This is a genomic window from Paraperlucidibaca sp., from assembly GCF_982810325.1.
Genome location: NZ_CEYEMI010000004.1, coordinates 1 through 57,671 on the forward strand (window position 1 = coordinate 1; position 57,671 = coordinate 57,671).

Here is a 57,671-nt window from a genome sequence, read left to right on the forward strand (position 1 = left end):
CGTGGTCGCTGTCTATCGCGCCCGATGGCTTTGTTTGGGTGGATGTGCGCAGCCTGTTGGCATCGCTAACGCCCGCCGGCTATGACCTTTTGGGGCGCAGCATGCAAGTGCTGGAATGGGCCGACAAACACCGTTTTTGTGGTCGCTGTGGTGGCCCAATGCAGGCTCATTCGCGCGGCGAGCGCGCTCGCGTTTGCGCACCATGCGGCAGCTCGATATATCCACGCATTAATCCCTGTGTGATCGTTATTATTTCGCGTGGAGATGAATTGTTGCTGGCGCAATCGACGCGCTTCACCAACGGCATGTACAGCGCCTTGGCTGGCTTTATGGAAGTGGGCGAAAGCGCAGAGCAGACCTTGATTCGAGAAGTGCGCGAAGAAGTTGGCGTTGAAATCAGCAATATTCGTTATCACGCCAGCCAATCATGGCCATTTTCCAGCAGCTTGATGATTGGCTTCTTTGCCGAATACGTCAGTGGCGAAATCGTCTGCCAAGAAGACGAAATTGCCGATGCACAATTCTTTCATTATGAGCAGCTGCCCCTATTGCCGCCAAAAGGTAGCATCGCGCGGGCGCTGATAGATCAATTTATTACGGAGCGACAGACACATCATGCTTGAATGGATTGCCGATTACGGCTTGTTTTTGGCTAAGGGCGTCACCGTTGCGTTTTTGGTGGCCCTCGTACTGATGATGCTAGGCCGTGCTCGCCGTGGCGACTTGCCCGGCCTGCAATCTGGGCATTTAGAAGTCGAAACTTTAAATGAGCGCTTCGATGCCGAAGCTGATGCTCTGCGCAGCCTAGTTTGGGATGACAACGCCTGGAAAGTTGAACGCAAAGCGCGCAAGGCAAAGGCGAAGTTGGAAAAAAAATCCGCTAAAACGGCTGAGCCGAAAGCGCATGTCTATGTGCTGAAATTTACCGGCGACATGGCGGCATCGGCCGTGGCGCAAATGCGTCATGAAATTTCGGCGTTGCTAGCAGTTGCTGTTGCTGAGCGTGATGAAGTCGTGGTGCTCCTAGAAAGCCCGGGCGGCATGGTACACAGCTATGGTTTGGCCTCTTCGCAATTAGCGCGCATCCGCGCCGCGAACCTTCGCCTGACCATTTGTGTCGATAAAGTCGCGGCCAGCGGTGGTTATATGATGGCGTGTTTGGCCAATCAACTTATCGCTGCGCCGTTCGCGGTTATCGGCTCCATCGGCGTGGTTGCGCAAATTCCAAACGTGCATCGCCTGCTGAAGAAAAATGACATTGATGTTGAGTTGATGACAGCAGGGCAATACAAACGCACATTGACCATGATTGGTGAAAACACCGATGAAGGGCGTGCTAAGTTTCAACATGATTTAGACGACACCCACGAGCTATTTAAAGCGCATGTGGCGCAGTGGCGCACGCAAGTTGATATGGCAGTAGTGGCTACAGGTGAGCATTGGTATGGCCAGCAAGCCTTGGCTTTAGGCTTGGTCGATAGCTTAAAAACCAGCGATGATTATTTGCGTGAGCGCGCTACTGAAGCGGAGTTGTTTGCGCTGCATTGGCGCGAGAAAAAGAGTTTAGGCCAGCGCTTAGGCATTGCTGCGACGAGCTCGGTGGATAATCTGTTGCTGCGCTGGTGGCAACGTAGCGTGCAATCACCTCGCGTATAAGCCCAGCAGTTTATTGATGCATTGCCTCAATAAACTGCTGCAAACCTATCCAAATGGCTGCGATGGTTAGCAGCGTAATGAGAATGCCGCTGAGCACAAAAATCTCAGCGGATTCTGCATTTTCATCGAGTTCGGTCTTTTTTAGTCCAGCCACATTAAAGCCACTACGAAGTGCTCGGCTCAACGCCAGGCGCAAGCGTGTGCGCTTTTTCAGCTTGATGCTGCTGGGTGGCGGCGGATTGCCATAGCCTTTGGACACTAAAACCTCCGTCTGTTTGACGCCCCAGAGGGCATGACCAGATCATTATTAGATGATCGGCCACGGAGGTTACGTGCGCCGATCGTTTAGTTATCGACCACATCATAGCCTAAATTCGGCATTAGCCAACGCTCGGCTGTGGCCATGTCCCAACCCTTACGCTGAGCGTAGTTTTCGACTTGATCGCGACCAATTTTGCCGACATTAAAGTAGCTGGCTTTGGGGTGTGCGAAATACCAGCCCGAGACAGCAGCGGTGGGGTACATAGCGAAATGCTCTGTAAGTACGGTGCCAGTATTTTCAGTGGCGTTGAGCCAGCGGAAAAGCTCGGATTTTTCACTGTGCTCGGGGCAGGCGGGATAGCCTGGCGCAGGACGGATGCCGGCGTATTTCTCGGCAATCAGGTCGTTTGTATCGAGCTGCTCATCGGTCGCGTAGCCCCAGAACTCTTGGCGCACACGTTGGTGTAGGCGCTCAGCAAAGGCCTCTACAAAACGGTCAGCCAAAGACTTAATCAAGATGCTGTTGTAAGTATCGCCAGCATCTTCGAAGGTTTTAGCGAACTCATCGGCGCCATGCACTGAAGCAGTAAAGCCGCCGACATAATCTTGAACGCCGCTATCTATTGGCGCTACGAAATCGGCCAAAGACAAGTTGGGCTTGCCACTAACTTGCTCGTTTTGCATGCGCAAATTATGAATTTCGCCTAGGCACTCTGTTTTGTCGGCATCGGCCCAAACGCGTACATCATCGGCGCCAACGCGGTTGGCAGGCCATAGCCCAATGACACCGCGCACACGTAAATGCTTGCCTTCAATCAAGGTTTTCAGCATGGCTTGAGCATCATTAAACAAGTCACGAGCGGCCTCACCAACAACATCATCCTCTAAAATTGCAGGGTACTTTCCGTGCAGGCTCCATGCCATAAAGAATGGTTGCCAGTCGAAATACTCAACAATTTCACTCAAGTCGTAGTGATCAAAAACTTGCACGCCTAACTGCTTTGGCTTGATCGGTGTTGCTTGCGACCAATCGCTTTGCAAGCCAGTAGCGACTGCGGTTTCATAGCTTAAGCGTTTGCCGCGTGGCTCTCGATTATTAATACGCTCTCGAGTTTCGGCGTATTCAGCACGGCGCTCGGCGATAAACGCATCTTTAGCTGACTTGTTTAGCAAGGTGGTTACCACGCCGACTGCACGCGAGGCATCGGCGACGTAAATCACACCGTCATTTTTATAGTGTGGATCAATTTTTACTGCGGTATGCGCTTTCGATGTGGTTGCGCCACCTATTAAAAGCGGCACTTTAAAGTCGAGTCGCTGCATTTCGCGCGCCACATGCACCATTTCATCTAGCGATGGGGTGATCAGGCCGGAGAGGCCGATGATGTCGACTTTTTCATCGATGGCGGCTTGCAGGATTTTATCGGCAGGTACCATAACGCCGAGGTCAACAATGTCATAACCATTACAGCCGAGTACCACGCCGACAATATTTTTACCGATATCGTGGACATCACCTTTGACCGTAGCCAAGAGTACTTTGCCTTTGGCGATAACCACGCCGTTTTTCTCGGCCTCAATAAATGGGATGAGATGGTTCACCGCTTGCTTCATCACGCGAGCAGACTTCACTACTTGTGGCAAAAACATTTTGCCCGAGCCAAACAGGTCGCCAACCACGTTCATGCCATCCATGAGAGGGCCTTCGATGACGTGAATTGGGCGCTCAGCTTGTTGCCGTGCTTCTTCGGCATCTTCAACAATAAACGTGGTGATGCCTTTAACCAGCGCATGCTCTAAGCGCTTGTTAACGGGCCATTCGCGCCAAGACAAATCCTCAACGATTTGCTTGCCGCCTTCGCCACGATAGCGCTCAGCTAAGGCTAGCAAGCGCTCAGTACCATCTTCGCGTTTGTTTAGAATCACGTCTTCAACGCAGGCTTTGAGCTCAGCGGGAATGTCTTCGTAAATCGCCAGCTGCCCAGCGTTGACAATGCCCATGCTTAGGCCATTGCGAATTGCGTAGTACAAAAACACCGAGTGGATGGCTTCGCGAACCAGCTCATTGCCACGGAACGAAAATGAGACGTTAGAGATGCCGCCAGAGATTTTCGCGTAAGGCAGGTTTTTGGTGATGTAGTCGCAGGCTTCGATAAAGTCGACGGCGTAGTTATTGTGCTCTTCGATGCCGGTGGCAACGGCGAAGACATTAGGGTCAAAAATAATGTCTTCGGGCGGAAAGCCAACTTCATTAACTAAAATATCGTATGAGCGTTTGCAGATTTCGTTTTTGCGCGCAACGGTGTCGGCTTGGCCTTGCTCGTCGAAAGCCATAACGACCACGGCGGCGCCATATCGCATGCACAAACGCGCACGATCCTTGAACTCTTTGACGCCTTCCTTCATGGAAATTGAGTTCACCACCGACTTGCCCTGGATACACTTCAGGCCAGCTTCGATGATTTCCCATTTCGATGAATCGACCATGATCGGCACACGGCAAATATCGGGTTCGGTTGCCGCCATGTTTAAGAATTTCACCATCGCGGCCTGCGAGTCCAACATGCCTTCATCCATGTTGATATCGATGATTTGCGCACCGTTATCGACTTGTTGGCGAGCGACTTCTAATGCTTCGGCATAGTTTTCTTCGCGAATGAGACGAGCAAATTTTTTCGAGCCAGTGATGTTGGTACGTTCGCCAACGTTCACAAACAGGCTGTCATCAGCAATGGTGAATGGCTCAAGGCCTGATAGGCGGCAGACGCGTGGGAGCTCAGGCACCACCCGCGGCGCTTTGCCTTCAACCGCTTTGGCTATGGCGGCGATGTGTTCTGGCATGGTGCCGCAGCAACCGCCAACAATATTGAGAAAGCCACTGGTTGCGAACTCTTTAATAATAGCCGCAGTTTCATCAGGCGTTTCATCGTACTCACCAAAGGCATTTGGGAGGCCGGCATTAGGATGAGCGCTAACGTAGGTGTCAGCTTTGCGCGAAAGCTCTTCGACATATGGCCGCAGCTCTTTGCCACCGAGCGCGCAGTTAAAGCCAATGGAGATAGGCTTGGCGTGACGCACCGAGTTCCAAAAGGCTTCGGCTGTTTGGCCGGTGAGCGTACGCCCAGAAGCGTCGGTAATAGTGCCAGAAATCATAATAGGCAATGTGGTGCCGCATTGCTCAAAAGCTTCTTGCACAGCAAAAATGGCGGCTTTGGCGTTGAGCGTATCGAAAACAGTTTCGATCAAAATCAGATCAGCGCCGCCGTCGATTAGCGCGAGAGTCGACTCTAAATAGTTTTCGACGAGCAGATCGAAGCTGACGTTGCGGAAGGCAGGATTGTTAACATCTGGCGAAATAGAGCAGGTGCGAGAGGTTGGCCCAATAACGCCGGCGACATAGCGCGGCTTATGCGGTTCGCGTGCGGTAAATTCATCAGCAACACGACGCGCTAATGCTGCCGCTTCAAAGTTGAGCTCAATGGTTAGCGACTCCATGCCGTAATCGGACATGGAAACCTTGGTGCTATTGAAGGTATTGGTCTCGATAATATCGGCGCCGGCAGCTAAATAAGCCTCATGGATTTCGCGAATAATCTGTGGTTGGCTGAGCACGAGCAAATCGTTATTGCCCTTAACATCGCGAGGCCAATCGCCAAAGCGTTCGCCTCGATAGTCGGCTTCACTAAGCTTTCGCTGCTGAATCATGGTTCCCATGCCACCGTCGAGAATCAAAATACGTTGGGCGAGTTGCTGCTCAAAACTAATCAGACGGTCAGCGCGAGACATGGGCATAGATCTATCTAAAAAAATGGATATATAGTTTAGCAGAATGGATGAGCGAAGGCATGAGCTGCACGCAAGATGCTATACTTGCGGCCATAATTTGAAGCATGCCCGTCCCGGCATGCTGTGGGCGATAAAGGAGCTTCCATGAGTCAGCCTGAAGTAAATCAATCGGTTTCTTTCGATGCGCAAGCCATCACCAATCTTGAGATTACGGAGACGGCTCAAGGCTATCTGCGCGAATTATTAGCCAAGCAAAACAGTGACGGCATTGGTGTGCGAATTTTTGTCGAAAATCCCGGCACGCCGCGCGCAGAATGCTGCATGGCTTATTGCACCAAAGGCGAAGAGAAAGAAGAAGACGTGCGCGTTGACTTTGAAGGTTTCCCAGCCTATGTCGATGGTCGCTCGGTAACTTATCTCGTCGATGCCGTGATCGATTTCAACAAAGATCGCATGGGCGGCCAGCTCACTTTTAAAGCGCCACGCTCGAAAGTACCCAATATTTCATCTGACAGCCCAATGGAAGAGCGTATTAACCATGTGCTGTTCAGCGAAGTGAACCCTGGTCTTGCTGCACACAATGGCAATGTGTCGCTGACAGGTTGCTTCGAAGAGCCTGAAGGTTGGGTTGCCGTGCTGAAGTTTGGCGGCGGCTGCCAAGGTTGTTCGGCTGTCGATATGACCTTGAAGCAGGGCGTAGAAACTACGCTAAAAGGATTGATTCCTGAGCTGCATCGCGTCACAGATGAGACCGACCATACGGTGAAAGACAACGCTTATTTTAGATAAGTGGTGATACAAAAAGCCCGGCAATGACCGGGCTTTTTTGTGTCTGCAGCAGGAGGAGTTTCTAAAGCTCCCCGTGTAACAGGTTTATTTTTTACGTTTTGGCAGCACGTCTTTCAGCTTTTCATGCATAGAGCGCACGGCGACTTCAGTCGTTTCCCAATCGATGCAGCCATCGGTCACTGATTGGCCATAAACCAGTTGGCTTAAGTCTTTCGGGATATCTTGGCGGCCAAACTTCAGGTGAGACTCAATCATCATGCCAATGATGGAGGTGTTGCCTTCAACGATTTGGTTGGCAACGTTGTCCATTACTAATGGTTGTAGTGCAGGGTCTTTATTGGAGTTGGCGTGCGAAGCATCGATCATGATATTCATCGGTGCTTTGGCTTTTTCCAAGGCGCGTTCGGCAAGTGCTACAGACACTGAGTCGTAGTTGGGTTTGCCATCGCCGCCACGCAACACGACATGGCCGTACTGGTTGCCAGTAGTGTTAATCACCGCGACTTTGCCATCGCTATTAATGCCTAAGAAGCTGTGGGCATTACGCACGGATAGCAGAGCGTTGGTGGCTACCGTTAGGCCGCCATCGGTACCATTTTTAAAGCCAACAGGGCTGGATAGGCCTGATGACATTTCACGGTGCGTTTGCGATTCGGTGGTGCGCGCGCCAATCGCCGACCAAGCAATGAGGTCGTGCAAGTACTGCGGCGACATCGGGTCTAGCGCTTCGGTAGCGCAGGGCAGACCCATTTCATTGAGTTCGATGAGCAGCTTGCGACCAACGTGCAGACCTTCCTCGATACGGAAGCTATCGTCCATACGCGGATCGTTGATCAAGCCTTTCCAGCCCACGGTGGTGCGTGGCTTTTCAAAGTAGACACGCATGACCAGATAAATGCTGTCGCTGACTTCTTCAGCCAAAACCTTTAAGCGCTGGGCGTATTCATGCGCTGCTTTTAGGTCATGGATAGAACAGGGGCCGATCACCAAAAATATGCGGTGATCTTTGCCATCTAAAATATTGCGAATTGTTTGCCGACCCTCGGCCACGGTGCGATGTGCACCAAGGCTCATGGGCAGCGCTTTTCTGAGTTCAGCAGGGGTTACCAAAACATCGATAGAGCGAATGTTTAGGTCATCAATTGGGGTGTTATCAAGGCTCATGCATAGTCTCCACGTAGCTCGCGATCATACCCCAAACTTTAGATGAAAATGAACCGTAGGCTGAGGAGTAATAAAGTTGCGCCTAAAATTGGGCGAATAATGTCTTCGCGCAGACGTGAACTTAAGGTGGTGCCGATGACGATCATGGGCAGTGAGCCTATGAGCAAGAAGCCGAGCATATGCCAGTCGACATGGCCCATGCTCATGTGGCCGAGACCGGCGATGAGTGTGAGCATGACGGCATGAGTCACATCGGTGCCGATGATGCGAATCATGGCTAGGGCAGGGAATAGGGTGACTAAGACCATGACACCGAAGACGCCGGCGCCAACAGATGACAGGGTGACTAGGATACCAAGCAGAACGCCCATGGTAATCGTCAGTGCCTGCGTATGGCGATCAACCCATGCGCGTACTCCCCAGTTTGATTGCTCGCGCTTAGCCATGCGGCGCTGAATTGCAGGTCGCAATAAGATACTTAAGGCGCTAACAAGCAGCATAAAGCCTAGTGAGCTCGTCAAAATGTGTTTGTAGGCACTGGCATCGGGAAACCAATTGGCCAAGGCATAGACGGTAAGTGCCGCAGCAGGAATGCTGCCAGTCGCAAGCGTTAGTGTGATGCGCCAATCAATATTGCGATGGCGATGATGCACAATGGCGCCACCGGTTTTGCTGATAGACGCGTAAAGCAAGTCGGTACCAATGGCGGTATGCAAAGGTACGCCCATCATGGTTAGCAGAGGCGTCATTAATGAGCCGCCACCCACGCCAGTCAGACCAACCACAAAACCGACTAATGCACCGGCAGCAATAAAACTAAACTCAGAAACCAACATATTAGAGTTCTCAAAATGATGGCGGCACGATATGCATTCTTAGGACTGCTGCAAAGGAATGTTTTACGCTAGAGTTATGACATTGAGTTATAAGAAAGGGGCTTGAGATGAAGTTGCAGCAATTACGCTATATCTGGGAGGTCTCGCAGCACGACCTGAATGTGTCGCAAACGGCTAATGCACTGTTTACCTCGCAGCCCGGCATCAGCAAGCAAATTCGCCTTTTAGAAGACGAGCTGGGCGTAGAAATATTTGCGCGTAACGGCAAGCACCTGTCCCGTGTGACGCCGGCAGGGCAGGCGATTTTAAAGTTATCGGCCGATGTTTTGCGCCAAGTCGACTCTATCCGCCAAGTTGCACTAGAGTTTTCCGATGAGACGCGCGGCACACTGTCGGTCGCTACAACTCACACGCAGGCGCGCTATCGTCTACCGCCCGTAATTGCTGCATTTCGCCGAAAATACCCCGAAGTCACTTTGCATATGCATCAAGGCACTCCACAGCAGATTGCCGAAATGGCCGCCGACGGCACCGTCGACTTTGCCATCGCGACAGAAGCTTTAGAGCATTTTGCTGATTTGATGATGTTGCCGGCGTACCAGTGGAACCGCACAGTGGTGGTGCCGAAAGATCATCCGCTCACGCGTGTGCATCCGCTCACCTTAGAGGCGATTGCCGAGCACGACATTGTCACTTATGTTTTTGGCTTTACAGGGCGCTCTAAGCTAGATGAGGCGTTTAGACAGCAAGGCCTTGCTGCCAATGTCGTGTTCACTGCCACAGATGCCGACGTCATTAAAACTTATGTGCGCCTAGGTTTAGGTGTCGGCATTATCGCGCAGATGGCATTTGAGCCAGAGATTGATGGTGGAAAGCTGGTGGCGCTGCCGGCCGAGCATTTGTTTGAGCCCAGCGTGACGCATATTGGCTTTCGCCGCGGTACGTTTTTGCGTGGCTTTATGTTCGATTTTATCGAGGCATTTGCCCCGCACCTTAATCGTGGCGTGGTCGAGGCGGTGCTCAACCGTGGCGATGCACGCGCTGAAGTCGATCACTTGTTTAAGGGCCAAGCACTGCCGGTCTTTTAAGGGCGAGTTCGACAAACTGCGCCCTCAGCTATGTTAGCGAGGGCGCATTATTTTTATGCTTAAGTCGGTGGCGTCAGATTGCTCAAATGCAGGCCGCACTCTTTTTTCGTTGCCTCTTCCCACCACCAGCGACCTTCACGTTCGTGTTGATTAGGCAACACAGCACGTGTGCAAGGCTCACAACCAATGCTGACAAATCCCTTTTCATGCAATGGGTTATAGGGCACTTCTAGGGCGCGAATATAATCCCAAATCTCGCTAGATGACCAATTCGCTAGCGGATTGAACTTGGCCAATGGGCCTTCAAGACCTTCAAAGCTAGTATCGTATTGCACCAAGGGTACATCGTTGCGAGTGCCGGGGCTTTGGTCTTTGCGCTGGCCAGTCATCCACGCGGTGGTGGTGGCGAGCTGGCGGCGAAGTGGGGCGACCTTGCGGATGCCACAGCACTCTTTATGGTCATCTTCATAAAAGCTGAAAAAGCCTTTTTTGCTGACTAATTCGCGCACAGCCTCCGCTTCGGGGTAGCAGACCTCTAACGTGATGCCGTAGTGCGTGCGCACCGTATCGAGAAAGCGATAGGTCTCTGCATGTAGGCGGCCGGTATCTAAAGTGAAGACTCGAAAGGGTAGTTTTGACTTCACCGCCATATCAATCAACACAACATCTTCGGCGCCGCTAAATGATAAGCACAGGTCGGGGAAGTGCGTGAGCGCAAACTTCACGATGCTTTGTGGGCCTTTGCCTGCTAGCTCGGTTTGCCAGGCATCGATATCGGCAGCGGAAATAGCCATCACTCACTCCAGTAATTTTCAGGCGTAAAGCATAGCAGAAAGCGCTTTTCTATTTGCACCGATACGCGCCTGACAGTACCCTTCGCGTCTCACAAGCTTGGCGTTAAAAGGGGTTGGTCATGGAGTTAGTGTGTCTCGATTTAGAAGGTGTGTTGGTTCCCGAGATTTGGATCAATGTCGCCAAGCGTACCGGCATTAAAGAATTAGAGGCCACCACGCGCGATATTCCTGACTATGACGTGTTGATGAAGCAGCGTTTAGCCATCTGCAAAGAGCACAAATTGGGTTTGCCTGATATTCAAGCCGTTATCGCTGATATGGGTCCCATTCCAGGTGCGTATGAGTTTTTAGCCTGGGTGCGCGAGCATTTTCAGCTCATCATTTTGTCCGATACTTTCTATGAGTTTGCCCACCCGCTGATGCGCCAACTCGATTGGCCAACACTGTTTTGTCACAAGCTGGAAGTCGCTGCCGATGGCACCATCACTGACTATAAGTTGCGTCAGCCTGATCAAAAGCGTGCTGCAATCAAAGCTTTTCACTCGCTGAATTATCGCTGCATCGCTGCTGGTGACTCGTATAACGACACCAATATGCTGGGCGAGGCTGAACAAGGCATTTTGTTTGATGCACCTGAGAATGTGATTCGTGAGTTTCCGCAATTTCCGGTAACCACAACCTATGAAGAGCTGAAGGCTGAGATCCGTAAGGCATCACTGCGCCAGATTCCTTAACAGCGGAGTAGTTGCTTTAGATGATTAAGTGATTGTTCTCGTGAAATAAAATGCCCTCTATATGAGGGCATTTTTTTTGCGCTAGCTAAAGCTAAGGTTTCGATAGCGCTTCTATGACGCCACCCATTTTGCTCCAGCATTCCTCATATTCGGCCTGCCAAGTGGAGTCCAGCGTGATGCCGCCGCCGGCCCAGGTGCGCACTACGCCATCTTTAGCGGCCAAGGTGCGGATGGTGATGCTGCTATCGACGCGGCCACGGGCATCCCAATAAAACAGCATGCCGCAATAGACGCCGCGGGCTGTTGGCTCGATGGTCTCGATGATTTCCATCACGCGCTTTTTCGGCGCGCCGGTGATGGAACCACCGGGGAAAGCATCGCGCAAAACCTCAGCTACGGTCGCATCGCTGTTGAGTGTGGCGGTAATCGTTGTGACCAAATGATGCACTTGCCCAAAGCTTTTTAGGGCACATAGCTCGGGCACGCTGACGCTGCCGATGCGCGCGTGCTTACTCAAGTCATTGCGCAGTAAGTCGGTGATCATGATATTTTCGGCCATGTCTTTGGCGCTGGCAGTTAGTGCACTGGCTTCGACTTGGTCTTGCTCGCTGTCATTGCCGCGTGCGCGTGTGCCTTTGATCGGGCGTGTGGTCAGCGTGCGATCATTGATGCCGATAAATTGCTCTGGTGACAGGCTCAGCAGTTCGCCCCAAGGCAGTGCCCAATATGCCCCATACGGTGCCCGCGCTAGTTCGCGAAGCTCTTCGTAGCGCGTCCACAATCGGCCGCTGTGCTGCGCTTCATAAGCCTGAGTGTAGTTGACCTGATAACAATCGCCGGCACGAATGAGCTCATGAATGTGAGCGATATCGTCGGCGTAGCGCTGTTGTGTGGTGAGCGCTTGAAATGGAGTTTTTAGCTGAAATGCCTCGAGCTTGGCTGCTGGCTTAGCCTCTGAATTAGTTACGCAGCGCTGCTGCCAGTTTTGCCACTCGATTGCGCTCATGGCGTCGCTAGCCCAGACCCACGCTTCATGTGTTTCACAATCTAGCGCGATGCCTTGGTCGTAATAAGCCAGCGTGGCCAATGGCCAATCGTCGCCATGTCGCTCAGGTAGGCCATGTTCGCTGGGTGCGGCGTAGCCGACATAGCCCATGACGCCGGACATAAATGGGAGCTCTGAGGCCGCGGTTTTAGTGGGTGCTGTATTGGCCTCAGATGCTGAGAGCTGCCCAGACTTGAGTGCCTCTCCCCATACCTGCAACGCCGCCATTACCGCAAAGCTATCGCCATCAATGCCAGGCCAGCCGTCAAACTGCCACCCAGCTTCAGTCAGTACAGCGGTTGCTCGTGGATTTGCCACCAAAATATGCCAACGGCCAGCGCCTTGGCTATCGAGTAGTAATGGCCAATGCTCAGTCAGAAGCGCGTTGGCGTAGGGCAGAGGTGTGTCTTGCCAAGGCAAAGACGCCAAATGCATCAGGCCGCCTCAACCGCCAACCAAAAGCCAGCGCTGATGTCGTCGGCCAGCCATTGCAAAACAAGCTCTGGCAATGCGGCTAATTGCGCTTGGCGCAGGCGGCGGCTAGTCAGTAGCGCAGGCACATGCTCGATAATATCGGCAGGGATATCCACGCACTCACCATTGCGCCACAGCTGCTGTACTTCTGGCAGCCATACCCAGCGCGAGGCGGGGTCGCGAATTAGCTCGATGCCCTCAGCTAATGCCGATTGCAAGTCCGCCAAGCTGCAGCTCTCACCTTGCGCTTCGTAGTCGGCATATTTTGCCTCACTCAAGCTCGGTGCCATGGCCAAGGCCATTTGCTCCGGCTGATCTATCCACGCCAGCATGGCAGTGCGCATGGCGTTGGTGTCTAGCGCGGTTAAGCTGGCACTGTGTTGGCAGACGCCACGATCAGGGTCGGCCAATAAGGGCTCATTTTCATCGAGGCTTAAAAGGCGATCGGCGAGGGCGTCGAGTAGGCGTGGCACAGCCGGTGCACGAAAGCCCACGGAGTAAGTCAGGCAGTCGCTAGTAGCAACGCCGTGATGCGCTAGTCCAGGCGGCACATAGAGCAAATCGCCGGTCTCAACGGTGGCCTCAAAGCTTTGCTGGAAGTTGGCTAATAAACGTAGTGGTTGGTCTGGCAGTAGCGCTTCATCAACAGCGACTTGCTGGCCTAGCTGCCAATGCCGTGAGCCCGGCCCTTGCAGCAAAAACACATCGTATTGGTCGCTATGAGGGCCAACAGAGCCGCCAACTACTGCGCCCGATACCATGACATCGTCGATGCGCCATTCCGGCACAAAGGCGAAATGGTCGAGCAGGTCAGACAGTGTTGGCAGTACATGGTCAACAGCCTGTACTAGCACAGTCCAGTTTTGCTTGCCGTGTTTGCGCCAAGTCACCGGTGGAAATGGGCCGTTTTTCAGCTTCCAATTGCCTTTGGCATCGGGCCCGCTGATCACACGGCTTTCTAGGCTGTCCTCTTCGGCCAGCTGCAATAGCTCTTGAAAGCTAATGAGGTCAGCCAAGGCCGGAAAAGCGCCGCGTACTAGCAGCGGTTTTTTCTGCCAGTAGTCACGCAAAAACTCACTTGCACGCAAGCCGCCTAACCATGGCAGCGGCTCATCACGGCGACATAAGTCGCTGGCATTCGACGTAAAAGACATGTGCAGTGTTCCTTAAACGGCGCGAGCTTGCGCGTCAGCGTTGCCAATATAGCTAGCTGGGGTCAGCGTTTTCAGCTCAGCTTTAACCGCTTCTGGCAGATCAAGCGTGGCAATAAACGTCGCCAATGATTCGGCGGTAATGGTTTTGCCGCGCGTTAGTTCTTTCAGCTTCTCGTAGGGCTTTTCAATGCCGTAGCGGCGCATCACGGTCTGAATGGCTTCGCCTAAGACTTCCCACGACGCATCTAAATCTGCGGCTATGCAAGCTGCGTTAAGCTCAAGCTTGCCGATACCTTTTAGCGCGGAATCATAGGCAATGGCACTGTGCGCAAGGCCTACGCCTAAGTTACGCAATACGGTGGAGTCGGTTAGGTCGCGCTGCCAGCGTGAGATTGGTAGCTTTTCGGCGAGATGGCCGAGCAGAGCATTGGCGATGCCTAAGTTGCCTTCGGAGTTCTCGAAGTCGATGGGATTGACCTTGTGCGGCATGGTCGAAGAACCAACTTCGCCTTCTTTCAAACGCTGCTTGAAATAGCCCAGCGAGATATAGCCCCAGACATCGCGGTTGAAATCGATGAGCACAGTGTTGTAGCGGCGCACGGCATCGAAAGCTTCAGCAATATAGTCGTGTGGTTCGATTTGCGTGGTGTAAGGATTCCAATCCAAGCCTAGCGAGGTGACAAAGGCTTCAGCGTTGGCTTGCCAATCGACCTGCGGGTAAGCGACCAAATGTGCGTTGTAGTTACCCACGGCGCCATTGATTTTACCGAGCAATGGCACGCGCGCGAATTCGGCGATTTGGCGCTCTAAGCGATACACGACGTTGGCCATTTCCTTGCCCAGTGTCGTTGGCGAGGCGGTTTGGCCATGCGTGCGTGACAGCATGGATACGCCCGCTTGAGCATGGGCCAAGGTACGAATGGCGTCGGCCACAGCCTGCATTTGCGCGATGACCACGGTGCGACCATTTTTCAGCATCAGCGCGTGCGAAAGATTATTGATGTCTTCACTGGTGCAGGCAAAGTGGATGAACTCTGTAACAGCCTGCAACTCAGGTAGCGCGCGAACGCGGTCTTTGAGGAAGTATTCGACGGCTTTTACGTCGTGATTAGTGGTGCGCTCAGTGGTTTTAATCCACTCGGCATCATTGAGCGAAAACTCAGCCACTAGTTTGTCTAGAAAGGCATTGGCCTCGGCACTGAAGGCGGGCACTTCGGGCACACCGGCGTGGGCGGCTAGGCATTGCAACCAACGCACTTCGACTTCAACGCGGGCATGAATTAGGCCGAATTCGCTAAAGTAGGGGCGAAGTGCATCGACTTTGCTAGCGTAACGGCCATCGACCGGGGAAAGGGCGGTAAGGGGCGAGAACGCCATAGCAACACTCCAGTGTACAAAGGACAAATTTTAGGCGGCGGATTCTACACCGTTTTCGCGATCTCGCGGATCTCGGTGAGGATCTGGCTTCGGGTGAAAATTAGGTGCCAGCGGCGGCCACCAAGGCGGCGCCAGAGCCAAGCGGCGCGAACGCCGGCAAGTAAAATGGCACGGATGCGTTCAGCCATGCCGGCGGCTTGTAAGTGTTGCGCGTTTCCGCGTAATTGCACGCGAAATTGCAGGCTACCCAAAGTATCGACATAAACCGAACCGAGAGCTTGCGCGAGTTCGCTATCGCTCATGTCAGGATTAAACTGCTGCTGGCGGGCAACAGTCTCAAGGCGCTGGCGCAAGTTGTTTTGCACATCAGGCGAGCGCACTAAATGCTTCTCTACCTGCACGATGCCCAGCCCTAGGCGAACGATTTCACCGGCTTGAGCTAATGAGCGACCTTGTTCCATCAGGCAACCCTCCAACCACATCAGGCCTTGCTCTAAGCCACGCGCATCAGGATAGATTTTGTTGATGTCATCGGTGTCGAGCACCAGCGATGAGCGCCGCAAAAATGCTTCTGCTTCCGGGTGGCTTTTGCCTGTCTTTGCTAATTCAGCGGCAAGGCCTGCGGCTTGAAAAATAGCGGCTAATGCCAAGGTTTTATCGCGGTTCAGTTGGCTCATGTGGCAAATGTCTCCTCAATCACGCCGCCGCCCAAACAGACTTCGTCCTGGTAGAAAACCACGGATTGTCCGGGCGTAACGGCGCGCTGTAATTCATCAAAAGTGACGCGGTAGCCTGAGCCAGACGCTGTGATGGTGCAGGCCTGATCGGCTTGGCGATAACGTGTTTTTGCCGTGCATACCAACGGCAGTTGCGGCGCTTCACCAGCAACCCAATCAATCATTGACGCGTATAAAGAGCGGCTTTGCATTAATGGGTGCTCATGGCCTTGGCCGATAATCAGCACTTGCCTCGCCATATCTTTGCCGACCACATACCACGGCGACTCATTGGCATCTTTTTGCCCACCAATACCAATGCCTTGGCGCTGTCCCAAGGTGTAATACATCAAGCCCTGATGCTCACCAATCACTACACCGGCATCGGTTTCAATAGATCCGGGGCGTGCGGGAAGGTATTGTTGCAAAAAGTCTTTAAAGCGGCGCTCGCCAATAAAGCAGATGCCAGTGGAGTCTTTTTTCGCTGCCGTCGCTAGGCCTAACTCACTGGCAATGCGCCGCACTTCAGGCTTAGGCAATTCGCCGACTGGAAATAAGGTTTTCGCTAGTTGCTCGCCAGCTACGGCGTGTAAAAAATAGCTTTGGTCTTTATTGCTGTCGAGCCCACGTAGCAAGCGCGCTGGCTGTTGTTCGTCGCGGCGGGCGTAATGGCCAGTGGCGATATAGTCAGCGCCAAGCATCATGGCGTAGTCGAGGAAGGCGCGAAATTTGATTTCTTTATTGCAGAGAATGTCGGGGTTTGGCGTGCGGCCAGCAGCGTATTCCGCCAAAAAGTGCTCGAAAACACCATCCCAATATTCGGCGGCGAAGTTGGCCTTATGCAAATGTATGCCGAGTTTGTCCGCCACCGCCTGAGCGTCGGCTAAGTCTTCACGTGCCGTGCAGTATTCGCTGCCGTCATCTTCTTCCCAGTTTTTCATGAACAGGCCTTCGACCTGCCAGCCTTGCTGGATGAGCAATGCCGCTGCAACTGACGAATCGACGCCGCCCGACATGCCGACAATCACGCGGCCACGAACGGCATCGGTTGGTTTTGTGTCGGCTGAGGGGGCGAGCGATGACATGGCGTATGAGTTCAAAAATTCGAAGGCCGCATTCTAGCAAGCTTTGTCGGTGGTTTGGGCTTAAGCCGGCGCTTGTGTGGTGTTGATCGAACTGTCTAGCGCTGTGCAGGCCCTAAAGTGCGCACTGCTTCATTTATGTCAATTTCGCGCCACTCGCCAACGGCTAGGCCGTCGAGTGTCCATGGGCCAACGCGCTCGCGAATGAGGCGTAAGGTTGGTAGGCCAACAGCAGCCGTCATACGCCGTACTTGACGATTACGACCTTCATTTATGCTCAGGCGCAGCCAATCTGTTGGAATGCTGGCGCGAAAGCGTACTGGCGGATGGCGCTCGCTGACTTCAGGTGCGGGCGTTACATGCTCAGCCATCACCGCTCGCGCTGGCCCATCTTTAAGCATGATGCCGTTGCGCAAGGCACTTATAGCATCATCGCCAACGCTGCCTTCGACCTGCGCCAAATAAGTTTTGTTCATTTTCGAGCGCGGTTGGGCAATACGTGCCTGCCACACTCCGTCATTGGTCAGCAACACCAAGCCTTCAGAGTCGTAGTCGAGGCGTCCAGCGGGATAAACATCGCGCGGGCGTTCAATGCCGCTCGCTGCCATAACCTCGCTCAAGGTCAAGCGCTCACCCTCAGGGCTGAATTGGCACATCACATTGAAAGGCTTATGCAGCAAAATTAGACGAGAAGGGCTGTCTTCCTTGAACTTTGGTCGACTTTGAGGGTGAACGGTGGTGTTTTTTTGCATGAGATGTCTTGGGAGTAGGAGGCAGCATGAGTATACTCGAGACCAATAAGAACGATTCAATACTGGCTATTGCAATCGCCATCCCGGCGCTACCCGCGCCACTTTCCTGACGGAGTACCTGCAGAATGGGTTACCAGAAGATTTCGGTTCCAACCGATGGTGGCAAAATCACCGTCAACGCCGATTTATCCCTTAATGTACCAAATTTCCCCATCATTCCATTTATCGAAGGCGACGGCATCGGCGCTGACATCACACCAGTGATGATCAAAGTGGTTGATGCAGCAGTGACTGCCGCTTACGGCAACAAGCGCGCTATTTCGTGGATGGAAGTTTATTGCGGCGAGAAAGCCACTAAAGTGTACGGTAGTGACTCTTGGATGCCAGAAGAGACTTTTGAGGCGCTGCGCGAATACGTTGTCAGCATCAAAGGCCCATTGACCACACCAGTAGGCGGCGGCATTCGTTCGCTTAACGTGGCATTGCGCCAAGAGTTAGACCTATACGTTTGTATTCGCCCTGTGCGTTGGTTCCCTGGCGTTCCTAGCCCGGTTCAGCATCCTGAGCTGACCAATATGATTATCTTCCGCGAAAACTCAGAAGATATTTATGCCGGCATCGAGTGGAAGGCCAACACGCCTGACGCGATCAAAGTCATCAAGTTCTTGAAAGAAGAAATGGGCGTGACGAAGATTCGCTTCACTGAGAACTGCGGTATTGGCATTAAGCCTGTATCGAAAGAAGGCACGCAGCGCTTGGTACGCAAGGCCATTCAGTACGCCATCGATAATGATGAATCGTCGGTAACGCTAGTGCACAAAGGCAACATCATGAAGTACACCGAAGGTGCCTTCAAAGAGTGGGGCTATGAGCTGGCGGCTGAGCGTTTTGGCGGCGAGCTGATCGACGGCGGCCCATGGATGAAACTCCGTAACCCAAAAACCGGTAACGATATCATCATCAAAGATGTCATCGCCGATGCCTTCTTGCAGCAAATTCTGATGCGCCCATCTGAGTACTCGGTAATTGCTACCTTGAATCTCAACGGCGATTATATTTCCGATGCGCTTGCTGCTGAAGTTGGCGGTATCGGCATCGCGCCGGGTGCTAACTTGGGCGGTTCGATTGCTGTCTTTGAGGCAACCCACGGCACGGCGCCTAAATACGCTGGCCAAGATAAGGTCAACCCAGGCTCAATCATTCTCTCAGCTGAGATGATGTTGCGTCATATGGGCTGGGGCGAAGCTGCTGACTTGATCATCAAAGGCGTAGAAAATGCCATTGCCGCGAAAACAGTGACCTATGACTTCGAGCGTTTAATGCCCGATGCCACATTGCTGCGCTGCTCTGAATTTGGCGATGCCATCATCAGCCATATGTAAGTATGACTAAAGACACCTTTGCTTGGCTGCGTCATGGCTAAGCAAAGGTGTTTTTTTTCGCCTAATGGTTTTGCCCGAGGTTTGTTTAGTCGCTAAGCAGTAGCAAATACAAGATGGTTAAATGCATAAATTCTCTACAGTTAAGGCTAGTCAGCGCAACACTATCTGCTAGAGTGAACTAACGATTAAATTTCTATGATGCCGTATGAATGCAACGAGTAAGTGGCCATTGAGTGGCCCAGACAGTGATGATGAGCGGCCCGATGTCGGTCGCACAGCGCTGATTGAGCCGCCAAAGCCAGAGTTACAGATACCAAAACGCTATCAAGTTGTGCTGATTAATGACGATTACACTCCTATGGAGTTTGTCATTGAGGTGCTGGAGCTGTTTTTCGGCCTGACCGGTGAACATGCAACACGCCTAATGCTACAAGTGCATCATATGGGTAAGGCTGGAATCGGCTCTTATTCACGTGATGTAGCAGAAACTAAAGCGGCCATTGTGGTCGATTACGCGCGGCAGCATGAGCATCCGCTGCTGTGTCTGGTAGAGCCGGTGCTGTGAGCACGGGCAAGGAGAGGCAGGCATGTTAAGTCGGGAACTAGAACTGACCCTCAATGTGGCATTCCGTGAGGCAAGAGCAAAACGCCATGAGTTCATCACGGTGGAACATTTATTGCTGTCACTACTGGATAACGAGTCAGCAGTCGCTGCGCTACAAGCTTGCGGTGGCGAATCCGATGCCATGCGTCGTGAATTAACAACCTATATAGATGATGCAACGCCTGTGTTGCCAGAGCCCGATGGTGGGCGCGAGACACAACCTACGCTTGGCTTTCAGCGCGTTCTACAGCGCGCCGTGTTTCATGTGCAGTCTTCCGGCAAGCGCCAAGTAGTCGGCGCTAATGTCTTGGTGGCGCTATTCTCTGAGCAAGAATCGCATGCGGTGTATCTACTGAAGCAGCAGGGCATTGGCCGTCTAGATGTGGTGAATTACTTGTCACATGGAAGCTCATCTCCAAATGAAGATGAGCCAAAAAATAATGAGTCCTCTGAAGCAGAGGGTGGAGCTGAAGCCGTTGCCGATTCGGCATTGGTGAACTACACCGTTAATTTAAACGAGATGGCGAAAAAGGGCCGCATAGATCCGCTAGTTGGTCGCGAGCCAGAAATTGAGCGTGCGATTCAAGTGCTATGCCGTCGTCGCAAAAATAATCCTATCTTGGTGGGTGAACCGGGCGTCGGCAAAACCGCCATCGCTGAAGGTCTGGCGTGGTTGATTGTCGAAGGTAAAGTGCCAGATGCTATTGCCGATGGCGTGGTGTATTCGCTGGATATCGGCGCTCTGCTGGCGGGCACAAAATACCGTGGCGATTTCGAAAAACGCTTTAAGGCTTTGATTAATGAGTTGATCGATAAGCCCAGCGCCATTTTGTTTATCGATGAAATTCACACCATAATTGGTGCTGGTTCGGCTGGCGGCGGCGTGTTGGATGTTTCGAACCTGCTTAAGCCTGCGCTTTCTAATGGCACACTAAAGTGCATGGGATCAACGACTTACCAAGAATATCGCAATCTATTCGAGAAGGACGGTGCGCTATCACGTCGCTTCCATAAGATCGATGTGGAAGAGCCCAGCGTTGATGAGACCTATCGCATTTTGCGTGGTCTGAAGTCGCGCTTTGAAGAGCATCACGGCGTGCGTTATCACGACAAAGCACTGCTCTCGGCCGCCACGCTTGCCGATCGCTATATTAATGAGCGCTTCCTGCCCGATAAAGCCATCGACTTAATCGACGAAGCTGGTGCTTTCCAGCGCCTGCAGCCGGTAAGCAAGCGCAAAAAAGTCATCACTGTTGCTGATATCGAAGAGATGGTGGCAAAAGTTGCGCGCATACCTGCAAAGGCTATTTCGTCTAATGACAAAGAAGCGCTGCGCAATCTTGAGCGTGATTTGAAAATGACGGTGTTTGGTCAAGATGCTGCCATTGATTCGCTAGCCGCCGCGATCAAATTGTCGCGCGCTGGCTTGAAGTCGCCCGAGAAACCAATTGGCAGCTTCTTGTTTTCTGGCCCAACGGGCGTTGGTAAAACCGAAGTCACGCGTCAATTGGCTCGCACGTTAGGCATTGAGTTGATACGTTTCGATATGTCCGAATATATGGAGCGTCACACCGTATCTCGCTTGATTGGTGCGCCACCAGGCTATGTTGGTTTTGACCAAGGTGGTTTGCTTACCGAAGCTGTGACCAAGCATCCGCATTGCGTATTGCTGCTTGATGAAATCGAAAAGGCGCATCCAGAGGTGTTTAACCTGCTGCTACAGGTTATGGATCACGGCACTCTGACAGATAACAATGGCCGCAAAGCTGACTTCCGTCATGTGGTGTTGGTTATGACGACTAACGCCGGTGCTGAACAAATCAGCCGCTCGAGCATGGGCTTTACGCATCAGGATCACAGTAGCGACGGTACTGAGGCGCTGAAGAAAACCTTCACCCCTGAGTTCCGTAACCGTCTCGATGGCATTATCGCGTTTTCTGCGCTCGATCCTTCGGTCATTGGCAGTGTGGTCGATAAGTTCTTGGTTGAGCTACAGGCTCAGCTCGACGACAAGCATGTGCTACTTGATGTCGATGAAGATGCACGTACGTGGCTGGCTGAGAAAGGCTATGACCGCTTGATGGGCGCGCGTCCGATGGCGCGTGTGCTGCAAGAGCACCTGAAGAAGCCGTTGGCCGAGATGATTCTTTTCGGCAAGCTTGCTGATAAAGGTGGGCGAGTTGCGGTGTCTGTTAAGGATGGAGCATTGGTGCTTGAGGCCGAGGTCGTTAGTAAGCGGGAGCTTGCTAAGACTGTTTAGGGGTGTTTTGGTTTGGGGTTGAGACCATGGGGTGGGTGAGCCACGCTGCGCTATGCTTCACCCACCCCATGGTCTCAACCCCGCATTCGGAATCATCTGTGGCTTAGACCCTTGAGCCGCAGCCCAGATTCCACCCAAAGGTGCCGTGCCTGAGCACTGGGTGAAGCATAGCGAAGCGTGGCTCACCCAGTGCTCAGGCACGGCACCGCTGTCAGTTAAAGACTAACGCTCAGCTCACAAAGACCGCCGCTTAAGCCCAACCGTCGCCATAATTCGAGTAGAAATCTCTTCAATCGACAAATGCGTCGCCTGAATAAACGGCACACCCTCACGGTTAAACATCGCCTCCACAGCGCGAACCTCTTTCTGACACTGGCTCAACGACGCATAGCTCGAATTTGCACGCCGCTCATTACGAATCGCAGACAAGCGCACCGGATCAATCGTTAAGCCGAAAATCTTATGCTTATGCTCGCGCAAGGAGCTAGGCAGGCGAAGATCATCAAAATCATCTTCGGTCAGCGGGTAGTTACCAACAAAAATCCCAAACTGCAAAGCCATATATAGCGACGTTGGCGTTTTGCCAGACCGTGATACGCCGACTAAAATAAGGTCCGCTTTATCGTAGTGTCGAGTGCGAGCGCCATCATCGTTATCGAGCGCGAAATGCACCGCATCGATGCGAATATTGTAGCTCTTGTTATCAATAATCGAATGCGACTTGCCGATTGCGTTAACTGCCTGAGTAGCAAGTTCGGTTTGTAATTTACCGACGAATGTTTCGAATACATCCATCATAAAGCCATCGGCACGCGCGATAACGTCACGGATATCTTTGTCGACGATGGTGTCGATAATAATTGGGCGGTTTGCCGTGCCTTCTTGATTAGCTACGCGGTTGATTTCTTTTGCTACTGCCTCGGCTTTTTCAACGGTGTCGATATAGGGCAGGGTGCTCTCTTCAAACTCGACATTTTCAAACTGAGCAAGCAGGCTGTGACCTAAGGTTTCGGCTGTAATGCCGGTGCCATCGGAGACGAAAAATACAGTGCGCTTCATGTTTTTCCCCATTTATATTTAAAGTAAATAGATGATATTTACTTTATGAATGATGTGATCGCTCAGTTCGCGCTAACGCATTTCTAGTCTGCCATGAAAAAAGACAATTAAAAACAACTGCCTAAGTCTATTGCCTAAGACTGTATTGAAGCCAATAAAAGCCTGCGACCTTGGTCGGAAAAGCCGACGAGGAAAACAGCAAAGGCGAAAAGCATAGAGTAGAATCAATTCACTCTGTCGCAGCGTGTGATCCACCGCGACGCGAATCCTCACCCCAACAGGGAGCATCACCGTGGCTAATCTTGTCATTCCGTTTCAGCAGTTAGGTAAACACGATGTCGACACCGTCGGCGGCAAAAACGCATCTTTAGGCGAAATGATCAGTAATCTGGCCAATGCCGGTGTTTCTGTTCCTGGTGGCTTTGCAACCACAGCGCAAGCGTATCGCGATTTTCTAGAACAAAGCGGTTTGAACAAACGAATTAACGATGTGCTCGACGCGCTTAATGTTGATGACGTAGTGGCCTTGGCTGTAGCAGGCAAGAAAATCCGTCAGTGGGTTGTTGAAACGCCATTGCTGCCAGCTTTAGAAGCTGAAGTTCGCCAGCACTTCGACGAACTGACCGGAGGCAATGAGCAAATGCCGGTAGCCGTCCGTTCGTCGGCAACCGCAGAAGACTTACCTGATGCCTCGTTTGCTGGCCAACAAGAAACCTTCCTCAATATTCGTGGTTTCGACAATGTGCTCGTTGCCATCAAAGAAGTGTTTGCTTCCTTATTTAATGACCGCGCGATTGCTTACCGCGTTCACCAAGGCTTTGAGCATAAACTGGTGGCTTTGTCTGCCGGCATCCAGCGTATGGTGCGCTCGGAAATTGGTACCGCTGGCGTCTTGTTTACGCTAGATACCGAATCAGGCTTCCGTGATGTCGTGTTTATCACTGCCTCTTACGGCCTGGGTGAAATGGTCGTGCAGGGCGCAGTAAATCCTGACGAATTCTATGTGCACAAAAGCACATTGAATGCCGGTCGCCCAGCAGTGCTGCGTCGTAACTTGGGTACGAAAGCGCAAAAAATGATTTATGGCGACAGCGGTGCGGCTGGTCATTCCACGCAAATCGTTGATGTTGATAAAGCTGAACGTGCTGTTTTCGCCCTAAGCGATGCCGAAATCGAAGAGCTATCACGTCAAGCACTGATCATTGAAAACCATTACGGTTCGCCAATGGACATCGAGTGGGCGAAAGACGGCGACGACGGCAAGCTTTACATCGTGCAGGCGCGCCCTGAGACCGTGAAAAGTCGCCAAAACGTCGGAACCATGGAGCGCTACCTGCTCAAGCAAAAAGGCAAAGTGCTGTGCGAGGGCCGCTCAATTGGTCAGCGTATTGGCTCTGGCGTTGTTCGCGTTGTGCGCTCGATCAAAGAGATGGACAAAGTACAGCCCGGCGATGTCTTAGTGTCTGATATGACCGATCCTGATTGGGAACCGGTAATGAAGCGCGCCAGCGCCATCATTACTAATCGCGGTGGCCGTACTTGCCACGCCGCTATCATTGCGCGCGAATTAGGTGTGCCGGCCATTGTTGGTTGCGGCAATGCCACTGACATCTTGAAAGATGGCATGGAAGTGACTGCATCATGTGCTGAAGGCGATACCGGCTTTATTTACGAAGGCTTGCTCGACTTCGAAATTCAGAAAAACTCCATTGAATCGATGCCGAAACTGCCATTCAAAATCATGATGAACATCGGCAACCCCGATCGTGCATTCGATTTTGCTACTTTGCCTAACGAAGGCATTGGCTTGGCGCGTCTTGAGTTCATCATCAACCGCATGATTGGTGTCCACCCGAAAGCACTGCTGAACTATGACACGTTGCCACGCGACATTAAGCAAGCTGTTGATCAACGCTGTGCCGGTTATGCATCACCAGTCGATTTCTATGTCGATAAACTGACTGAAGGTATTGCTACGCTAGCGGCGGCTTTCTATCCGAAAAAAGTCATCGTGCGCATGTCGGACTTTAAGTCCAACGAATACGCCAACTTGATCGGCGGTAAGCTCTACGAGCCGGAAGAAGAAAACCCAATGCTCGGCTTCCGTGGTGCCAGCCGCTACATCTCCGACAATTTCCGCGATTGCTTCGATCTTGAAGTGCGTGCGCTGAAAAAAGTTCGCGATGTCATGGGCTTAACCAACGTCGAAATCATGATTCCATTTGTTCGCACACCAACAGGTGCGGCGAAAGTTATCGAGCTGTTGGCTGCCAAAGGCCTCAAGCGCGGTGAGAATGGCCTACGCATTATCATGATGTGTGAGCTACCCACCAACGCCATCATGGCCGATGAGTTCTTACAGCACTTCGATGGCTTCTCAATCGGCTCCAACGATTTAACACAGCTAACGCTGGGTCTAGATCGTGACTCCGGTATCGTCTCGCATCTGTTTGATGAGCGTGACCCAGCAGTGAAGTTCTTGCTCTCGCGCGCCATTAAGGCTTGTCATGATGCCGGCAAATACATCGGTATTTGTGGCCAAGGCCCATCAGACCATCCTGACTTTGCACAATGGTTGATGGAGCAGGGCATTGATTCGGTGTCGTTGAACCCAGACTCAGTGCTAGCAACGTGGTTCTACTTATCGGAAAATCACGGTAAGTAATTTGCCGTAGTTTCTGATGCGTACAGCATGAAAGGCGGGGTAACCCGCCTTTCGGCTATCTACTGTTTGATTAGTGTTGGGTGAGCCTGAGCCATGACTTATGTTGTGCTAGAAAAACTCATGTATTTAGACGATGGCTATCGCGGAGAGTTCTCGGTCGATGGCGTGCCGTTATTACTGATTCAGGAAAATGGTCAGCGTTATTTAGTGCGCAACCAATGCCCACATCGGCAAGCAGAGCTAAGGTCGGCGAATATTGCTCAAGCCGATGGCGAGAGAAACTTAAGCCTACGCTGTGTGAAGCATGGTTGGCGTTTCGATGTGGTTACTGGGGAGTGCAAAATGCCAGGTCTTGGGCCTTGCCTAAGTCGTTACGCCTTAGTGCTCGAGGGCGCGACTATTGGGGTGCTGACGCCACTTGAGGCACTACCTGCGCATACAGCCGCTGATAACGACTCATTACGCGAGCCACATAATCTTTGGTCTCGCTAAACGGCGGAATGCCACCATAGCGATCAACATTGCCTTGGCCCGCGTTATAGGCGGCTAGGGCGATTTTCACGTCTTTATATCGGTTCAGCAGATAGCGTAAATGTTTGCTGCCGGCCTCAATATTTTGTTCAGGATCCCAGACATTGGCCACGCGATACTGGTCGGCGGTGGCAGGCATCAGTTGCATTAATCCTTGCGCACCAGGGCCAGAGCGCGCATTGGGGTTAAAGCCCGATTCAGTATGTATCACTGCCTTTACCAGGCCAAAGTCGAGATTATGCTTAGCCGCTGCGGCAGCAATGACGGCATCAAACGCATGTTTATTTTTGCTGGCACTGGGGCGCACGGAGGTCTCATCTGTTCCCCAATTGCCATAGCGATGGACATTGGTGTCGGCGTACCAGGTTACTTTAATTAGCCTTTGATAACGCTTATCGGCTGCCTGCAATGGCTTTTTACCACCGGCAGCGACTTGGTTGGTTAGCAGCATATTGCCGTTGGCATCTTGGAAGCGATAGAGCTTTTCGGCCTGAACTGGTGTTGCGCACAGGCAGCAAGCCATCAAAGCTAGGGCGCCACGACGGCTCGCGCAAAGGCGCTGTCGGCGATAAATGGCGGGCAATGATGGCATGAAGTCCTCGGCTAGTGCTGACGGCGGCGGCGCTTGCGGGTAGAGTCGCGCAGTGTAGGTCTTAAGGATAGTGCTATGTCGGGTATTTTGTTAGCAGGCGCCAGTGGTTTTATTGGTGAAAAATTAATTCGTCTATTAGAGCAAGCGCCATCACGGCCTAAGCTGATGAGCGTTGGTCGGCGACCGCTGCCTTTTTTGAAGCCAAAGTCGCGCGTGCAAGAACATATTGCTAACTTCAATTCGCTTGAAGGCTGGATGACCACGTGGCAGGCCGAAACAGCCGTGTGCTGTCTTGGCACCACCATCAAAACCGCAGGCAGCCAAGCGGCATTTCGCGCAGTCGATTACGATGCCGTGATCGCATTTGCGCGTTTAGCCAAACGCATCGGCGTGCAGCACTTTATTGTAGTCAGCGCAGTCGGCGCCTCGACAAGTTCGGCGTCGTTTTATTCGCGTGTGAAAGGTGAGATGGAAGCGGCATTGCAAGCGATGGATTTTTCCACGCTGAGCATTGTGCAGCCGTCACTTTTGCTCGGAGAGCGCGCCGAGCAGCGCCTTGGCGAGCGTATTGGTCAGGTCGTATCTATGCCTTTAGCGCCTTTGCTGATGGGGCCTTTATCATCTTATCGGCCAATTCACGGCGCTGATGTGGCGAAAGCCATGGTGACCTTAGCATTAGGACCGATGCCTAAGTATGGCGTTGAGCGTTTACACTATAACGACTTGATGGCTTTGAACTAAACAGGAGCGAACGATGTCTTTTGTAACTTGCGATTTATGTGATGACCACGCCGATGTCGTGCGTGTTTGCGAGCCGATGTTTTCTAACTTTGGCGGCTCGTTAGCTTTCGGCGGCGCCATGGTTACGGTGAAATGTTTCGAAGACAATTCGCGCGTTAAAGAACTGCTGGCAACTCCTGGCGATGGCCGTGTGTTAGTGGTTGATGGCGGCGGTTCGCTGCGCTGCGCCTTACTAGGCGACATGATTGCCGAGAGCGCTGTAAATCAAGGTTGGGCTGGCGTTATCGTTTATGGCTGCATTCGCGATGTCGATGCCATCGCTGAGCTGGAGCTGGGCGTGCAGGCGCTGGCATCGATTCCGCTTAAAAGTGTGCGCAAAGGCGTCGGTGAGGTCGATGTGCCAGTGACCTTTGGTGGCATCACCTTCCGTCCTGGCGAATATGTCTATGCCGACAACAACGGTGTCATCACCGCACCGCACGCATTGATCTAGCTACATCCAACCCGCTCGTCGCAATGTACTGTGCAGTTTCAGGCAGGCGAGCGTGGTTAAAACAACCACGGCTGGATAGGCGTAGGGCAAGCTTAGCTCCGGCATAAACTTGAAGTTCATGCCATAAATACTGGTGACTAAAGTGGGTAGTGCCAGTAGCGCAGCCCATCCTGCAAGCTTCTTTACAACCTCGTTCTGCTTAACGGTAACCAGCGATAAATTCACTTGAATGGCCGAACTCAGCAGCTCGTTAAGCGCATCGATAGCTTCATTAATGCGGGTGCAATGGTCGGCAATATCGCGAAAATAAGGGCGAATGGCTGGGTGCACGAGATTATCTGTAGCGTGGCTTAATTCCTGTGCGATATCTTGCATAGGCGATGAGGCTAAACGCAGCGTAATGAGCTCACGCTTGAGTATATAGAGCCGTTTAATGGTGCCGCGTTTGTAATGCGGTAAGAAAATATCAGCTTCAAGCTGGTGCAACGTCTGTTTAAAGTCTTCCACGATGGGCACGTAGTTATCAACGATAAAATCCAGCACGGCGTATAGCGGATAGCTTGGGCCGTGCGCTAACTGCTGTGGGCGCGCTTCAACGCGCTGGCGCATGGTGGCGTAGGAGTGTGAGGGGCCGTGACGTACGCTAATGATAAAGCGCTCGCCTATAAATAAATGCGTTTCGCCAAACACAATCCGTGAGCCTTCGCGCTCAGCGGTATGCACGACGACAAAGCGTTGTGTGCCATAGGCTTCTATTTTCGGGCGCTGATGGGCTCTTAGTGCATCCTCTACAGCCAACTCGTGTAAATCAAACTGGTTTTGCAGCAGCGTTAATGTGTCGGCATCGGGCTCGTGTAGGCCAATCCATAAAAATGCTTGCGGATTGGCGGCGAGAAAATCCCGTGACTTGGCCAGCTCAACGCGTTCGATTTGCTTGCCAGTATTATCGTAGGCAATGGAGTTGATGATGCCGTTGGGCATGGGCGACCTCTGTTTTTATTTTTAGCGAACCAAGGCTGATGGCAGCGAGAAAGTTATTGGTCTAGAGCATGCCATGATTTTTTCATATGCCATATAAAAACAAACCCGCACTAGGCGGGTTTGTTTTTAACGCAGGAGCGATTGCTTAGGAAAGCAAATGCGCCACGCCGTCACGTTCTTCAAGCAGCTCATTGAGCGTGAAGTCCATGCGTTCACGTGAGAAGGCATCAATTTCTAAGCCTTCAACGCGTGTGTATTCGCCGTTTGCACAAGTCACTGGCACGCCGTACATGACACCTTCAGGGATGCCGTAGCTACCGTCGGATGGAATGCCCATGGTGACCCATTTGCCATTGGTGCCTAGGGCCCAATCGTGCATGTGGTCAATGGCAGCGTTGGCAGCAGAGGCTGCTGACGACAAGCCGCGAGCTTCGATGATGGCGCCGCCGCGCTTGCCAACGGTTGGCAAGAACACATTACGGTTCCAGTCTTCATCGTTGATCATGTCTTTAACGCTAGCACCAGCGATAGTGGCGAAGCGGTAATCGGCATACATAGTTGGTGAGTGGTTGCCCCACACGGTCATGGTTTCAATGGCGGCAACGTCTTTACCAGTTTTGCTGGCCAACTGCGATAGGGCGCGGTTGTGGTCTAAACGCAGCATGGCAGTGAAGTTTTTCGCTGGTAGATCAGGTGCTGATTTCATGGCGATATAGGCGTTGGTGTTAGCTGGGTTGCCAACGACCAACACTTTGACATTGCGCGATGCCACGTCGTTTAAGGCCTTGCCTTGCACGGTGAAGATTTTCGCGTTTTCTTGCAAAAGATCGCTACGTTCCATGCCTGGGCCGCGTGGGCGAGCGCCAACGAGCAGGGCGTAGTCAGCATCTTTGAAAGCAACATTTGGGTCATCGCTACCAACCATGCCGGCCAGCAGTGGGAATGCGCAGTCGTCGAGCTCCATCATCACGCCTTTTAGCGCAGCCTGGGCTTTCTCGAAAGGCACTTCCAGCATTTGTAAAATAACGGGCTGGTCTTTGCCGAGCATTTCGCCAGAGGCAATGCGGAACAATAGGCTATAACCGATTTGGCCGGCGGCGCCGGTAACTGCTACGCGAACGGGCTGTTTCATGAATAAAACTCCTGATGGGGCGTTTGAATAGAGGTTGTCTGGGGTCATGAGCGGATAGCCCAGGTGACAACACAAGCCGTGGGCGATTGTACAAGCCTGTCGCGAAACTTGCGACTGAAAATGCCGCCGCTTATCGCGTGATTTTGCTAGACTATGGGCCACGAAGAGCTGGTTTTTCCCTACGATATTGCGAGTGAGTACATGTTAATTCGAAAGCTGTTTCGCTTTGAAAATGCGCATATTGTGCGTAATTGCAGTAGCGATCGCTGTAAGCGCTCGATTCATGGCCACAGCTATCAAGTAGAAGTTCTGCTCGAAGCCCACGCCTTAGATAACGGCCAAATGGTCTACGACTTTGGCCTGATGAAAGACGATATTCGTAATCTTATCGATGCCTTTGACCATGCTGTGGCGTTTTGGGATGAAGATGACGCCGACTATATTGCCGCGTGTAAGCAGTTTAGCGCGCGTTGGGTTGCCTTACCGGTATCGCCATCGGCAGAGCAGTTTTCAAGAGTATTTTTCACGCTAGTTGACCGTGCATTAAGCCTTACCGATATGGCTAATGGCGAGCAAGATGTGCGACTGCACTCAGTCATTGTTCATGAAACTACTACTGGCTACGCCCAGTGCTTTCGCGATGACATCGATAATCCGCGCATTGGCCCTGTTGATATGGCGCGCGTTGAATTCTCTGAACAAGTGCAAGAAGAATGGCCAGACAGCACGCTTTGGCAGCGCCTGCAGCGAGGTGAGCGCAAGCAGAATCCAGTGGTTGTGCAGCAAGTTATTGCCAAGCAGTAATTCGCTGTCACTACACTGTCATCTATCTAGGCTTAACTCTCCTGACCAAATAAAAAGTCAGAAGAGAGAAAAGTATGGACATGGAACGAGAAGAGTTTTGGGAACGCGATGAGCTAGAACTTTGGCTAAGCGATGAACCAAACGTTGATGATGCTGTTGAAATCTAAAACCCGCACCTAAAATATAGCCGCAGTTATTGAAACGCCTTTCGCCCATTGAGTGTAGTCGCTAGACTAATCGCAACGCGCTAAAGGTTAGCCCATGGATTCCTTTCGAAATATTGGCTTAATGGGCCGCCCCGGCAATGCCGCGGTGGCTGACACATTAAGCGATCTGCATCGTTACCTCGTCGCTCAAGGCCGTCACGTCATTTATGACGATGATACGGCTGAGATCATGGGGCGCGATGATATTCAAGTTTGTTCAAAAGCTCAGCTCGGTGAAGCCTGCGACCTGATTATTGTTGTCGGTGGTGATGGCTCTTTGCTGCACGCTGGCCGCACGCTAGCTCGTGCAAATACTCCTGTGCTTGGCATTAACCGTGGCCGTTTAGGCTTTCTCACCGATATTTTGCCGAGTGAAATAGAGCAGCAAGTGGGCGCAGTTTTATCTGGGCAGTACAGCGAGGATGTGCGCTTTTTGCTAAGTGCCACCGTAGTGCGTAATGGCCGTGAAGAGAGTGAGATGCTGGCGCTTAATGATGTCATTTTGCACACCGGCACCACTGTACACATGATCGAGTTTGAGCTTTATATTGAGGGCCAGTTCGTTTATCGACTGCGTTCCGATGGCCTAATTATCTCCACACCGACAGGCTCCACGGCTTATGCCTTATCCGGTGGCGGTCCAATTTTGCATCCAAAGCTCGATGCCATCGGCCTTGTGCCCATGCATCCACACACGCTCAGCAGCCGACCCATTGTTGTCGATGGCAATAGCGAAATTAAGATTCTAGTATTGTCGGACATCCCGCCGCGCGTGAGTACCGATGGCCAGCCCGGGCAGATTTTGCAGGCCGGCGATTGGATTTATGTGCGTAAGCATCCATTCAAATTGCGCTTATTGCACCCACCAGGCCATGATTTTTATGCCGCTTGCCGCACCAAACTCGGCTGGAATAGCCATCAAGCCGGCATCGATTAATCCATTTTAAGTTTCAGAGAGTGACATGAACGAAGCCGTATTAGCGCGCATGCTCGATGTACTAACGCCAGACATCGTTGCCAACTTAAAGCGTGCGGTGGAACTGGGTAAATGGCCGGATGGCAAGCGCCTAACGCGCGAGCAATTAGAAACCTGCATGCAGGCAGTTATTGTCTGGGAGAAGCAGCATTTGCCGGTACAAGAGCACAGCGGCTACATCCATAAAGAGCAAAAGGAAGGTGAGGTCTGCGACGACCCATCAGTGGTAGAAAAGCCGGTTAAGTTTCTGCACTAAACAACTGATTTACCAGCGAAACCTATTCCAGTTTTCTGGGTTTGCCCAGAACCGTGGATTGAGCCAGTCGGGCACTGGCTTATAGGTTTTAATATCAAAGCTCCAAGCCTCGATGAGCTGCTGCTCTTGCTCAAATCGTGCGTGACGTTGCATGCCTAGCGCCAGTAAGTCGGCGGCCTGCCAGCGAAATGCATCGACAGGAATAAACGCCAGTACCTGCCGCGCATGCAAGTCACGCAGGCTCGATAGCAGGTGTAGCGCTTGGCTCGCTGTTAGCGTGTCGGGCAGGTGGGCAATGGCGAGAGCATAGCGCTTTTGCCACGGCTCGCTGAGCAAAGCGCTGGCTGTACGCGTTGTCCATTGCGCATTGTTTGGCGGTAAAACGGCAGCATCTGAGACCCACAAGCAGTCTGCGTCTGTGCTGATGTGAGCAATAGCCTCGGCGAGCAAATGCGCTGCTGCGGGAGCGAGTGTTGATGTCGCCGAGGCGATTTTAGCGCCGTTGAACGTGGCATCATCGGGCTTAGCTTGGTCGGGCATGGCTTCATCGGGCATAGCAATATCCTATTTTCGCCCCAACACAAGGAGCCGATATGCGCGGTACTGTACGGAAAATGCGAGTCGATCAACAGACCTTAGGTAGCGATGACCTACGTTATTTTTTGCCCTTAGACGGCATCGATTTTTCGCTCAATGAGCATATCGGCCAATCGCTGCGCATCAGCTGCTCTGAGCGTATCACCTGTGTCGGCTGCGGTAAGTCGAGCAATAAATCGTTTAGTCAGGGCTATTGTTATCGCTGCCTGACCACGCTCGCTGCCTGCGACATGTGCATCATGAAGCCGGAAACTTGCCATCATCATCTGGGCACTTGCCGCGAGCCGAGCTGGGGAGAGGCCAATTGCATGATCCCGCACATTGTTTATTTAGCAAACTCTACTGGCGTGAAGGTGGGTATTACCCGCGAAACACAAATTCCTACGCGCTGGGTTGACCAAGGGGCAGGGCAGGCCTTACCGATTTTTCGCGTTGCGACACGGCGTTTGTCAGGATTGATTGAGGTCGTGCTGGCTGAGCACATCAGTGACAAAACCAAATGGCAGGCCCTAGTCAAAGGCGATTATGCCGATATGGATTTAGTTGCTGAGCGTGAGCGGTTGTTTGAGCTCTGTCATGCCGAGCTAGATGCGCTGATGGCGGAATACCCTAGTCAAATCGAGCCACTAGAAGCAGAGGTGTTAGCCTTAGGTTATCCAGTGCAACAGTTTGCGCTGAAGGCTAAGTCACTTGCGCCAGAAAAAGGCGTGGTTGAGGGCGTGCTGACCGGCATTAAAGGCCAATATTTATTATTCGATACGGGCGTGCTCAATGTACGCAAATACACCGGTTATGAATGGGAAGTGACTGTGCTATGAAGACCGAAACAGGTGTGGCGGCAAAGACAATTTATCTGAAGGATTACCAAGCACCGCATTACACGCTCGAGCACACAGAGTTGCACTTTGAGTTGCTCGGCGACTATACGGAAGTCAGCGCTGAGTTGCGCTTTAAGCGCGCTTTAACAGCTCCTAAAGAAGCTGTTTTAACCTTGCTAGGCGCCGATTTAGAGCTACTAAGTGTGGCTTGGAGTGGCCAGCTTCTGAGTGCCAATGATTGGCAATGGCAAGATGAAAAGTGGCAGTTCGCCGGCGCCGGTGAAGGCGGGGTGCTGAGCACTAAAGTGCGCATTTATCCCGACCAAAATCTCGCGCTAGAGGGTTTGTATCGCTCGCACGGCCTCTATTGCACGCAATGCGAGGCTGAAGGCTTTCGCAAAATCACGCTTTATCCTGATCGCCCCGATGTGCTGTCGACATTTCGCACCACCATCGTAGCTGATAAAGCCAGCTGCCCCGTGCTGCTCTCCAATGGCAACTGCGTCGCAACAGGCGACTCTGAGAATGGCCGCCACTGGGCAACATGGGAAGATCCGCACCCCAAACCCAGCTATTTATTCGCCTTAGTGGCCGGCGATTTAGCAGTATTGCGCGATAGCTTTACCACCGTCAGTGGCCGTGAAGTTGCACTAGAGATTTACACTGCTGAAGTTGACCAAGATAAGTGCGATCACGCCATGCGTTCGCTGCAAGCCGCCATGCGCTGGGATGAAGAGCGCTACGGCTGCGAGTACGATTTAGACCGTTACATGATTGTGGCAGTGTCGCATTTCAATATGGGGGCGATGGAAAACAAAGGCCTAAATGTCTTCAATACCAGCTGTGTCTTAGCGCATCCGGCAACCACGACTGATGCCGGCTTTCAGCGCGTAGAAGCGGTGGTGGCGCATGAGTATTTTCACAACTGGAGCGGTAATCGTGTGACTTGCCGCGATTGGTTCCAGCTCTGCTTAAAAGAGGGCTTTACGGTATTTCGTGATCAGCAGTTTTCAGCCGACCAGCTCTCGGCGGTGGTGCAGCGTTTAGAAGACGTCGCCTTCCTGCAAACGCATCAATTCGCTGAGGATGCCGGCCCCTTAGCGCACGCTGTACGGCCCGAATCATTCGTTGAAATTAATAACTTTTACACGCTCACGATTTATGAAAAAGGCGCAGAAATTGCCCGCATGCTGCACACTTTTTTAGGTGCCGATGGCTTCCGTCGTGGCAGCGATCATTACTTCAAAACCTACGATGGCCAAGCGGCAATAGTCGAAGACTTTCTCAACAGCATGGCCGTAGCCAATGGCCTAGATGCCGGCGCGTTTGTTAGCCAATGGCTGCGTTGGTACCGCCAACCTGGCACGCCCGTGGTGAGCGTCAACAGCGTTTGGCAGAAAGATATCCAGCGCCTCACGCTGACCTTGACGCAAACTCAATCTTCGAAAAGTAGCTCAACGCCAGAGTCACTCCCCATTCCCGTGCGCTTGGGTTTTATCGGTAAAGAGGGCGAGCTCTCGACCAGCCTAAATGGCGTAACGGCGAATGAGCATCTGCTAGTGTTAGAGCAGGCCGAGCAAAGCTGGCAATTTGATGATGTTTCGCAAGTGCCAGTGCTATCGCTATTTCGCGATTTCAGCGCGCCAGTTCGCGTCAAAGCTGAGTTTGGCGATGCCGATCTGGCGCAACTCATCCGTCTTGATAGCAATAGCTTTAATCGTTGGTCGGCGAGTTACGCTTTGGCCACGCGCGAGATTTTAGCGCTGGCTGAGCAATATCGCAGCGGCGATTTGCGTGCGCATCAACCGCAGGAAAGTGCTCTAGCAGCAGCCATTGCTGAGGTTTGGTCGGAACTTGCAGCCAGTGATCCGGCCTTGGCGGCAAAAATGCTGCAACTACCGAGCTTGGCGTATTTGTCTGATCAAGTGGCCTGTTATGACCCCGAAGCTTTGCAGCGCGCGCGTGAGAGTGTGCTGCTGCAAGTAATAGCACCCTTGCAAAGCGCATTGGGTGCGGTGTTGGCCAAGCAAGAAATGCTCAAGCCATATGTTTACTGCGCACAAGCCATTGCTGCCCGCAGTGTCGAGGCGGTAGCGCTGGATGGTTTGGCGCGTTTGCAGTCAGGTGCGGCTGCGGCCATTGCACAACATTGGTTGAAAGAGGCGCCGCATATGAGCGCCGAGCAAGCCGCCTTGACGACATTGGTTCATCATCAATTACCCGGTGCCGATGATGCTTTGCAGGCATTTTATGCACGCTGGAAGCATGAGCCGCTAGTGTTGGATCAATGGTTCGCGACCCAAGCCAGTGCGCCGCAAGCTGAAACACGCGAACGCGTCGAGGCCTTGCTCACGCACAGCGATTTTGATGCCACTGTGCCCAATCGCGTACGCGCTGTTATTGGCCAGTTTGCCAACAATAATCCCGTGGCATTTCACGATGCAGAGGGCAGGGGCTATGGCCTAATAGCTAAGCAGTTGCTCGCCATTGATGCGCGTAACCCGCAACTGGCCTCGCGCCTAGCTGGCGCTTTCGGCATTTGGCAAAAGCTCGATGAGTCTAGGCAAGCGCATATCCTACGAGAACTCGATGGGCTTTTATCCGGCGATTTATCATCGGATACGCGGGAGACGCTGTCGCGTATCCGCGGCTAAGGTTTAATTCCCTCTGTGTTGGCGCGCGGTGTCTCTTGCCGCGCGCCATGGCGTATAATCTGCGCCTCTTGATGCTGTGGGAAATGACTGATGTGGTATCCGTTGGCGCGCGCCGCCTTGTTCCAATTTGAGCCTGAAACTGCGCATCACGTCGCGCTTGGCGGTCTACGCTGGGCTGAACGCATGGGCTTTATGCAGCGTTGGCCGCAACCACCAACACAGCCTGTTTCAGTGCTTGGTCTAGATTTCCCCAATCCCGTTGGTCTTTCTGCTGGTCTCGATAAAAACGGTGACTACATCGATGCCATGGCCGCATTAGGCTTTGGCTTTATCGAAATTGGCACCACCACGCCACGCCCACAACCTGGCAATCCACAGCCGCGCATGTTTCGCCTACCAGCGGCGGGTGCCATCATCAATCGTCTAGGCTTTAATAACGATGGCGTGGATGCCCTCGTGCGCAATGTTCAGCGCGCTAAATTTGCCGGCATCTTAGGCATTAATATCGGTAAAAATGCGGATACGCCGGTGGAAAATGCCGCCGACGACTATCTGATTTGCTTAGAAAAAGTCTATGCCCACGCGAGTTACATCACGGTCAATATTTCCTCGCCAAACACGCAGGGTTTGCGCAGCCTGCAAGGCGAGGCTGCACTGCAACGTTTATTAGAGGTGTTGAAATCTAAGCAGCTCGAGCTTGCCGCAACGCACGGTAAATACGTGCCTTTGCTGGTGAAAATTGCGCCTGATTTAGCCTTAGTAGAAGTCGAGTCGATGGCTAAAGTTTTTCTTGAGCAAGGCATCGATGGCGTTATTGCGACAAACACCACCATCGGTCGCCAAGCTGTAGCTGGCCTGCAGTATGCCGATGAAGCTGGTGGCTTAAGCGGTCGCCCAGTGCGCGAATCAGCCACACGCGTATTGCGTGAGCTGAATGCTGCACTCGATGGCAAACTGCCTTTGATCGGCGTTGGCGGCATTGCCAATGCCGATTCAGCAGCTGAAAAAATTCAAGCCGGCGCATCTTTGTTGCAGGTCTATACCGGTTTTATTTATGAGGGGCCTGATGTGATACGCCAAGCAATTTTGGGTGCCTCGCGCGCCATGCAACAGAAAGCCGCGCAGCAGGCGGAAGCAGTCGTGAGCCGTGAATCATGAGTGCCACTAATACCGAATTGCGCGAATGGATTGTTACCGGTGCCGATGGTCTCGACGAGCTATTGGTCGATGAATTAATTGCGCTTGGTGCTAGTCAGCCACGCCAGCTCAAAGGTGCAATTTCGGTGCAAGCCGATCTGGCCACTGGTTATCGTCTGTGCTTATGGTCGCGTTTAGCTTCGCGCGTGCTGCTGCCGCTGTTTAGCGTGCCTTCTGGTGATCCCGACAAGTTATTTCAAACCGCACTGAAATATCCTTGGGAAAATGTGCTGCGTGAAGACGCTAGTTTTGCCATTCGTGCTGCCGCCTCTAAAGGCGTAGCCACCCACACACGCTTTGCTAGCCTACGTTTAAAAGATGGCATCGTGGATCGCTTTCGTGATCGCACCGGCAACCGGCCATCAGTCGATAGTGAGCAGCCAGATCTCAGCCTGCACTTGTTCATTGAAGAAGAAAATATCAGCGTTAGCATCGATTTTTCTGGCGATAGCTTGCACAAGCGTGGCTACCGCGTGGCGCAAACCGACGCGCCTTTAAAGGAAACATTGGCCGCGGCTTTGCTCATGCAAGCCGGCTGGCCAGCGCGCGGCCAAGGACGTTTATTTGACCCAATGTGCGGCTCCGGCACTGTGCTCATTGAAGCCGCGCAAATGTGGGCCGATATTGCTCCAGGCTTGGCGCGTGTGCGTTTTGGCTTCGAAGGCTGGATGGGTCATGACGTAAACGTGTGGCGCGAAGTACGCGATGAAGCCGTGGCCATGCGACTCGCGGCTCAGGAAAAATCACCACCGCAATTAGTTGGTTTTGACACCAACCCCGATGCGCTTCGCAGTGCCCAACGTAACGCGCAAGCCGCTGGTGTTGCACAGTGGATGCATTTCGCCCAGCACAGTATTGGTGACTGGCCATTGCCTAACGACTGGGATGCTGCCGAGACCGGCGCAGGTGAAAACTTCACTGTGCCCGGCGTAATCGCCACTAATCCGCCCTATGGCGAGCGTTTGGGCGAAGAAGACAGCATTAAATATGTGTATCGCGCACTCGGCCGCGAGCTGCGCAAGCATCTGCCGAATTGGGATGCCGTAGTGCTGGCCGCCAATATCGAGCACGCCGACGCTTTAGGCCTAGAGCATAAAAATACGCAGCGCCTGTTTAACGGCGCGCTGCCGATTTTTGCTCGCCATGGTCGCGTGATTCCAGCCGAAGCTGAGTTGCCGCTGGCGTTTTATCCTAGCGATGATGAGCTGCCGCCCGAGGCCATGGATTTTGCCAACCGCCTGCAGAAGAATCTAAAAGCGGCGCTGAAAATCGCCAATGCCGAGGGCATCCGCTGTTTCCGTCTTTATGATGCTGACTTGCCTGAGTTCAACTTAGCCGTCGATGTCTACGATGGCCGTTTGCATGTGCAGGAATACGCGCCGCCGAAAACCATCGATCCTGAAAAAGCGGCGATGCGCTTTAAGCTGGCATTGCGTGCGATTCGCCACATCATGGGCCTGCATCGCGACAAAGTTTTTTTGAAAGTACGCGAACGCCAAAGTGGCAAACAACAGTACGAAAAGCAGGCCAAGCGTGGCAAGTTTTTTGAAGTGCGCGAAGGTAAGGCGCAGCTATTGATCAACCTCACAGACTACCTCGACACCGGTCTTTTTTTAGATCACCGCCCAATGCGCGAACGCATTGCTCGTGAGGCTGAAGGCACTCATTTCCTCAACCTGTTTGCCTACACGGGTACGGTTAGTGTGCACGCTGCTTTAGCCGGCGCGCTGAGCACCACGACCATCGATTTATCGCCAACGTATTTGCTCTGGGCTGAACGTAACTTAGCCCTGAATGGCTTGCCCGATGAGCAAAATCGCCTGATTCAGGCTGATGTCATGGCGTGGTTGCAGGAAGAAGTTGCGACGCGACCGATTGAGCAATACGAACTGATTTTCCTTGATCCGCCGACGTTCTCTAACTCGAAACGCAGCGAAGATGTTTTCGATGTGCAGCGCGATCACGTGCGCATGCTGCAACTGACCATGCGCTTACTAACTGATGACGGCACACTGTATTTCTCCAATAACTTCCGCAAATTCGGCCTCGACGAGGCGCTGATGGCGCAGTTTGAGATTGAGGACATCAGTGCTGAGACCATTGGTTTTGATTATCAGCGCAACCAGAAAATCCACCGTTGCTGGCGCATTCGCCATCGCAACCGCCCTGAGTCCTAAGGCGTGCTTGAGCTGCTAGGCACTGTTGGCTGTCATCTCTGCGATGACGCTGAACGCGTGCTCAAGCAGCTTAGCCTGGTGCGGCCGATAGCATGGCAATACATCGATATTGCGCTCGATGATGCGCTTTGCCTGCAGTTTGGCGAGCGTATTCCTGTGCTGCGCCATGGTGAGGGCGCCGCGCTCTATTGGCCATTTTCGGCTCTCGATATTGAGCGCTTTTTAGAGCAACGCATTACCTAATAAAAGTAGTTCTTGAGAAGATGCGTAATGAATGATAGAACCGCTCGGTCACGCCGTTATTTCGATCGGCGATTTTGGAGTCTGTCATGTCACTTTATCCCTCATATTTTAATGAAACCCATGAAATAGCCCGCCACAGTGCTCGCCAATTCGTTACCCGCGAAGTACTGCCGCATATCAATGATTGGGAAGAGACCGGTACTTTTCCGCGCGAAATCTATGAAAAAGCCGCTAATGCAGGCTTGCTCGGTGTTGGCTATCCCGAAGCGTTAGGCGGCACAGGTGAAGATATTTTCTTAAAAATCGCCATGACCGAAGAAATTATGCGCTCTGGCTCTGGTGGCTTTGCTGCCAGCCTTGGCTCGCTTGATATTGCCTTACCACCCATCGTGAAATGGGGCAGCGACGATCTTCGCCAGCGCTACGCTGTGCCAACACTGCAAGGCAAAATGATCGCCGCGTTGGCAATTACTGAGCCATCAGGCGGCTCCGATGTTGCTGGATTAAAAACGCGCGCAGAGCGTGTTGGCGACGACTATGTCGTTAATGGCAGCAAAATTTACATCACCTCGGGCATTCGTGCCGATTTCTACGTTACTGCCGTGCGTACAGGCGGCCCTGGCTATGCCGGCATCAGCTTATTGGTTATTGACCGCAATGCACCCGGTGTCTCAACTGGCAAACCATTGCGCAAAATGGGTTGGTGGGCATCTGATACCGCTGAAGTATTTTTTGATGATGTGAAAGTGCCAGCAAGCAACTTGATCGGCAGCGAAAATGCTGGATTTCTGCTGATCATGAGTAACTTTCAAATGGAACGTTTGAACCTATCGATCATGGCCAATATGACGTCAACGCTGGCCTTGGAAGAAAGCCTGCGCTGGGCAAAAGAGCGCGAAGCTTTTGGCAAGCATTTAGGTCGTATGCCGATCATTCGCCATAAGCTCGCTGATATGGCGACACGCTTAGAGGCTAGTCGTGAGTTCACCTATCGCGTGGCAGCACGTATGAGCGAAGGCATTCCTTCGCTGAAAGAAGTGTCGATGGCGAAAAACTTTGCCACTCAAGTTAGCGATTTTGTCACCACCGAAGCCGTGCAAATTTTCGGCGGCATGGGCTATATGCGCGAGTCTTTGGTTGAACGTTTGTATCGAGATAACCGGATTCTCTCCATTGGCGGCGGCACCTATGAGATCATGAACGAAGTGATAGCCAAACAACTGGATCTTTAGTGCCCGAATTTATTCATCAAACCTCTGCCAGCGCGCTCACCGAGAGTTTGCCGCGTTGGCAGCACGCCCAACCGCTGGCCATCGACTCCGAGTTCATTCGGGTCGACACGTTTTATCCCATACTGGGCCTACTACAACTTGGCGATGGCCACGGCGAAATGCTCGTCGATCCTGTCGCCATTGATGACTTAGCCTGCCTAGCGCCTTTGCTGGGCGCGGCTGGGCCATTAAAAATCATGCATGCCTGCTCCGAAGATTTGGAAGTGCTAACGCCTTATAGCGATGGTGCTGTCGGGCAAGTGCATGACACGCAAATCGGCTTAGCCATGCTTGGTGAAGGTTTGCAGTTGGGTTATCAAAAAGCCCTGGCTCAAGTCTTAAATATCGACATCCCTAAAGATGCCTCGCGCTCCGATTGGTTAGCGCGACCGCTCAGCGATCAGCAGCTAAATTATGCCGCGCTCGATGTTCGGCATTTGCCTGCGCTATATGAGGCTGTGCGTGAACGCCTGCAGGCAAAAGATCTCTGGCATTTATTTGATGCCGAGTGTGCTGAGGTTTGCCGCGTACCAAATGCTATTAACCCTGATGAAATCTGGCGTAGCCACGGCAATGCGTGGCGTTTATCGCGCCAACAAAGCGCTGTTTTGCAGGCGCTGATGCGCTGGCGCGAAACCGAGGCGATGTGCCGCGATGTGCCGCGTGGGCATTTATTGAAACCGTTGTCGCTGTTTGAGATGGCTCACAGCCTGCCCAAGCAAGCACAGGATTTCCGCGGTATTAGCGAGCTTAATCCGCGTGTTGCGCGCAAAGATGGTGAAGAAATTCTTGCGATTATCGCTCAAGCCGCTGCCGGCAATGACGCATGGCCGACGCCAGTAGCAGTACCATTGCCGCGTGAAGCCAGTAAGCTTTTCGATGCCCTCAAGCGCGCCATGCAAGCAGTCGCAGATGACTTATCCATGCCGCTAGAAGTGCTCTGGCGTAAACGCCTCGCTGAGCGCATCGTGCTGCAAGCAGTCGACACCTCGATTGCCGATGCACTTGCTCAACTCGGTGGTTGGCGTGCACCCTATGTGTCACCTGTAATCGCCGAGGTGCTAAATGCACATCAGGCGCAACTAGACGAATGGTCGGCACTGCGCCAAGCCAGCATGAAATCGAGATAACGCAATGAGTCGTGTGTTTTGTTCAATTTACAAAAGCCGCAAAAAAGACGAAATGTATGTCTACACCTTAAAGGCAGAAGGCTTGAAGCGTTTGCCTGAGGCCTTGTTAACGCAATTTGGTGCGCCAGTGCATGTCACTGACATCATGCTGTCTGTCGAGCGGCCTTTAGCACGTGCTGACATCGCGCAAGTGCTGAGCCAAATTGAGTCGCAGGGGTTTTATTTACAAATGCCACCACCACGCGAGCCATGGCTAATTAACTCTGACCAAATGCCGGCATGGAGGCATAAGAGCCGCGAGCCACAGGAGCCTAGCGATGACTGAGCCTGAATTTACCTTGGCCATGTGGGCTTTATATATGGTGTCGGCCGTTATAGTGTGGTGGTTGGCTAGCAGCCTATTTTTGCGTGGTGATAGCCAGTTCAAGCGCATATCGCGTTTGTTATTGGCGGTGCTTGTGTTTACGCCAACGCTTACTTTGCAACACGGTCAGCTAGCGGTATTACCCGCGACCATCACCTTGTTTTTTGAATTGCTCGCACACAACTCCGTAGGAGCAGTAAAAGCCTTGTTGCCTTGGTGTTTAGTGGCGGGAATAGTCTTAGTTGTCGATGCCGCGATTTCGCGCGACGACGCGGTTTAACGTTTAGCGATAGGAATAGATATGCAATTTATTGGAACTGATCAGTACATCGCCACGCCCGAGTTAACCTTGGCCGTAAATGCCGCCGTGACGCTGCAAAAGCCTTTGTTGATTAAAGGTGAGCCAGGCACAGGCAAAACCCTATTGGCTGAGCAAGTCGCTGAGTCCTTTGGCACACGCTTGATCCAGTGGCACATCAAGTCCACCACCAAAGCTCAGCAAGGTCTCTACGAATACGATGCCGTATCGCGCCTGCGTGATTCGCAGCTCAGTACCGAACGCGTGCACGACATCGGCAACTACATCAAGAAAGGTAAGCTCTGGGAAGCATTCACTGCCGATGAGCGCGTAGTGTTGCTGATCGATGAGATTGACAAGGCTGATATCGAATTCCCCAACGACTTGCTTACCGAGCTCGATAAAATGGAGTTCTTCGTTTACGAAACTGGCGAGACCATCAAGGCTAAACATCGCCCAATTGTCATCATCACTTCAAATAACGAAAAAGAGCTGCCCGATGCTTTCTTGCGTCGCTGCTTCTTCCATTACATCCAATTCCCCGATGCTGAGACCATGAAGGCGATTGTCGAAGTACATCACGCTGGCATCAAAGGCACGCTGCTGAAGCAGGCGCTGGATATTTTCTTTGATCTGCGCAAAGTGCCGGGCTTGAAGAAAAAGCCAACAACCTCTGAATTGATCGATTGGCTCAAGCTGATCCTATCCGATGACATCCCTGAAGATGTGCTGCGTAATCGCGATCCGCGCAAAGCCATTCCGCCACTGTACGGCGCCTTGCTGAAAAACGAGGCCGATGTGGCGTTGCTTGAGCGTTTAGCCTTTATGAATCGCCGTGAAAACGCCTAACACCAGACGACGTTTAACGCCGATGCTTAACGCTAGGAGAGGGCGATGCTAGTCCATTTTTTTGAGACCATGCGAGAGCATAAGGTGCCGGTGAGCATCCGCGAGCTGCTCGATCTCAATGCCGCGTTGAAAGCAGGCTTGGTCTATGCCGATAGCGAGGCGTTTTATCAGCTGGCAAAAGTCTGCATGGTCAAAGATGAGCGCCATTACGACAAATTCGATCGCGCTTTTAAGGCTTTTTTTGATGGTCTAGAAGGCGTATCGGCCGATTTTCTGAGCAAAAGCATTCCTGAGGAATGGCTGCGCAAAGAGCTGGAGAAACAGCTATCGCCAGAGGAAATGGCTGAACTGCAAAAGTCTGGTTCGCTTGAAGAGCTGATGAAGAAATTCATGGAGCGTCTGCAAGAGCAAGAGAAGCGTCATCAGGGCGGCAATAAATGGATTGGCACCGGTGGCACGTCGCCGTTTGGTGCTTATGGTGCTAACCCTGAAGGCATTCGCATGGCTGGGCCATCGCGCAATAAAAGTGCGGTGAAGGTCTGGGAAAAGCGCGACTTTCGTAATCTCGATGACAATGTCGAGCTTGGCATTCGTAATATCAAGCTGGCTTTGCGCCGTCTGCGCCGCTTTGCTCGCCAAGGTGCGGAAGAAATTCTCGACATCGACGACACCATTCGCCATACCGCTCACAACGCCGGCATGCTCGATATTCGCTTAGTGGCAGAGCGTAAAAACCGCGTCAAAGTGCTGCTGTTTTTTGATATTGGCGGCTCGATGGACCCGTATGTGCGCATTTGCGAGGAGCTTTTTTCGGCCGCTAAAACCGAATTTAAGCATCTCGAGTTTTTCTACTTTCATAACTTCATTTATGAGTCGGTATGGAAAAACAATATGCGGCGCCACAGCGAACGCACCATGATTTACGACATTATTCATAAATACGGCAAAGACTATCGCGTGATTTTCATTGGTGATGCCAGTATGTCGCCGTATGAAATTGCCTCGGTGGGCGGCTCGGTTGAGCACTTCAATGAAGAGCCCGGCGCACTTTGGATGCAGCGTTTAACCAACCATTTCGACAAAGTGGTTTGGCTTAACCCTGAAGCAGAAAAGCACTGGAAAATGACACAGTCGACTGAAATGACCTTGCAGTTAGTTGATCAACGAATGCATCCCCTAACGCTAAAAGGCATCGAAGATGCCATGCGCTACTTGAGTAAATAACCATGAAAAAATTGCTGATAGTTGCTGCGATTGCATTGTCTGGCGTGAGCTTGAATGCCTCGGCTGGCCTTATGTCTGGCTCGCGTCCGGCGAACTTAGGCGTCAACGAAAATGGTCAGTTAGCGCCGCTGCCATCAGCGCCGCATGCGGTGGGTAGCCAAGCGGTGGAGGGTGATAAAAAAGCTATTGCGCCGTTAATGGTTGTTGGCGACAAGGGCAGTTATATGGCGCGTTTGGCCGCTGTTATTGCCGATATGTCGGGCGCAAAAGTGGTTAAGCAAGACTCTGCTTATCTTTACGCCGAATACACGTCGTCGTTAATGGGCTTTGTCGATGATGTTGAGTTTGCCATGCAGGCCGATGGTCAGCGCGTAGATGTGCGTTCGTCGTCACGTATTGGCTATTACGATTTTGACGCAAACCGTGATCGTATTGAGCAAATTCGTGCAGCCATGAAGGCTACGAAATAAGCGGTCGCCAGTTTTTAGCGACCGCCTAGTACTTTAGCCGTTCCCTGCCAACCATGCGGTGGGCTCTTGCTGCGGTTTGAGCTCGCACGCAGGCTGGGCAACACGCAGCAGTGTGTCATCTAGCCAGCTCAACAAATCCTCGTAAACTTCGTCTTTATTGGTCTCGTTGAAGAGATCATGGCGAGCATCTTCGTAGATCTTCATGGTGACATCGATTAAGCCTGCGGCCTCAAGCTTGTCATCTAGAATGGCTACGTTGATGCCATCGTTGCCAACAGGGTCTTTTGAGCCAGCAAACGAATACACCGGCAAGTCATTGCGGATTTTACGTAGGTTACTCATGCGCTGCGTTCGGCTTAACCCAACGAGAAAGTCGCGCCAAAAACCATTGCTACAGGTGATGCCGCAGAGCGGATCATTGGTATAACGCTGCACGAAGGTATTGTCGCGTGACAGCCAGTTATAGCTGGTGTTATCGGTGCCGAAAGCTTTGGCAAACTTACCAAACGTCAGCGCGTGAATGATAGGACTGCGGCTGTTTTCACCTTGGCGCCAGCATTCAAATTTGGCAAACCAATGCGCGGACCACGTAAACCATGGTGCTTCGTAATTGCTGCCTTGCAGTATCAGCGCGTCAATATTTTGTGAGTGGCGCTCAGCAAAAGCTAAGCTGATAAACGAGCCCATGGAGTGGCCGAGTAAAACCCACGGAGCATCTGGATAGATGGATTTTCCATAACGATTAACGCTGCGCATATCGGCACAAACGGCTTCCCAATGCTGAGTGTCGCTAATCTCGCCTAGAGCTTCGATAGGCACCGATAAGCCATGGCAGCGATGATCATGCGCCATCACGGCATAGCCGGCGGCATTGAGGCGGGCGGCAGTATCGGCATAGCAACCGCTGTGCTCCGACATGCCGTGCGCTATGTGCACTAATGCCTTCGGGTGTTCAACTGGCCAGTGCCGTAGGGGGATCTCATGGCCATCTTCGGCTAAAACAAAGCTCACACCTTCAAATTCGGGGCCGCTTCGCTGTTGTGTGCTAACGCTCTTCATATAAGCTGCCTCACCACTGATTATTTTTATGGAGGATTTATGCTGAACACGATTCATTATGGCGTGAGTTCCGCACATCCTGCATCACATTATTTCGATATCTGCCTAACCATCGCTGAGCCTGACGCCGCTGGTCAAGTGTTATGGCTGCCCGATTGGATTCCTGGCAGCTATATGATCCGCGATTTCTCACGCCATCTAACGCCGCTAAAGGCTTTCACTCGCGATGGTCAGAGCGTCTCGATAGCCGCTATCGACAAGTCATCATGGCGCTGCGCTCCTGTCGTCGGTGAGCTGCTTGTGCGCTACCGTGTTTACGCTTGGGATATGTCGGTTCGTACCGCCTTGCTCGACCAGTTTGGCGGCTTCTTTAATGGCACTTCGCTATTTCTTGCAGTTGCTGGCCAAGAGCAGCGACCAGTAACGATCACGATTGAGCAGCCACAAGGCGCTGAGGTGTCGCTAGGGAATACTGGCGAATGGCGTGTTGCTACTACGCTAACTCGCGCCGGCGCTGAGCCTTTGGGTTTCGGTGATTATTGCGCAGCGAACTACGACGAGCTTATTGATCACCCTGTCGAGCTAGGTGTCTTTGATTACGAAGCTTTTGATGTTGATGGTGTGCCGCATGCGATTGCCATTACCGGTGCTCATCGAGGAAATACTCCGCGTTTAATCAATGATTTGAAGCGTATATGTGAGACGCAAATACGCTTCTTTGAAGAGCCAGCGCCATTCAGTGAGTATCTTTTCTTGCTGCGAGTGGTTGGCTCGGGCTATGGCGGCCTAGAGCATCGCAGCTCAACGAGTTTGATCTGCAATCGCGATGATCTTCCCAGTGCAAATGAGCCAAATGCGCCCAGCGCGGGCTATACGCAGCTTTTAGGCCTATGCAGCCATGAGTATTTTCATAGTTGGAATGTGAAGCGCCTAAAGCCTGACGTCATGGTTGCGCCGAATTTGCGCCAACCCGTACACACCGAGCTGCTATGGTTTTTTGAGGGCATCACCTCGTATTACGACGATCAATTTTTGCTGCGCTCCGGTGTTATTAACGTAGAGGCCTATGCCAAATTGCTGAGTCAAAACATTACTCGGCATTTACAAACACCAGGGCGGGTAGTGCAAACCTTGGCGGACTCAAGTTTCGATGCGTGGACCAAGTATTATCAGCAAAATGAAAACACACCCAATGTAGTGGTCAGTTACTACGTTAAGGGTGCGGTTATGGCGCTTTGTTTAGACCTTATGTTGCGCGCCCAAGATCATGATTTAGATAATGTTATGCGCGATTTGTGGCAGCGTTATGGGCGAGAGCTTAAAGGCGTTAGCAACGAAAATATTGCCGATATATTAATTAGCAAACTCGGCAGCGCCGCGGAGCAATTTTTGCAGCAAGCCTTGCACAGTACAGAGGAACTGCCATGGCAAAGTCTGCTCGAAGATGCTGGCGCGAAGGTTACGCTTAGCGCTGCCAATAGCGTTAGTTTGGGCGTACGCACACAGTCAGCTGATGATGGCGGCGTGCAATTACGCGTCGTTGACCCATCTGGCGCAGCGGCAGCGGCAGGCCTATCAGCGGGTGATGTGATCATTGCGCTCGATAATTTGCGAGTAAATGCAGCCAATTGGGACAAACGGATAGCACAATATGCTGCCGGAGATAGCATCTCAGTGTATGCTTTCCGCCGCGATGAGTGGCTCTCATGCCGCTGCGTTGTGGCTGCTGCCGCGCACGATACCTGTAGTTTGGTATTCACCGAAGACCCTTCGGTATGGCCAGCTTCACTTGCATCATCGAACTGACAATAAAAACTACTTGGAGCCCGTCAATGCTGACTGATTTCTGGAAAGACAAATACCCTGAAAATATCCCTTATCGCATCGATACTCAGGCCTACAGCTCAGTGTTGGAGGTTTTCCACGAAGCCTGCCATCGCTTTGGCGATGCACCAGCATTCTCAAATATGGGCTGCACACTGTCATACAGCGATATCGACAGACTCAGCGCTAACTTTGCCTCCTATCTTCAGCAACACACGGACTTGAAAGCCGGTGACCGTATCGCTGTGCAAATGCCCAACGTATTGCAATATCCAGTAGTTGTTTTTGGCGCGATGCGTGCTGGTCTTGTCGTGGTCAACACCAATCCGCTCTATACCGAACGTGAAATGCTGCATCAATTCAATGACTCTGGCGCAAAAGCTCTAGTTGTTTTAGCAAACTTTGGCTATATGGCCCAGGCGGTTGTCGGCCAAACCGGCATTAAGCATGTCATCGTTACTGAGCTGGCTGATTTGCTGCCTGCGCCAAAGCGTTGGATTCTTAACGCCGCAGTTAAGCATGTGAAGAAAATGGTGCCGGCGTATTCGTTGCCCGGTTCGGTCAAGCTTAACGCGGCATTAGCGAAAGGCCGCAACCGTGCACCTGTAGACCATACGGCCAAACCCGATGACCTATGCGTGCTGCAATACACCGGTGGCACAACAGGCGTATCTAAAGGCGCGATGCTGACCAACGCCAACTTAGTCGCCAACTTGCTGCAAATTCGTGCCGTGCTCACCTCAACGTTTGAGCCTGGTAAAGAGATCATGATTGCGCCATTGCCGCTCTATCATATCTTCGCCTTCACTGTGTGCTGCTTGGGCATGATGGAGCTTGGCGGCCACACCGTGCTCATTACCAACCCACGCGATATTCCAGCATTCGTGAAAGAGCTGAGCAAATGGCGCTTTACCGCAATGGCTGGCCTTAACACGTTATTTGTCGGCCTGATGAATAACCCTGAGTTCCGTAAGATCGACTTCAAATCGCTAAAGCTAACTGTTGCTGGTGGCATGGCGATGCAGATTAAGCCGTCAGAGGAGTGGGAGGAAATCACTGGTTGCCAAATCTGTGAAGGTTTTGGCATGACAGAAACTTCACCTGTGGTCACGCTCAATCCTTTGTCAAAAATTCAGATCGGCACCATTGGCATGCCAGTGCCAAGCACTGAGCTGAAAGTGATCTCTGAAAATGGCGAAGAGCTGCCCTTAGGTGAAGCTGGCGAGCTCTGCGTTCGTGGCCCACAGGTCATGAAGGGCTATTGGCAGCTGCCGGAAGCCACTGCCGCAACTATTACTGAAGACGGCTGGCTGAAAACTGGCGATGTTGCGGTGATTCAGCCTGATGGTTATTTGCGTATTGTTGACCGTATTAAAGACATGATTTTGGTCTCTGGCTTCAATGTCTATCCAAATGAAATTGAGGATGTCGCGGCCGCCCACCCAGGCGTATTGGAAGCAGCAGCGGTTGGCATTCCTGATGAGAAGTCAGGCGAAGTGGTGAAGCTGTTTGTTGTACGTAAAGATCCAGCGCTGACCGAGGACTCGCTGATGAAGCATTTACGCAGCAACCTCACAGGCTATAAAGTACCGCGCTCTATCGTATTCCGTGCCGATTTACCGAAAACTAACGTGGGCAAAATCCTGCGTCGCGAACTGCGCGATCAGTAGTCTTTGAGCTCAATATTAGGGGCGGCTTAGGCTGCCCCTTTTTTTATCTGCCGTGTTTAGTGAGGTGTTGTTTTTGTCTTTGCCGTCTGCTTTAGCCCGCGTCATTCCCGAAAATATTGACTGGTCTGGCGATCTGCCGGTATTGGCTGAGCGCGAGCGCCTGCAAGCGGCTATCGAAAGCAATCAAGTCATTATTGTCGCCGGTGAAACGGGCTCAGGGAAAACCACACAGCTGCCGAAAATCTGCTTGGCGGCAGGTCGTGGGCGTGCCGGCATGATTGGCCATACCCAGCCTCGGCGTATTGCCGCACGCACGGTGGCGCAACGTATTGCTGATGAGCTTGGCACGACACTGGGGCAGGGCGTTGGCTTTAAGGTGCGCTTTAGCGATCAAACTGCGGCTGAGACCTATCTCAAAGTAATGACCGATGGCGTTTTGCTTGCCGAGCTTTCGCGAGATCGACTGCTACGTGCATACGACACACTAATCATCGATGAGGCTCACGAACGCAGCCTTAATATCGACTTTCTCTTGGGCTATTTAAAAACGCTCTTGCCTCAACGCCCCGATTTACGCGTCATCATCACGTCGGCAACTATTGATGTTGAGCGCTTTAGTCAGCACTTCACCGGCGCGCCAGTATTCATTGTTGAAGGTCGAAGTTTCCCGGTTGAGATGATGTATGCACCGATCAGTGCCGAGCCTAGTGGCGGCGATGAAGACGATGGCTATGAGCTGATCGAGGAAGCTTTGCCGAGAGCTGTGGTAGAAGCGGTCGACCAATGTATCGCTTATGAGCGTGAGCATAAGCGTGCTAATGGCGACATTTTGGTGTTTGCCAGCAGTGAGCGTGAGATTCGCCAACTAGCCGATAACTTGCGCCGTTTTGGCCCGCCGCATTGCGAGATATTGCCGTTGTATTCGCGCTTATCGGTGGCGGAACAGCAGAAAGTGTTTTCGCAGGGCAAAGGTCGGCGCATCGTTATTGCGACTAACGTGGCTGAAACCTCGCTGACCGTGCCCAATATTCACTTCGTCATTGATCCCGGTTTTGCCCGCATCAGCCGCTATTCCTATCGCTCGAAAGTGCAGCGCTTGCCTATTGAGGCCGTGTCACAGGCTAGCGCAAACCAGCGTGCAGGCCGCTGCGGTCGTATCGCGCCGGGCTTGTGCATTCGGCTTTATAGCGAGGCTGACTTTCTTGGCCGCCGTGAATTTACAGACCCTGAGATTCAGCGTACCAACTTAGCCGCTGTTATCTTGCAGATGCAGCTGCTCAAACTTGGCGACATCAATGATTTTCCATTTTTAGATAGGCCCGATAGCCGCTTAGTCAATGATGGTTTACGCCTGCTCGATGAGCTCGGTGCACTCGATGCTGAATTGCGCATCACTGCCATTGGTAAACAGCTGGCACAGCTGCCGCTAGACCCACGTTTGGCGCGAATGGTCATTGCCGCCGCACCGCTTGGTGCTTTGCATGAAGTGCTGGTTATTGTCTCTGCGCTGTCCGTGCAAGACCCCCGCGAACGTCCGCACGATAAGCAGCAAGCCGCCGATGAGCGCCATGCGCAATTTCGCCATGAAGATTCCGATTTCTTATTCTTCGTGAATTTATGGCAGGTCTTGGCCGAGCAGAAATCTGAACTGACTGAGCGTCAGCGCCGTGAGTTTGCTCGCAAGCATTTTTTGTCGTGGATGCGCTTAAGAGAGTGGCGCGAGACCTATCGCCAACTCACGCAGCAATGCGAACGCATGAATCTAAGAGTCAATCGTGAGCCTGCACCCTATGAGCCAATACATCGTGCCATGCTCACTGGCCTACTTTCGCAAATTGCGCATAAAACCGAAGAGCGTGAATACCAAGCGCCACGTAATCAAAAGGCGCTAATTTTCCCCGGCTCAGTGCTCAGCAAAAAAGGCCCGCCGTGGGTTATGGCGGCGGAACTTGTGGAAACTCATCGTGTTTATTTGCGCTTAGTGGCGAAAATTACGCCGGAATGGATTGAGCACTTGGCGCAGCCGTGGCTCAAGCGCAGCTATTCGGAGCCGCATTGGCGCCGCAAACAGGGCAGGGTTATGGCCTATGAGCAGTCAGCGTTGTTTGGACTTATTTTGCATTCACGGCTGCTGGTGAATTACGAGCCTATTGCTCGTGTTGAGTCGCGTGAAATCTTTATCCGCGATGCCTTGGTGACTGGCGATATCAGCATCAAAGCGGCGTTTCTTAAGCATAACCAAGCGCTCATCGATGATGTCACGCGCATTGAGGACAAAACCCGCCGTCGCGACTTATTGGTCGATGAACACACGCTTTATAGCTTTTATGAGCAGCGTATTCCGGCTGATGTCGCCAGTCAAAAGAGCTTTGAAGATTGGCGCCATAGCATTGAAAAGACAGAGCCTAAGGTGCTATTTCTCACCCCTGAAGATGTATTGGCGAAAGCAGCCGCTGAAAATACTGAGCAAGATTTTCCCGACACTATTGCCATTGCCGGTCATGAGTTGGCGCTAAGTTATCACTTTGAGCCTGGCCATGATGCCGACGGCGTTACCTTGCGCATTCCTGCCGGCCTACTGCATGAAGTGTCGGAAGACCGCCTAGATTGGCTAGTACCTGGTCTGCTCGCCGATAAAATTGAGGCGATGTTGCGTGGCTTGCCGAAAAGCTATCGCCGCCAACTTGTGCCGTTGCCCGATACCGCTGCGCAACTGGTCGATCAGCTCGACTTTGCCGAGGGCAATCTTAGGCAGGCCCTCTCTGCGGCCTTACGCCAACGCGGCGTCCTGATTGAGCGCACCGTATGGGATGAAGTCGAGCTAGCGCCACATTTTATGTTCAATATGGCGGTGATTGGTGCTAGCCGCCAAGTTTTGGCCACTGCTCGAGATATCGCAAAGCTCCGTATATCTTTATCGAGCCAGCCTGAAGCAGCTACCGGTAGTGCGCCCGAAACACGGCGGCAGTGGGAGCGTTCAGATATTGCTAATTGGAGCTTTCCGGACTTACCCGAAGCCATCGATACCGATGTTGATGGCATGCCCGCGCGCGCATTTCCGGCCCTGCAGCTAGGGCCGCAAGGTTTGGCGCTAAAACTAATGGCCAACGCAGCGCAAGCGCAGCAAGCGCATGAGGTCGGTGTCGCTGAGCTGATGCGTCTAGCCTGCGCTGGCGAGCAAAAAACTATCGCCTCCGCACTGAAAAAGTCTGCGGGCTTGTTGTTGCAGTCGGCGCGATGGTTGCCGCAAGCAGCGCTTGAGCAGCAATTTACGCTTAGCGTTATTCGACACTTGTTAGCGCAAACGCTTGCTATGCCGCGTACAAATGAAGCCTTCCAAAGTGAGCTCAAGCGGATACGAGCTTTGCTGGTACCGGCGGCGCTTGAGCAGTTGCCCGTGCTTAACGATATTTTCAGCAAAGCGCATCAAGCCTATCGCGCCATAGAAGGCCTCTCTCAGCCAGTCTACGGTTTGGCATTAAAGGATTTGCGTAGCCAGCTCGAAGCATTGGATCTGTCGAACTTTATGATGCAGTGTCCGTTACCACGCTGGCGACATTACGTGCGTTATTTGCACGCGGCGTGCTTACGATTAGAGAAGTTGCCACACAATATTGGCCGTGATGAGCTTGCCAGTGTTGAGCTACAAGGGCTTTGGCAGCAATGGGCAACGTTAGTTCAGCGCACTAAAGAGCGCGGCGGCGATGCCTCTGCGCTAGATGAGTATCGCTGGCTACTTGAGGAGTATCGGATTTCCTTATTTGCGCAGCCGATGAAGACAGCCGAGCCCGTGTCGGCGAAGCGGCTTGCTAAGCTTTGGCAAGCGCTAACACATTAAGCAGACGGCCTGATGACAATTTTGCCGCATCGGGCTTGGTGTGCGCGAGCGCGCTGCGATACACTGGCTCATCGTGTGGATTTTTATAGCCATTTTGTTTTGGCGTGTTTTTTTCATTTCAGGTGATTGGGGGCGTTATGCAAAAGGTAGTAATCAGCGGGACTGGCTTATTCACGCCCAGTGAGTCGGTTTCTAATGCCGAACTCGTGGCTTCTTTTAACAGCTATGTTGAGCGCTTTAACCAAGCCAATGCTGCGGCAATCGCCAGCGGCGACGTGACCGCGTTAGCGCCATCGAGTGTCGAGTTTATCGAGAAGGCATCGGGCATTAAATCGCGCTATGTCGTCAATAAATCAGGTGTTATTGACCCTGAGCGGATGTTCCCAGCTATCCCAGAGCGTAGTAATGACGAAATCGGCATTCAAGCCGAGATTGGTGTTGCAGCCGCCATCGATGCGCTAAAGCGTGCCGGCAAAACAGCCGCCGATGTCGATGGCATTATTGTGGCTTGCTCCAATATGCAGCGCGCGTATCCCGCCGTTGCCATTGAAATTCAGCAAGCCTTAGGCGCTGGCGGCTATGCCTATGACATGAACGTAGCTTGCTCCTCAGCCACTTTCGGCTTGCAGGCAGCGGCAGATGCCGTTCGTGGTGGCTCCGCTCGTTGCGTGCTAGTGATTAGCCCAGAGATTACCTCGGCTCACCTTGAGTGGCGCGACCGCGACTGCCACTTCATTTTTGGCGATGTGGCCACTGCGATCGTTGTGGAACTAGCAGAAACCTGCACCTCAGCAGATGCATTTGAAGTCATTGGCACGCGCTTACACACCCAGTTTTCATCAGCCATTCGCAATAACTTCGGCTTCTTAAACCGCTGTGATGAAACCGGCGTAGACGCCCGCGATAAACTATTTAAGCAAGAAGGCCGCAAAGTTTTTAAAGAAGTTTGCCCCATGGTTGCCGATCAAATCGTCTCGCACAGTAACGATTGCGGCTTAGCGGTGTCTGATTTGAAACGCCTGTGGTTGCACCAAGCCAACCTCAGCATGAATGAATTGATCGCCAAGCGTGTACTTGGTCGCGAATTTAATCGCGATGATGCACCGGTGATTTTGGATGAGTTTGCTAATACCAGCTCCGCCGGATCAATCATTGCGTTCCATCGTCATCGCGACGATTTAGCAACTGGCGACGTTGGCGTTATTTGCTCTTTCGGTGCGGGATATTCGATTGGTAGTGTGCTGGTTCGCCGCTGCTAATTTTGCTTAGAAGGATTCATCTAATGAAAAATACAGGACGTTTACTGTTGGTCGCCATTGGCTTCGCTTCGCTACTGCCCGTTGCAGCTAGCGCCGACGATACCGATCCATGGGAAGGTTTTAACCGTGGCGTTTATCGCTTCAATGACACGGTTGATCAATACGTTGCCAAGCCAGTGGCCAAAGCGTATCAAAAAGTCACGCCACAGCCTGTGGATGACGGCATTACGCGCGTCCTGAGAAACTTATTGTCGCCCATCACCTTGGTGAACGAGCTACTGCAAGGTAAGCCGGCTGCAGCGGCAGCAACTACATCACGCTTTATGTTTAACTCAACGATAGGCCTAGCAGGCATTTTCGACATCGGCGCGAAGATGGGCATGCCGCGCACAGATGAAGATTTTGGCCAAACCTTGGCGGTATGGGGTGTTGGGCAGGGACCTTATGTGATGTTGCCTTTGCTTGGCCCAAGCACTGTTCGTGATTTTTTTGGCCGATTCGGCGATGCTCCAGCTGACCCGCGCGCCTATATGAACACCGATGTCGCTTACGGCATCTTAGCGTTGAACTTAGTCGATACACGAGCCGACTTGCTGAAGGCGGAGAAGCTGGTGCAGGGTGATCGTTATAACTTCATTCGAGACTATTATTTACAGGTTCGCGCTTTTGATATCGCCGATGGTGTCGTTACGTCCGACCCATTTTTAGATGATGACTTCGAGAGCGAGCCCGCCGCGCAATGAAATTTGTGCCGCCAGGGCCTATCCTGGTTATCGATGCGGATGATTTTTTGGCGCATCGCTTAAAAGATTGGCTAGTGCACGATGGGTATAGCGTGCAGATTGCAGGCGATGCCGATGAAGGCTTTGCCTTAGCACGTGAGCTAAAGCCCTCACTGATCCTGGGTGAGCTAACGTTAAACTTGAGCAACGGCTCGCAATTGCTCCGCGCTTTACTGCATGAGCTGCCAGAAACGGCAGTGATTGTAGTTACCGAAACAGCCTCTTTAGATCAAGCAATTTCCAGCCTGCAGGAAGGTGCTAGCGACTTCTTGATGAAGTACATGCTTAATCAAGACATCATGCATTTATCCGTGCAGCGAGCACTTGAACGCCGTCAGCTACGGCTAGAGAATCAGCATTACCGCGCCGCACTCGAAGACAGCAATGAGCGTCTGAAAAAAAGCTTGCAGCTGCTCGAGTACGATCAGCGCGCAGGCCGCCAAGTACAAAGCAAGTTGCTGCCACCAACTCCACACGAAACCAATGGCTTAACGCTGAATCATGTCATTCTGCCATCCCTGTTTTTGTCGGGTGACTTTGTCGACTATTTCAGCTTGGGTCCTGGTCGTACTGCATTTTATTTGGCGGATGTTTCGGGTCATGGTGCCTCTAGCGCCTTTGTCACAGTGTTCTTAAAGACTTTGACCAACCGCATCCGGCGGCACTTTGAAAAGCGCACGAAAGTGTCTTTATTGTCGCCAGCGAAACTGATGCACGCAATGAACGAAGAGCTACGCGCGCTTGAGACTGGCAAGCACCTGACAGTGTTTTGCGGCGTCATCGACACTAATAAGCAGACACTGACCTACGCCTTAGGCGCGCATTATCCGCCGGCATTTTTGTGTCAGCGTGGTGAGGTAACAGCGCTCTTGGGCAATGGTTTGCCGCTTGGCTTGTTTGCCGATGCCCAATTCGAGGAACATATCGTTGAGTTAGCGCCACAATTCTCCATTGTCGCGCTCTCAGATGGTATCCTTGAGATCATGCCAACCGGTGATCTGCCCAGCAAAGAAGCTTTGCTGAAAGCACATGTAGCCGCTGCGACAAATGATTTTGAGGCTTTAAATATGCGCTTAGGTCTTCCTTCCGCTAAAGATCTGCCCGATGATATTGCGCTGCTGATGATTACGCGCGACGAGTGACCATGGACGCCTGCAAGATGCAATACGCCGTATTAAACGGCACTTATGTATTAAAGCTAGTTGGCGATGTGCGTGTGCCGACCTGCACCGCGCTGGAAAGCTTTGTCGACCAGCGTATCAAAGAAGATGAGGGCCTTCGCGCCGTGCTCATCGATCTCACCACTACTGAAGCCATCGACTCTACCGCTTTAGGCTTGCTCGCTCGCATCGCCGTGATACTGAAGCAGCGTGGCTTAGGTCGTCCGGTTTTACTCTGTATCAACCCCGATATCGAACGCATTTTGCTCAGCATGGGCTTTGATAAAGTCTTTCGCATGTTGCGCACATCATCGGCCTTGAGCAGCAGCCTTGAGGAATTACCCATTATTGGCGATATCAGCGAAGACGCGGTGACTCAGCAAGTGATTGATGCTCA

50 protein-coding genes and 1 pseudogene (1 of these 51 running past the window's edge) are annotated in these 57,671 nt (G+C 52.3%); 34 read left to right on the forward strand and 17 right to left on the reverse strand.

Annotated elements, in window-relative coordinates:
• Together nudC and sohB are read left to right on the forward strand one after the other, a co-directional pair.
• On the forward strand, positions 1-623 hold a 623-nt coding region (gene nudC, locus AC3DKE_RS02725; RefSeq protein WP_487990023.1), incomplete at its 5' end, for an NAD(+) diphosphatase.
• A complete protein-coding gene (sohB, locus tag AC3DKE_RS02730; RefSeq protein ID WP_487990025.1) occupies positions 616-1,656 on the forward strand; it encodes a protease SohB in 1,041 nt (346 codons plus the stop codon). The genes nudC and sohB, both read left to right, overlap by 8 nt.
• A gap of 10 nt (positions 1,657-1,666) precedes the next feature.
• Here the strand turns inward: sohB and AC3DKE_RS02735 are convergent, their stop codons facing one another.
• The gene (locus AC3DKE_RS02735; protein ID WP_340674792.1) at positions 1,667-1,915 is read right to left on the reverse strand and encodes a hypothetical protein; all 249 of its coding nucleotides are present in this window, start codon (positions 1,913-1,915) and stop codon (positions 1,667-1,669) included.
• 86 nt (positions 1,916-2,001) lie between these two features.
• Complete coding sequence (gene metH, locus AC3DKE_RS02740) at positions 2,002-5,703, reverse strand: methionine synthase (protein WP_379072104.1); 3,702 nt, start codon at positions 5,701-5,703, stop codon at positions 2,002-2,004.
• Positions 5,704-5,847: 144 nt separating this feature from the next.
• On the opposite strand from metH, the gene nfuA reads away from it, so the two are divergent.
• Entirely contained in the window at positions 5,848-6,492 is a 645-nt protein-coding gene (gene nfuA, locus AC3DKE_RS02745; protein ID WP_340674791.1) for a Fe-S biogenesis protein NfuA, read from the forward strand.
• An 84-nt stretch (positions 6,493-6,576) separates the two neighbouring features.
• On the opposite strand, the gene AC3DKE_RS02750 is transcribed toward nfuA, so the two are convergent.
• Both AC3DKE_RS02750 and AC3DKE_RS02755 read right to left on the reverse strand, forming a co-directional pair.
• A complete protein-coding gene (locus tag AC3DKE_RS02750) occupies positions 6,577-7,656 on the reverse strand; it encodes a 3-deoxy-7-phosphoheptulonate synthase (RefSeq protein ID WP_487990027.1) in 1,080 nt (359 codons plus the stop codon).
• A gap of 38 nt (positions 7,657-7,694) precedes the next feature.
• On the reverse strand, positions 7,695-8,492 hold the full coding sequence (locus AC3DKE_RS02755; RefSeq protein ID WP_340674789.1) for a sulfite exporter TauE/SafE family protein: 798 nt from the start codon (positions 8,490-8,492) through the stop codon (positions 7,695-7,697).
• Between the two features lie 107 nt (positions 8,493-8,599).
• Between AC3DKE_RS02755 and cysB the strand changes: the two genes are divergently transcribed.
• The gene (cysB, locus tag AC3DKE_RS02760; protein WP_340674788.1) at positions 8,600-9,580 is read left to right on the forward strand and encodes an HTH-type transcriptional regulator CysB; all 981 of its coding nucleotides are present in this window, start codon (positions 8,600-8,602) and stop codon (positions 9,578-9,580) included.
• 59 nt (positions 9,581-9,639) lie between these two features.
• On the opposite strand, the gene AC3DKE_RS02765 is transcribed toward cysB, so the two are convergent.
• Positions 9,640-10,374, reverse strand: coding sequence for a phosphoadenylyl-sulfate reductase (locus tag AC3DKE_RS02765; protein ID WP_379069576.1), 735 nt, complete (start codon positions 10,372-10,374; stop codon positions 9,640-9,642).
• 119 nt (positions 10,375-10,493) lie between these two features.
• Here AC3DKE_RS02765 and thrH point away from each other — a divergent pair, with 119 nt between their 5' ends.
• The gene (gene thrH, locus AC3DKE_RS02770; RefSeq protein WP_340674786.1) at positions 10,494-11,108 is read left to right on the forward strand and encodes a bifunctional phosphoserine phosphatase/homoserine phosphotransferase ThrH; all 615 of its coding nucleotides are present in this window, start codon (positions 10,494-10,496) and stop codon (positions 11,106-11,108) included.
• Between the two features lie 91 nt (positions 11,109-11,199).
• Here the strand turns inward: thrH and pabB are convergent, their stop codons facing one another.
• From pabB to AC3DKE_RS02800, 6 genes are all read right to left on the reverse strand, one after another.
• The gene (pabB, locus tag AC3DKE_RS02775; RefSeq protein WP_487990030.1) at positions 11,200-12,588 is read right to left on the reverse strand and encodes an aminodeoxychorismate synthase component I; all 1,389 of its coding nucleotides are present in this window, start codon (positions 12,586-12,588) and stop codon (positions 11,200-11,202) included.
• Positions 12,588-13,781 carry a JmjC domain-containing protein gene (locus AC3DKE_RS02780; RefSeq protein ID WP_484216972.1) on the reverse strand — a complete coding sequence of 398 codons (1,194 nt, stop codon included), beginning with the start codon at positions 13,779-13,781 and terminating at the stop codon, positions 12,588-12,590. The genes pabB and AC3DKE_RS02780 overlap by 1 nt, the downstream gene beginning before the upstream one ends.
• Positions 13,782-13,793: 12 nt before the next feature.
• Entirely contained in the window at positions 13,794-15,158 is a 1,365-nt protein-coding gene (gene purB / locus AC3DKE_RS02785; RefSeq protein ID WP_340674783.1) for an adenylosuccinate lyase, read from the reverse strand.
• A gap of 44 nt (positions 15,159-15,202) precedes the next feature.
• Complete coding sequence (locus AC3DKE_RS02790) at positions 15,203-15,835, reverse strand: lysogenization protein HflD (protein ID WP_340674782.1); 633 nt, start codon at positions 15,833-15,835, stop codon at positions 15,203-15,205.
• Positions 15,832-16,959 (reverse strand): tRNA 2-thiouridine(34) synthase MnmA, encoded by a 1,128-nt coding sequence (gene mnmA, locus AC3DKE_RS02795; protein WP_340674781.1) that lies wholly within the window; start codon positions 16,957-16,959, stop codon positions 15,832-15,834. Before mnmA ends, AC3DKE_RS02790 begins: the two co-directional genes overlap by 4 nt.
• 95 nt (positions 16,960-17,054) lie before the next feature.
• Positions 17,055-17,708 carry a pseudouridine synthase gene (locus AC3DKE_RS02800; protein WP_340674780.1) on the reverse strand — a complete coding sequence of 218 codons (654 nt, stop codon included), beginning with the start codon at positions 17,706-17,708 and terminating at the stop codon, positions 17,055-17,057.
• A gap of 125 nt (positions 17,709-17,833) precedes the next feature.
• Between AC3DKE_RS02800 and icd the strand changes: the two genes are divergently transcribed.
• The 3 genes and pseudogenes from icd to clpA all read left to right on the forward strand — a co-directional run.
• Positions 17,834-19,090, forward strand: coding sequence for an NADP-dependent isocitrate dehydrogenase (icd, locus tag AC3DKE_RS02805; RefSeq protein WP_340674779.1), 1,257 nt, complete (start codon positions 17,834-17,836; stop codon positions 19,088-19,090).
• Between the two features lie 205 nt (positions 19,091-19,295).
• Complete coding sequence (gene clpS, locus AC3DKE_RS02810; RefSeq protein WP_340674778.1) at positions 19,296-19,655, forward strand: ATP-dependent Clp protease adapter ClpS; 360 nt, start codon at positions 19,296-19,298, stop codon at positions 19,653-19,655.
• A 22-nt stretch (positions 19,656-19,677) separates the two neighbouring features.
• Positions 19,678-21,891 (forward strand): annotated as a pseudogene (clpA, locus tag AC3DKE_RS02815) (ATP-dependent Clp protease ATP-binding subunit ClpA); the annotation flags it as partial.
• A 297-nt stretch (positions 21,892-22,188) separates the two neighbouring features.
• On the opposite strand, the gene ppsR reads toward clpA, so the two are convergent.
• Positions 22,189-23,025, reverse strand: a complete 837-nt coding sequence (gene ppsR / locus AC3DKE_RS02820; RefSeq protein WP_484216494.1) for a posphoenolpyruvate synthetase regulatory kinase/phosphorylase PpsR — start codon at positions 23,023-23,025, stop codon at positions 22,189-22,191.
• A gap of 280 nt (positions 23,026-23,305) precedes the next feature.
• On the opposite strand from ppsR, the gene ppsA reads away from it, so the two are divergent.
• Positions 23,306-25,678, forward strand: a complete 2,373-nt coding sequence (gene ppsA, locus AC3DKE_RS02825) for a phosphoenolpyruvate synthase (RefSeq protein WP_340674776.1) — start codon at positions 23,306-23,308, stop codon at positions 25,676-25,678.
• A 93-nt stretch (positions 25,679-25,771) separates the two neighbouring features.
• Positions 25,772-26,170: a Rieske (2Fe-2S) protein gene (locus tag AC3DKE_RS02830; protein WP_487990032.1), complete on the forward strand. Its 399-nt coding sequence runs from the start codon at positions 25,772-25,774 to the stop codon at positions 26,168-26,170.
• Here AC3DKE_RS02830 and AC3DKE_RS02835 read toward each other — a convergent pair.
• Complete coding sequence (locus tag AC3DKE_RS02835; protein WP_340674774.1) at positions 26,076-26,801, reverse strand: lytic transglycosylase domain-containing protein; 726 nt, start codon at positions 26,799-26,801, stop codon at positions 26,076-26,078. The two genes, AC3DKE_RS02830 and AC3DKE_RS02835, sit on opposite strands and share 95 nt — an antisense overlap.
• A gap of 75 nt (positions 26,802-26,876) precedes the next feature.
• Here AC3DKE_RS02835 and AC3DKE_RS02840 point away from each other — a divergent pair, with 75 nt between their 5' ends.
• Both AC3DKE_RS02840 and rraA read left to right on the forward strand, forming a co-directional pair.
• On the forward strand, positions 26,877-27,542 hold the full coding sequence (locus AC3DKE_RS02840) for an NAD(P)H-binding protein (protein ID WP_487990033.1): 666 nt from the start codon (positions 26,877-26,879) through the stop codon (positions 27,540-27,542).
• Between the two features lie 13 nt (positions 27,543-27,555).
• The gene (gene rraA / locus AC3DKE_RS02845; protein WP_379069550.1) at positions 27,556-28,035 is read left to right on the forward strand and encodes a ribonuclease E activity regulator RraA; all 480 of its coding nucleotides are present in this window, start codon (positions 27,556-27,558) and stop codon (positions 28,033-28,035) included.
• On the opposite strand, the gene AC3DKE_RS02850 is transcribed toward rraA, so the two are convergent.
• Positions 28,036-29,016, reverse strand: coding sequence for a magnesium and cobalt transport protein CorA (locus tag AC3DKE_RS02850; protein ID WP_340674771.1), 981 nt, complete (start codon positions 29,014-29,016; stop codon positions 28,036-28,038).
• Between the two features lie 145 nt (positions 29,017-29,161).
• Positions 29,162-30,148 (reverse strand): malate dehydrogenase, encoded by a 987-nt coding sequence (locus AC3DKE_RS02855; RefSeq protein ID WP_340674770.1) that lies wholly within the window; start codon positions 30,146-30,148, stop codon positions 29,162-29,164.
• 201 nt (positions 30,149-30,349) lie between these two features.
• Here AC3DKE_RS02855 and AC3DKE_RS02860 point away from each other — a divergent pair, with 201 nt between their 5' ends.
• From AC3DKE_RS02860 to AC3DKE_RS02870, 3 genes are all read left to right on the forward strand, one after another.
• Entirely contained in the window at positions 30,350-30,952 is a 603-nt protein-coding gene (locus AC3DKE_RS02860; protein ID WP_487990034.1) for a 6-pyruvoyl trahydropterin synthase family protein, read from the forward strand.
• A 261-nt stretch (positions 30,953-31,213) separates the two neighbouring features.
• Positions 31,214-32,095 (forward strand): NAD(+) kinase, encoded by an 882-nt coding sequence (locus tag AC3DKE_RS02865; RefSeq protein WP_340674768.1) that lies wholly within the window; start codon positions 31,214-31,216, stop codon positions 32,093-32,095.
• 25 nt (positions 32,096-32,120) lie between these two features.
• The gene (locus AC3DKE_RS02870) at positions 32,121-32,390 is read left to right on the forward strand and encodes a DUF1315 family protein (RefSeq protein ID WP_340674767.1); all 270 of its coding nucleotides are present in this window, start codon (positions 32,121-32,123) and stop codon (positions 32,388-32,390) included.
• Between the two features lie 9 nt (positions 32,391-32,399).
• On the opposite strand, the gene AC3DKE_RS02875 is transcribed toward AC3DKE_RS02870, so the two are convergent.
• Complete coding sequence (locus AC3DKE_RS02875; protein WP_487990035.1) at positions 32,400-32,945, reverse strand: DUF6231 family protein; 546 nt, start codon at positions 32,943-32,945, stop codon at positions 32,400-32,402.
• 38 nt (positions 32,946-32,983) lie between these two features.
• Here AC3DKE_RS02875 and AC3DKE_RS02880 point away from each other — a divergent pair, with 38 nt between their 5' ends.
• The 12 genes from AC3DKE_RS02880 to AC3DKE_RS02935 all read left to right on the forward strand — a co-directional run bounded on the left by AC3DKE_RS02880 (position 32,984) and on the right by AC3DKE_RS02935 (position 45,682).
• On the forward strand, positions 32,984-33,805 hold the full coding sequence (locus AC3DKE_RS02880; RefSeq protein ID WP_487990036.1) for a DUF2797 domain-containing protein: 822 nt from the start codon (positions 32,984-32,986) through the stop codon (positions 33,803-33,805).
• Positions 33,802-36,459, forward strand: a complete 2,658-nt coding sequence (gene pepN, locus AC3DKE_RS02885) for an aminopeptidase N (protein WP_487990037.1) — start codon at positions 33,802-33,804, stop codon at positions 36,457-36,459. Before AC3DKE_RS02880 ends, pepN begins: the two co-directional genes overlap by 4 nt.
• A gap of 90 nt (positions 36,460-36,549) precedes the next feature.
• Positions 36,550-37,617, forward strand: coding sequence for a quinone-dependent dihydroorotate dehydrogenase (locus AC3DKE_RS02890; RefSeq protein WP_340674763.1), 1,068 nt, complete (start codon positions 36,550-36,552; stop codon positions 37,615-37,617).
• Positions 37,614-39,833 carry a bifunctional 23S rRNA (guanine(2069)-N(7))-methyltransferase RlmK/23S rRNA (guanine(2445)-N(2))-methyltransferase RlmL gene (rlmKL, locus tag AC3DKE_RS02895; protein ID WP_487990038.1) on the forward strand — a complete coding sequence of 740 codons (2,220 nt, stop codon included), beginning with the start codon at positions 37,614-37,616 and terminating at the stop codon, positions 39,831-39,833. The genes AC3DKE_RS02890 and rlmKL overlap by 4 nt, the downstream gene beginning before the upstream one ends.
• A gap of 3 nt (positions 39,834-39,836) precedes the next feature.
• Entirely contained in the window at positions 39,837-40,076 is a 240-nt protein-coding gene (locus AC3DKE_RS02900; RefSeq protein WP_411730120.1) for a glutaredoxin family protein, read from the forward strand.
• An 86-nt stretch (positions 40,077-40,162) separates the two neighbouring features.
• A complete protein-coding gene (locus AC3DKE_RS02905; protein ID WP_487990039.1) occupies positions 40,163-41,308 on the forward strand; it encodes an acyl-CoA dehydrogenase family protein in 1,146 nt (381 codons plus the stop codon).
• Positions 41,308-42,477, forward strand: a complete 1,170-nt coding sequence (locus tag AC3DKE_RS02910) for a ribonuclease D (protein WP_487990040.1) — start codon at positions 41,308-41,310, stop codon at positions 42,475-42,477. The genes AC3DKE_RS02905 and AC3DKE_RS02910 overlap by 1 nt, the downstream gene beginning before the upstream one ends.
• Before the next feature lie 4 nt (positions 42,478-42,481).
• Entirely contained in the window at positions 42,482-42,802 is a 321-nt protein-coding gene (locus tag AC3DKE_RS02915) for a YcgL domain-containing protein (RefSeq protein WP_379069526.1), read from the forward strand.
• Complete coding sequence (locus AC3DKE_RS02920; RefSeq protein WP_484217379.1) at positions 42,795-43,121, forward strand: hypothetical protein; 327 nt, start codon at positions 42,795-42,797, stop codon at positions 43,119-43,121. The genes AC3DKE_RS02915 and AC3DKE_RS02920 overlap by 8 nt, the downstream gene beginning before the upstream one ends.
• A gap of 9 nt (positions 43,122-43,130) precedes the next feature.
• On the forward strand, positions 43,131-43,988 hold the full coding sequence (locus tag AC3DKE_RS02925; RefSeq protein WP_487990057.1) for an AAA family ATPase: 858 nt from the start codon (positions 43,131-43,133) through the stop codon (positions 43,986-43,988).
• Between the two features lie 45 nt (positions 43,989-44,033).
• Positions 44,034-45,212 (forward strand): vWA domain-containing protein, encoded by a 1,179-nt coding sequence (locus AC3DKE_RS02930; protein WP_340674756.1) that lies wholly within the window; start codon positions 44,034-44,036, stop codon positions 45,210-45,212.
• Between the two features lie 2 nt (positions 45,213-45,214).
• Positions 45,215-45,682, forward strand: a complete 468-nt coding sequence (locus AC3DKE_RS02935; protein WP_411730121.1) for a DUF1499 domain-containing protein — start codon at positions 45,215-45,217, stop codon at positions 45,680-45,682.
• Positions 45,683-45,715: 33 nt separating this feature from the next.
• Here the strand turns inward: AC3DKE_RS02935 and AC3DKE_RS02940 are convergent, their stop codons facing one another.
• The gene (locus AC3DKE_RS02940) at positions 45,716-46,741 is read right to left on the reverse strand and encodes a lysophospholipase (RefSeq protein WP_487990041.1); all 1,026 of its coding nucleotides are present in this window, start codon (positions 46,739-46,741) and stop codon (positions 45,716-45,718) included.
• A gap of 39 nt (positions 46,742-46,780) precedes the next feature.
• Here AC3DKE_RS02940 and AC3DKE_RS02945 point away from each other — a divergent pair, with 39 nt between their 5' ends.
• The 7 genes from AC3DKE_RS02945 to AC3DKE_RS02975 form a co-directional block, all read left to right on the forward strand.
• On the forward strand, positions 46,781-48,547 hold the full coding sequence (locus AC3DKE_RS02945) for a M61 family metallopeptidase (RefSeq protein ID WP_487990042.1): 1,767 nt from the start codon (positions 46,781-46,783) through the stop codon (positions 48,545-48,547).
• A 29-nt stretch (positions 48,548-48,576) separates the two neighbouring features.
• Entirely contained in the window at positions 48,577-50,235 is a 1,659-nt protein-coding gene (locus tag AC3DKE_RS02950) for an AMP-binding protein (RefSeq protein WP_379072100.1), read from the forward strand.
• 73 nt (positions 50,236-50,308) lie between these two features.
• Entirely contained in the window at positions 50,309-54,073 is a 3,765-nt protein-coding gene (hrpA, locus tag AC3DKE_RS02955) for an ATP-dependent RNA helicase HrpA (RefSeq protein WP_487990043.1), read from the forward strand.
• 137 nt (positions 54,074-54,210) lie between these two features.
• Positions 54,211-55,332: a beta-ketoacyl-ACP synthase III gene (locus AC3DKE_RS02960; protein ID WP_484216486.1), complete on the forward strand. Its 1,122-nt coding sequence runs from the start codon at positions 54,211-54,213 to the stop codon at positions 55,330-55,332.
• 23 nt (positions 55,333-55,355) lie between these two features.
• The gene (locus AC3DKE_RS02965; RefSeq protein ID WP_411730125.1) at positions 55,356-56,075 is read left to right on the forward strand and encodes an MlaA family lipoprotein; all 720 of its coding nucleotides are present in this window, start codon (positions 55,356-55,358) and stop codon (positions 56,073-56,075) included.
• A complete protein-coding gene (locus AC3DKE_RS02970; protein ID WP_340674748.1) occupies positions 56,072-57,256 on the forward strand; it encodes a PP2C family protein-serine/threonine phosphatase in 1,185 nt (394 codons plus the stop codon). Before AC3DKE_RS02965 ends, AC3DKE_RS02970 begins: the two co-directional genes overlap by 4 nt.
• Positions 57,257-57,258: 2 nt before the next feature.
• On the forward strand, positions 57,259-57,671 hold the 5' portion of the coding sequence (locus AC3DKE_RS02975; RefSeq protein ID WP_340674747.1) for an STAS domain-containing protein. It continues 91 nt past the right edge of the window; the window shows 413 of its 504 coding nt (coding positions 1-413); it begins with the start codon at positions 57,259-57,261; the stop codon falls past the right edge of the window.

What these genes read in the sequence shown, in the direction of transcription:
- sohB (WP_487990025.1), top strand. Translation starts at nt 616, where the DNA reads ATGCTTGAATGGATTGCCGATTACGGCTTGTTTTTGGCTAAGGGCGTC.
- metH (WP_379072104.1), bottom strand. Translation starts at nt 5,703, where the DNA reads ATGTCTCGCGCTGACCGTCTGATTAGTTTTGAGCAGCAACTCGCCCAA.
- nfuA (WP_340674791.1), top strand. Translation starts at nt 5,848, where the DNA reads ATGAGTCAGCCTGAAGTAAATCAATCGGTTTCTTTCGATGCGCAAGCC.
- AC3DKE_RS02750 (WP_487990027.1), bottom strand. Translation starts at nt 7,656, where the DNA reads ATGAGCCTTGATAACACCCCAATTGATGACCTAAACATTCGCTCTATC.
- AC3DKE_RS02755 (WP_340674789.1), bottom strand. Translation starts at nt 8,492, where the DNA reads ATGTTGGTTTCTGAGTTTAGTTTTATTGCTGCCGGTGCATTAGTCGGT.
- cysB (WP_340674788.1), top strand. Translation starts at nt 8,600, where the DNA reads ATGAAGTTGCAGCAATTACGCTATATCTGGGAGGTCTCGCAGCACGAC.
- AC3DKE_RS02765 (WP_379069576.1), bottom strand. Translation starts at nt 10,374, where the DNA reads ATGGCTATTTCCGCTGCCGATATCGATGCCTGGCAAACCGAGCTAGCA.
- thrH (WP_340674786.1), top strand. Translation starts at nt 10,494, where the DNA reads ATGGAGTTAGTGTGTCTCGATTTAGAAGGTGTGTTGGTTCCCGAGATT.
- pabB (WP_487990030.1), bottom strand. Translation starts at nt 12,588, where the DNA reads ATGCATTTGGCGTCTTTGCCTTGGCAAGACACACCTCTGCCCTACGCC.
- AC3DKE_RS02780 (WP_484216972.1), bottom strand. Translation starts at nt 13,781, where the DNA reads ATGTCTTTTACGTCGAATGCCAGCGACTTATGTCGCCGTGATGAGCCG.
- purB (WP_340674783.1), bottom strand. Translation starts at nt 15,158, where the DNA reads ATGGCGTTCTCGCCCCTTACCGCCCTTTCCCCGGTCGATGGCCGTTAC.
- AC3DKE_RS02790 (WP_340674782.1), bottom strand. Translation starts at nt 15,835, where the DNA reads ATGAGCCAACTGAACCGCGATAAAACCTTGGCATTAGCCGCTATTTTT.
- mnmA (WP_340674781.1), bottom strand. Translation starts at nt 16,959, where the DNA reads ATGTCATCGCTCGCCCCCTCAGCCGACACAAAACCAACCGATGCCGTT.
- AC3DKE_RS02800 (WP_340674780.1), bottom strand. Translation starts at nt 17,708, where the DNA reads ATGCAAAAAAACACCACCGTTCACCCTCAAAGTCGACCAAAGTTCAAG.
- icd (WP_340674779.1), top strand. Translation starts at nt 17,834, where the DNA reads ATGGGTTACCAGAAGATTTCGGTTCCAACCGATGGTGGCAAAATCACC.
- clpS (WP_340674778.1), top strand. Translation starts at nt 19,296, where the DNA reads ATGAATGCAACGAGTAAGTGGCCATTGAGTGGCCCAGACAGTGATGAT.
- ppsR (WP_484216494.1), bottom strand. Translation starts at nt 23,025, where the DNA reads ATGGGGAAAAACATGAAGCGCACTGTATTTTTCGTCTCCGATGGCACC.
- AC3DKE_RS02830 (WP_487990032.1), top strand. Translation starts at nt 25,772, where the DNA reads ATGACTTATGTTGTGCTAGAAAAACTCATGTATTTAGACGATGGCTAT.
- AC3DKE_RS02835 (WP_340674774.1), bottom strand. Translation starts at nt 26,801, where the DNA reads ATGCCATCATTGCCCGCCATTTATCGCCGACAGCGCCTTTGCGCGAGC.
- AC3DKE_RS02840 (WP_487990033.1), top strand. Translation starts at nt 26,877, where the DNA reads ATGTCGGGTATTTTGTTAGCAGGCGCCAGTGGTTTTATTGGTGAAAAA.
- rraA (WP_379069550.1), top strand. Translation starts at nt 27,556, where the DNA reads ATGTCTTTTGTAACTTGCGATTTATGTGATGACCACGCCGATGTCGTG.
- AC3DKE_RS02850 (WP_340674771.1), bottom strand. Translation starts at nt 29,016, where the DNA reads ATGCCCAACGGCATCATCAACTCCATTGCCTACGATAATACTGGCAAG.
- AC3DKE_RS02855 (WP_340674770.1), bottom strand. Translation starts at nt 30,148, where the DNA reads ATGAAACAGCCCGTTCGCGTAGCAGTTACCGGCGCCGCCGGCCAAATC.
- AC3DKE_RS02860 (WP_487990034.1), top strand. Translation starts at nt 30,350, where the DNA reads ATGTTAATTCGAAAGCTGTTTCGCTTTGAAAATGCGCATATTGTGCGT.
- AC3DKE_RS02865 (WP_340674768.1), top strand. Translation starts at nt 31,214, where the DNA reads ATGGATTCCTTTCGAAATATTGGCTTAATGGGCCGCCCCGGCAATGCC.
- AC3DKE_RS02870 (WP_340674767.1), top strand. Translation starts at nt 32,121, where the DNA reads ATGAACGAAGCCGTATTAGCGCGCATGCTCGATGTACTAACGCCAGAC.
- AC3DKE_RS02875 (WP_487990035.1), bottom strand. Translation starts at nt 32,945, where the DNA reads ATGCCCGATGAAGCCATGCCCGACCAAGCTAAGCCCGATGATGCCACG.
- AC3DKE_RS02880 (WP_487990036.1), top strand. Translation starts at nt 32,984, where the DNA reads ATGCGCGGTACTGTACGGAAAATGCGAGTCGATCAACAGACCTTAGGT.
- pepN (WP_487990037.1), top strand. Translation starts at nt 33,802, where the DNA reads ATGAAGACCGAAACAGGTGTGGCGGCAAAGACAATTTATCTGAAGGAT.
- AC3DKE_RS02890 (WP_340674763.1), top strand. Translation starts at nt 36,550, where the DNA reads ATGTGGTATCCGTTGGCGCGCGCCGCCTTGTTCCAATTTGAGCCTGAA.
- rlmKL (WP_487990038.1), top strand. Translation starts at nt 37,614, where the DNA reads ATGAGTGCCACTAATACCGAATTGCGCGAATGGATTGTTACCGGTGCC.
- AC3DKE_RS02905 (WP_487990039.1), top strand. Translation starts at nt 40,163, where the DNA reads ATGTCACTTTATCCCTCATATTTTAATGAAACCCATGAAATAGCCCGC.
- AC3DKE_RS02915 (WP_379069526.1), top strand. Translation starts at nt 42,482, where the DNA reads ATGAGTCGTGTGTTTTGTTCAATTTACAAAAGCCGCAAAAAAGACGAA.
- AC3DKE_RS02920 (WP_484217379.1), top strand. Translation starts at nt 42,795, where the DNA reads ATGACTGAGCCTGAATTTACCTTGGCCATGTGGGCTTTATATATGGTG.
- AC3DKE_RS02930 (WP_340674756.1), top strand. Translation starts at nt 44,034, where the DNA reads ATGCTAGTCCATTTTTTTGAGACCATGCGAGAGCATAAGGTGCCGGTG.
- AC3DKE_RS02935 (WP_411730121.1), top strand. Translation starts at nt 45,215, where the DNA reads ATGAAAAAATTGCTGATAGTTGCTGCGATTGCATTGTCTGGCGTGAGC.
- AC3DKE_RS02940 (WP_487990041.1), bottom strand. Translation starts at nt 46,741, where the DNA reads ATGAAGAGCGTTAGCACACAACAGCGAAGCGGCCCCGAATTTGAAGGT.
- AC3DKE_RS02945 (WP_487990042.1), top strand. Translation starts at nt 46,781, where the DNA reads ATGCTGAACACGATTCATTATGGCGTGAGTTCCGCACATCCTGCATCA.
- AC3DKE_RS02960 (WP_484216486.1), top strand. Translation starts at nt 54,211, where the DNA reads ATGCAAAAGGTAGTAATCAGCGGGACTGGCTTATTCACGCCCAGTGAG.
- AC3DKE_RS02965 (WP_411730125.1), top strand. Translation starts at nt 55,356, where the DNA reads ATGAAAAATACAGGACGTTTACTGTTGGTCGCCATTGGCTTCGCTTCG.
- AC3DKE_RS02970 (WP_340674748.1), top strand. Translation starts at nt 56,072, where the DNA reads ATGAAATTTGTGCCGCCAGGGCCTATCCTGGTTATCGATGCGGATGAT.